Here is a 52,283-nt window from a genome sequence, read left to right on the forward strand (position 1 = left end):
TCCGCGCTTGGATGGCTCCTCAAGATCAACCCCACGAACAATTTGTATTCCCTGAAGAAGTTCTACCTCGTGGTAACGCTCTCTAATATTAAAAGCCGACCATAACTTAAATCAGTTTTATGGTTGCCGAAAATTGACATCAGCCAGATTAAATAATCTCCTTAGCATAAGCTAACAAAGTGTCAATATTCCCCATTCTCCAGTCATCTCCCACCAAAAGGCGGGAGATTTTTTTATATATAGTTAATTATCTCTAAATTTATGTGTTATCTTAGGTGAAGGTTATGAACCCAGAGTAAAAACTCTGCCCTTTGAAAACTAAGACCGCTTAGGCAATAAGGAGGTGATGCCCATGATAGAAAGTAGTAAACGCGTGGGTCATCAGGTTGCAGTTAGCCGGCTGTGTGCCGGGGCTGTTCTCTAAAAGTTAGCCTTAGTTATCTTTGAGATACTAAGTTAGCTCAAGTAGCTAGGCAAGCTCGGAGTTCCTTCCGGCAGTCTGGTTGCAACCTGAAGACCCGCTAGACCGCTCTGATTTAGATCATCCGATCTAAATCAGAGCGGATAGTTTTTTAGGGATGACTTTTTAAAACTTAGATAGCAATACGTGTGGTGCATAAAGCCAATGCGTTTAAGTTTTATTAAAAATAAAAATATCTTGCATCAAACCTTAGAGTATTACCAGATGTGAGCTACAGCATTTATTTACCAAACCTAATTTAAATATACACACGCATTAGGTAGGCATTAGCTTATCTTTCCATACTTTATCTGTGGAAAATTAAATCAGTCTATTTCTGTCAAATGTCAAGATGTAACAAATATATAAGTAGGAATTTTTTGACATGACACAACTACTCACTGAAACGGAAATTCAAGAGCAGGCAAAGGTTCTGTCAGGTTGGACTGTCGAAAACTCCAAGTTGCATATTACCCGCACTTTCAAGGATTTTATCCAAGCAATTGAGTTTGTCAATAAACTGGTGGAACCATCTGAGTCAGCAGGACATCACCCAGACATAGAAATTTCCTACAACAAAGTGAAGATTACACTCACAACACATGATGCAGGCGGGCTAACGCAGACAGACTTTGATGTAGCGCAGACGATTTCCCAAATTAAATAAGTGATTTTTTATGACATCTTGCAGCAGGCGACTGTAGAGTAACAGCCACAAAGACAAAACACAAAACCTGCCTATCTTTACTCATGAGGGGAAGTAACCCGTAGCTTGATTGAGAGTAAGGATATGGGTTCTTCTTTAGAGTGGGCGGGTTTAAAAAACCTTGATTCCTGATTTTGTTTTTATTCCAACAGTACTAGGCAACGACACTCGTGCAAGGCTTTGCTAGGTTTGTAATAGCCGAGCTAGTAGATTTTAACTGGTGTGCAATTTCTACAGGCTAAGTGTAAGAAGTGATTTTTATCCGCAAGATGCTAGGTATAGAGGACTTTCAGCAATTTAGCCAAGTAGGACTAAACTTTACTCCCTGCTTAGATATTTAGATAGCTATGTGTGACAGTTATTAAGCCGATCGCTCCAATCTTGCCATCTAGATGAGATGTTTTATAATGTTATGATATAAAGATATGTTTTTGCATAAGTTAATCACATCAGTTTTTAACCCTAAGTTAATCGTTTATTAGCTTTGCAAAAACTAAAATTGTAGTAGTGGCAATTATGCCTCATCCATAGGTTTCAATGAGATGTGGTATTTTCGAGAATTAGGTGGAACGAAACCAATTATCTAAACAAGGTGTGAGGAGTAAAGAAAGATGTCTAATCTCTTATGGAAATCCTTAGTGGTTAGCCCAGCAGTTTTGGGAGCAACGTTGTTAGTTTCGACAACAGCAATTGCGGCTCCAAACACAACCACTGAAGTATCACCAGCAAAACAAGCAGGTGTAACTGGAGTTGCCCAACAGCCAGAAATGTTGGCTCAAACAACGATAGACCAAGTTAACCGCTACAGCAACGAAGGCAGCCAAAATAACTCTCAGTCTCAAGTAACATCGGTTTCGCAATTTTCCGACGTACAACCCACTGACTGGGCATTCCAAGCATTGCAGTCTTTGGTTGAACGCTATGGTTGTATTGCAGGTTATCCCAATGCCACTTATCGTGGTAATCGTGCTTTGACCCGTTATGAATTTGCTGCTGGTTTGAACGCCTGTTTGGATCGCGTTAACGAGTTGATTGCCACAGCAACAGCTGACTTGGTGACTAAACAAGATTTAGCTACCCTACAGCGTTTACAAGAAGAATTTTCCGCAGAATTGGCAACCCTACGCGGCCGCGTAGATTCCCTAGAAGCGCGGACTGCTGAATTGGAAGCTAATCAGTTCTCCACCACCACAAAACTAGTCGGTGAAGCCGTTTTTGCCGTTAGTGATGTGTTTGGGGGTAACACTGGTGATAACAACAATACTGTCTTTCAAGATAGAGTACGTTTAGACTTGCAAACCAGTTTCACTGGTAGAGACGTTTTACATACCCGTCTCGCAGCAGGGAATGCAACAGCCTTTACACAGTTTGATAACGCTGGTGGTGCGATCGCTACAGCCGAAGGTACACAAACCTTTCAAGTTGGTAATGCTGGTGGTAACAACAGTGTCAATATAGACCGATTGACTTATGAAGTTCCTATAGGCCCAGCCAACGTTTACATTGCAGCTAGTGGCGGACGTCACAGCCATTATGCTGCTGTCAACAATCCTTACTTTTTTGACAACACTGACGGTGGTAACGGTGCTTTATCTACCTTTGCTTCTGAAAGTCCCATTTATCGTATTGGTGGCGGTGCAGGTATAGCACTCAATCTACCCCTTGGTAAAGGTGGTGGCATCTTGGGAAATAGCTCAATCACCGCAGGTTACTTGGCATCAGATGCTAATAATCCTGGTGTCAATACAGGTCTAACCAATGGCGACTACGCTGCTTTAGGACAGTTGAACTTTAGTGTTGGCGATCGCTTGGCTTTAGCTGCTACCTACGTTCACGGATATAGCGCAGGCGGTTTCTTGTTTGACTCCGGTACTTCATCAAACGTAAACAACACTTTTGGATCTTCTGTTGCAGTAGGTACTCAACAAGCTAACACTCTACTAGGTGCAGGTTCCAGCAACTCCTACGGTGTGTCAGCTGCGTTTAGACCTAGCGATAAGCTGTCAGTTAGTGGCTTCGTCTCTTACCACGATGTCACCGGCTTTGGTGCAAATGATGATTATGAAGCTTGGAGCTACGGTTTAGGGGTAGCATTACCTGATTTCGGTAAGAAGGGTAACGTCTTAGGTATTTTTGCTGGTGCAGAACCTTATTCCCGTAATCGAGCCGTTTTTGCTGGTACTGGTAATGATGTACCTTATCACTTTGAAGGCTTCTACAAATATCGGGTATCGGATAACATCTCTGTCACCCCTGGTGTAATCTGGTTGACCTCTCCTGGTCAAAACAGCGCTAACGATGATGCAATTATCGGTACACTCAGAACAACTTTTACCTTCTAGAGTGTTGACTATCCATTGATAATTTTGAACTTTATTTGTCCCCGCCATCAGGCGGGGTTTTTTATTTTCAGTAGCGCGATGGCTCCCCAACCTACGCAGATTTAAGGGTTTTGGCTTATAATCCACAATTGTGGCATTTTATGCTAAAACTGACAGTTCGCGTCTTCTATCTCGTAGCACTGTTAGGCGAACCAACCGCAGCGACCTGATTCGTCTGATTCAGATAATCATAAACTAGTTGGGAAACTTGACGGATAAAGTCTCTCCCCCTAGTGTTATTATAGGGACGTGTGACGAAGATCACCGCTAAATAACGTTTCCCATCAGGTACTTCATAGCCCCCTATCGAAGAGCGGGGAGGGGGTTGGGGGTGGAGTTTTTGTACCTCACTCAACTGGGAACCGCTATATCGTCAACAATTATGGTTGTATGAAAATAAAAGCTTTAGCTTGAGTAGAGTGATGGCGAAACTTCCTCATACAACTCTAACTGTGATTGCTATTACTTTTTTAGTCATGAATCTTTCTACTCACCTATCACGGATTTTTTGTGCCTTTTTATGTCTATTTTAGAAAAATAGACATTTTTTAGCGATTGACATAATCGAGCATTATGATTTCGCTAGCTATAGGCAACAAAAACTTATCTTTGACCTTGCTTAAATAACTAGTCAACCCAAAAGAATTGCTTTTTTATGACTTTTTCAGCAAGCCCTAAGTAGCGATCAATAAGTGGAGTTAAGATAGACCTCTAATACTTAGGACTCAGCACTAACTGTTTAATGAGTTTGTAGCCAGTTGAGCAAATCAGCGATCGCACTAAAATCTAACAAAGCCTCACCCAGTGCTTCCAATTGTTCTAGAGAAAGACCCTGAATCTGTTCTCGAACCTGTGGTGGTAACTCTCCTACCCGTTTTTGTAGCTGTCGTAGTATAAGTGTTTGTGCTTGTTCCTGTTGTCCTTCCTCCTTCCCTCGCTCGTAGCCAATGCGCTCGCCTGTAGTAATGTAACTCATGGTACGCTCCTGCTCGAATTGTTTAAACTCCTGCCAAAATTCTGTTTCTAATCCTTTTGGTAAAATCATAACCCAATCGATAAAACGATAGAGATTACGAATATCCCTTTCTTGCAGCCCTTGTTCATACAATCGCCGAATTAAACTAAATTTCCACGTTTTTCTTTCTCCCAACTGTTTAGTAGTTTGCTGGGTTTTTAAATGTGCCATTACCACCGTCGCAAAGGGATTATCGCTCTTTTCTAACTCTGTCCATCGATTTTGATAATCGAGCAGTTTGACGGTTCCAAATCTAAAATGCAGACCACAATCGGGATAATTATAACTGTATTGATTTGGTCTCCAAGTCGAGTCAGCATCGCACAAAATTGCTAGGCTAATGGCTGGTTTAGCAAATTTGTCAAAAATTCGCAGGTTGTAGGAAAACATCCTTTGAGCAAAATTATCTTCCGATTTTGCCTGAATTTCGACATGAATCAACAGCCAAATTTCCTCTCCTTGAATTTGCCAGACTTTGACCAATTTATCTGCATATCTTCTACCAAGTTCTGCTTCTCGGACTATTTGTTGAAATTCCTTATCAAGAAACTCGTGGGGACGTTCCCAATTAATTAGTGCTGCTGTTTGCGGAAAGAAAAATTGCATTGCTTGTGGGAAGTAAGCTTCTAGGATTTCTTTCCACGGAGAATCATTATCGGCTCTTTCTCGTTCTTCGCTCATGAGTTGATTGGTAGATTCATGTTCATCTCTTGTACTCAGCACTATTTAATGTGAGTTCGATGAACCTCTCCCTCCCAGCCTCCCTCTCCGAAACGGAAAGGGAGGAGTATGAAAAATTAGGCTTTTTGCTCTCCTCTCCGCATGGGAGAGGGGCTGGGGGAGAGGTCAAAAAAGATTTGTCGAACTCACGTTATTTAATGTGGCGAATTACTTCGGCAACAGACCAAGCTTGAGCGATCGCTCCTCTGGGTGTATGAGGTGAATCGCCATCAAAAATTTCAGAAATAGAACCAAGACAAGCGCCAGATAAAAAGTGATCTAGCAGGGGTTGCCAATCAAAAGGCAGCGATTGTTGTGGATAAAAACGTTGCCAAGCACGAATATATGGCCCAATTAGCCAACCCCAAACAGTGCCTTGGTGATAAGCGCGATCGCGTTGCTCTTGGTTCCCCTCATATCTCCCTTTGTATTCGGGATCTCCTGGATCGAGGCTGCGAAGACCATAAGGGGTTAGCAAACTGATAGTTGCTAAATCTAGTATCTGACTCCCTTGCTGTGCAGAAAATCCACAGTGGTGCAGTGACAGTGCTAAAACCGCATTAGGACGAATTTGAAAATTCCGGCGATCGTCTGGTTCGATGGTATCGTACAAATAACCCAGCTGAGGATTCCAGAACTTTTGCAGCGAGGTTTTGACCTTTTGTGCTTGTAAAGCATAACGATATGCTTGCTTAGTGAGACGCACTGGATCGCCAAGTTCAAGCTCGCTTAAGCGTTCTGCCCACCGACTTAGCCAACATAAAGCTGAATACCACAGCGCATTGATTTCTACTGGCTTACCGTAACGGGGAGTAACGGGGTGTGCCCCAATTACCACATCCATCCAGGTGAGAGCTACACCATGAGCATCCCAACTAATTAGCCCATCAATAGCATCAACTTGGATATTGTAGCGTGTACCACCAACAAAGGCTTTGTGGATTTGTAAGACTATGGGGAATTGCTCTGCCAAAAACTCCCAGTCTTCGGTAGCTTCTAAATAAAGTCCTAAAGTTTCAATCCACCACAACGCCGCATCAATACTGTTATAAAGTGGTTCACCATCGACATCAGGAAAGGCATTAGGCATCAAACCGTGGCGACAGTAATACCCAAAAGTCTCTAATACTTTTTTTGCCAGATTAAAACGCTGTGGAACTAGTGCCAACCCAGGTAAGGCGATTAATATATCGCGTCCTCGCTCATTAAACCAGTGATAACCAGCAATGATTGTGGGGACTGCAATTGAGGCTCTATAAACGATAAACTGATCGCTTGCTTTAAGTAGTTGTTGCCAAGTTGGGGATTGGGCATTTAAAAGAGGCAGAGGGGCGGGGGGACTCGGGGCCCCCTCTGAGGATAGGGGGAAGGGGGGGCAGAGGGGAAAACTCTTCTCCCTTGCTCCCTGCTCCCTACTCCCCTCATTCCATCCAAAAATCTGAGAGAGCCGGTCTTGCCCTATCTCCACGGCTTCTGCAAAGGTATCGGAGGTGAGAACACCTGCCATTGAGTCAGGAAACCCAACTCGTGCTTCTAGAGTGACCACATCTCCTGGTTGTAGTGTAACTATCAAGTAACCAGGACTGTAGAGGTCTTCTTTATCACCTAATCCCCGTTTTGTTTCCTCAGACAATCCATAATTCCAATACCAAACTGCATCTGGTTGATATTTTCCTTGTGTCCAGCGTAAGTGCCAAGGTATACCGAAATTACCTAATTTTTTTGCTTGCAGACAGACTTGCTGTTGTCCAAGCAATTCTGAGAACTGTAATCCTGAACTAGCAGTTTGCTGGTGGTGAAAATCACGTTCTGCTATCAGTAGTCGCAGCCGTAAAATTGCTGTCTCACTTCCGTCATAGCGATATTGGATCAAGATTCGATGGCAAAATGGGGCATGGGGCATTGGGCATTGAGAAGAGGCAGAGGGGCACTTAGCTGGGAGCAGAGGCGAAAGAGGTAATTTTTTATTCTCACCCTTGAAAGCTGCCCCCTGCCCCCTTGCTTCTTCCCAGTCCCCAGTCCCCACTAATCCATAAGGCATTACCAATTGTCTGGTTAATTGCCAGTTATCTCGACCCCAAATCCATTTCGGAACTGGGTTAATATCAAAACAGCGCAATAGTTCATAGCCTGTCAGTTCAATCTGACCGTTACCCCAAACATTTGTCCCCAGTGCTACAACGCTCCCGGATACTTCTAAGCTAGCGTCTAGGTGTGAAAGTAGCAGAGTCCGCCCAGAGGGTGGATTTGTAGCGGTAAATAGCCAACCGTGATAAGTGCGTGTGCGGACATCAGAAATTGTTCCACTGGCAAAACTTCCTAAGCCATTGGTAAGCAACCATTCTCTTGTATCTAAATCAGGCATTGGTTACTCAAAATCGTTATGAGTATGATATAGTCGTAACAGATCGTAATTAAACTGTGAGAGCGTGGATGGGAGAGTTTTACTTGACCCGAATTCCAACGCTATTAAACCGATAAAGGAGAATTAGGTTAATGTCCCTTACTTACGGAACCGAAGGAAGCCTCCGCGTTGGCCAACAAGCTCCCGATTTTGCAGCAACGGCTGTGGTAGATCAGGAATTTAAGACAATCAAACTTTCCGATTATCGCGGTAAGTATGTCGTTCTGTTTTTCTACCCACTAGACTTTACCTTTGTTTGTCCTACTGAAATCACAGCATTTAGCGATCGCTACGAAGAATTCAAGAAAATCAATACTGAAGTCCTTGGGGCTTCAGTTGACAGTGAATTCTCCCACCTCGCTTGGATTCAAACAGATCGTAAGTCTGGTGGTGTTGGCGACTTGAATTATCCTCTAGTCTCAGACATTAAGAAAGAGATTAGCGCCGCTTACAACGTTCTTGACCCAGCAGCCGGTATTGCCTTGCGTGGTCTGTTCCTCATCGATAAAGATGGTATCATACAGCACGCTACCATCAACAACCTAGCTTTTGGTCGCAGCGTTGATGAAACCTTGCGGACATTACAAGCAATTCAGTATGTTCAGTCTCACCCAGATGAAGTTTGCCCAGCTGGTTGGCAACCTGGTGACAAGACAATGAATCCTGATCCAGTGAAGTCTAAAGTTTACTTCTCTGCTGTCTAAATTTCGTTAGCAAACTCTAATCCAAGTTGTTGGAGTTGAGAGAAAAATCAATGAAAACCACAGAGAAACAGAGATACACATGAAACCGTGTCAACCTTTGTATCTATCTGTGGTTTTTTCATAAAATAGTATTTAAATAATTCTGACTTTTCACGTTATCTGGAAAAGTCCACCAAAAACCTAACCCCCTAGCCCCCTTCCCGACGCAGGAAGGGGAAAATTCAAAGTCTCTTTCCTTTTAGGAGAGAGATTTAGAGAGAGGTTTTCCAGATGCTGTGAAAAGTAAGTTAAATAATTAAGGTTAAAAATATGTTGACTTCAAGTGATTTTAGTGGCTTATTAAATGAGCGATTCTTCCGCAATTTTTTACCAGTTCCAGCTACAAACAAGCTCAGGTTGGGAGTAGGAACGCCTGATTTTCAACTGCCAGATATTACCAACGGAACTTTAGTAAAATTGTCTGATTATAAAGGCAAGCAACCAGTGTTACTCGCCTTTACTCGCATCTTTACTGAAAAACAATATTGTCCATTTTGTTTTCCTCATATCAAAGCCTTGAATGAAAACTATGAGCAATTTAAAAATCGCGGTATAGAAGTTTTAATGATTACTAGTACTGATGAACGGCAGAGTCAACTTGTTGTCAGGGATTTAGGCTTGAAAATGCCGTTATTGAGCGATCCTAATAGTCGAGTATTTCGTACCTATCAAGTAGGACAAGCACTGGGAGCGCCTTTACCAGCACAGTTTGTATTAGATAAAGAAGGAAAACTCAGCTACTGGCATTTATTTTCTTTTCTAGATCACAATGCTAGCGTTAAGATTTTGTTACAACAATTCAATTGAATATAAGGTGTAAAATTAGCAATATCACTTTACTAATAAAACTGTGAGGTTTTATGGTGCTGACCCTTTATCATTCACCTATTTCTCCTAACTCCCGCCGTGTCTGGATTACTCTGCTGGAAAAAGGACTTGAGTTTGAATTAGTAGAGATAAAGCTGGATGGGGAGCAGCTTAAACCAGAGTTTTTGGCGATTAGCCCCTTCCACCACATTCCAGCTTTGGTGGATGACGGCTTTAATGTAGTGGAATCTTTAGCAATTCTGGACTATTTAGAGGCAAAATATCCCACACCTGCGATGTTGCCTAAAGATGCTAAGGATTTAACGATCGCACGCATGGTACAACTGGTAACTGTGAATGAGCTTTTGCCAGCAGCCACCACATTTTTACCTCAGTATCTAGGCTTGCCTGGCGGAGATCCAGAGAAAATTGAGAAGGCACGGCATAAAATTGCCACAGTGCTGAAGTTTTTTGAAAATTTATTAGACGATCGCCCCTACTTTGCTAGTGACAACCTCACTCTTGCCGAAGTTGTGGCTGGAACTGTAGTAAATGTGCTGCCAAGTGTAGGGATTTCTTTAAATGATTATCCAAAACTGAATGCTTGGTGCGATCGCTTAATTGTACGTCCATCTTGGCAAGCTACCGAGGCTACACCAGAGGATGTGGAGGCGTTTAAGTCCGTCATCGTAGCGAGAAATACGCGGTAAATTCATACTTAAATAAATGTAGAGACGGTCAATTTACCGTCTCTACAATCCGAAATTTTTACAGCTTAACTTGCTGTAAATGACTGCGGGGATTATAAGTACGTATAGCCCGGATTTTTTCATAATATTCCCGCTCTTGTTGGCTGAGGTCTTTTGGTGGTGCGATCGCCACCTTCACCAACTGATCGCCACGTCCACCCTTGGCGAGGGGCCAACCTTTGCCACGTAAACGCAGCGATTGTCCAGAACGGACTCCGGCTGGTAGCTTGACATTAACTGAACCATCGGGAGTGGGTACATCAATAGATGCTCCCAGAGTGGCTTCATCTGGTGTAATTGCCACTTCACACACCAAGTTATCGCCTTCCATTTGGAAGAACGAGTGCGGCTGAAGTTCGACTTTTAAGTATAAATCCCCTCGTTGTTGAGTCATTGGGTTAATTTGACCTTTGCCCCGCACGCGCAGACGAGTACCAGGTTTAGCCCCAGATGGGATACGAACATCAATTGTTTCGTTACCTAAACTGAAGCGCTTTTGCACGCCGTTAAATGCTTCCGCAAAAGTTAGGGTGATTATAGCTTCACTATCCTGGGAAGTAACCGCACCTGCATCTTGAAACCCAAAATCGTTAAAGCCACCACCAAACCCACTTGGCGCACCTGTAGAAGTGCGGTAAGAGTAACTTTGTGAGGTACTTTGTCGTCCACCACGAGGGGTAGCGCCACCAAAACGTCCTAGTAACTCATTAATGAACTCATCAAAATTGCCGTATTGACTGAAGTCAAAGCCACCCATATCGACACCAACGCCGCCGGATGGGAAACCTTCACCAGCTTGTTTCCAATATTGACCGAATTGGTCATATTTTTTGCGTTTATCTACATCTGATACAACTTCGTAGGCTTCGCTAACTTCTTTAAAGCGTGCCTCTGCCTGTTTGTTATTTGGGTTGACATCAGGGTGATATTTGCGGGCTAGTTTACGAAAGGCTTGTTTAATCTCGTCTTGAGTGGCAGTCTTACTAACTCCCAAAATTGCATAATAGTCTTTGAAGTCGGTTGCAGCCATCTACTAGCCTCCTATAGAAATTACTGTTATGTTTTTTTTAAGAACACAGATATTTAATTGCTAGGTAGAGTGCCAAGCAAAAGAATCTGATTTTAAATTAACAAAGAATATAGAAAATCAAGTGTGGTTCTTGCTCAACGTGCGATCGCAATTTCCGTACTCCAATTTTTCTGATAAGCGGATTAGCCCGTCTAGTCCCTCTTCCAGGCTTGGGGGGGCATCCCGGAGTTGACGGTGCATTCGCAAAATAATTTCTTCAGGAACCTGGCGCGATCGCCTTTTATTACGTGCCAAACACAGCCAAACTGGTGTATCCACCCAAATTCCCATAATTTGGGTAAAGCCCAATCCACGCGCTAAAGCAATGACTTCACGGCGATGGCGGCGCTGGGCATTGGTGGCATCGAAAATGGCTGTATTTGCTGTAGAAATAGCTTGTTGAAATTGCCTCTCTACCTCCTGCCAAATCAACAGCCACGGTCCCTGAAGGGCTTGGGAACCGAACAATTGCCCCCGGATGCCATCTGTAGAAATCAGCGACATCTGGGGGCATTCTGCCAGTAATTGTTTTGCAAAAGTTGACTTACCGCTACCTGGAAGTCCAATCAGTAAAAATAGTTTAGTCATTTGTCATTTGTCCTTTGTCCTTTGTGGTTTGCCATTAGTCATTTGTCCCTTCTAAATAACTAATGACCAATGACCAATGACCAATGACTAATGACTAAATGATTGTTCCATCAGTAATTACAGCATTTTTCAGCACGACGACGATCCCACTGCGAATGTAGAAACCTTGATTTTCGCGTTCAGCTTCTTGCACATTATCCTTATTGATAATTTTGACATCGTGACCGATGCGGGCATTTTTATCGATGATGGCACCGCGAATAATCGTGTCTGTACCGATGCCTACGGGAATGTCATTTTCTATCAAGCTACATTGCCGTTCCACAGAAGCTTGGTAAAAATCTGCACCCATGAGCAAAGATTCTTCGATGACGCAGCCAGATTCAATCCGCGATCGCACTCCTAAAACTGAATGTTGAATGCGGCAATTTTTCAAAATACAACCTTCGCCGATAATTGATTCTGTGATCTGGCACTCTAATAGTTTACTTGGAGGCAAGTAACGAGCGCGGGTATAAATTGGTGCTTTTTCATCGTAAAAACTAAAGGGTGGCTGGGGCTGCTGAGTTAGGGCTAAATTGGCATGATAAAATGCCTCAATTGTTCCAATATCTTCCCAATAGTCATCAAAAAGGTAAGCTTGAACGTTGTAATCTTTAGAGGCATCAGGAATAATTTCTTTGCCGAAATCAGTTCTTTCTGTACCCTCTCTTAACAACTTGAACAAAACCTCTTTTTTAAAGACATAAATGCCCATTGAGGCGATATAAGGCTGTTGCTGGGCTTGTTCTTTTGTTAATCCCAGTACGCTTGTATCAACTTGCATTTGAGTTAACGCTTCACCTTTGGGTTTTTCGCTAAAATCTATTACCCTACCAGAATCGTCAATTTTCATCAAGCCAAAATCTGAAGCACGGCGCTCATCGATGGGGATAACTGAGAGAGTAATATCAGCCCCTGTGTCCCTATGGCGCTGGATAAACTGGCGATAATCCATGCGGTAGAGGTGATCGCCTGAGAGAATTAGATATTCGTCTACATCCCATTCTTCCATTAACCACAGATACTGACGCACAGCATCGGCTGTACCTTGGAACCAGTTGGGGTTTTCTGGGGTTTGTTGTGCCGCTAGCACTTCCACAAACCCTTCGTTGAAGCCAGTAAAGTTATAGGTACGGGCGATATGACGATTCAGGGAAGCTGAGTTGAATTGTGTCAGGACGTAGATTTTGAATAATTCGGAATTTATGCAGTTACTAACAGGGATATCGATTAAGCGGTACTTCCCCGCCACTGGTACTGCTGGTTTAGCGCGGAGTTTGGTTAACGGGTAAAGCCGAGTACCCGCGCCACCGCCAAGGATGATTGATAATACTTTTTTCACAAAAATTCTCCCGACTGCCTTTCAACTCTCATCTTCAGTTTAGGACTGTCTGCCACCACAGGTAAGGGGGGTCATCTGATTCTTAGGGATGAATTTTATAGAATGCTGTTGGTGATGAATAGTACGGCTGATTAAGTAAAAAACTAGAACATTTGTATTAATTTAGGGAGGTGAAAAATATAGGAAGTTTTGGCTACACTTCCCTTGCATGGAATTTGAGTATCGCTTTTGCATTTAATAAGTTCCTCGGGTTTAAGTCCCCCGGTTCTGTAACCAGTAAGTTTTGTGTTGGGGTTAAATCCCCATTACAAAACTTAATTACGAATTACGAACTTGTGCCGAGCGAAGTCGAGGTATTACGAATTACGAATTATTTTAATATTGATTCTGACCGGAGTAACGGAAACGTCTCCGGCTCTACTTCTGGCTTCTGAATTCTTCTTCAACTATTTATTTTCTTTGATAAAGTTATGTTGCGAGATAAAATTCTCAGGTGAATCAGTCTTTTGGGCAATATTGAGACGTAGAAACTGCGCCCAGACTTCATTACTAAGTAATTTTAAAGCAGTTTTGGGATTTTTACTTGCGATCGCGCCGATAACTTTACGCCATCCTGACTGCAATAACTCAATAAAAGCCTCTTCAATAGAAACTTGACTCAACAACGAAAGGGCGATTTTAAAACTTTCTGAATCAGCTTGTATATTCTTCGCTCTTAACCCTTGAAGTGCCACATTCAACCACACAGGCAGAAGTTCTAGCCAATTGTTTTGCTGTATGTTTTTGAGTGCAATATCTTCCATACCTAGCGCACCCCATACATATAAAGACTCCATAGCCATTTTAAAATCGCGGTTTTCTAGAGCATTTACCCATAATTTTTGAGCGTGATTTTGGAAGCGATTAGCGAGAAATTCATAAGCTTCCTGAACTTGATGCAGAACTGTGACTTTATAAACTGATTCACCTCGTGGTAGGTAATCACCACGATAAGATAGCCAGTTATGAGATCCACAAAGATGAATTTTTTTATCAACTATTACTTCTTTTATATGAGAATCTCCCAGCCAAAAAACCTGTACAGATGGTAAACCATCAGGTGTTTTTATTGCTTGAAGTTTTTTCTCTACTTCTGGCGAAATTGGTTTATCTTCATCTTCTTGTCGCCGTGCAATTCCATGTCCAATTAAAATCCAAACTCCACGATTAGCTAATTTTTGTAACAGAGTTAGAAATTTTTCATCGACAACTGCATGATTCACCCAAGGAGAATAAATAATAACCTGATTTTTAGCAGAATTTAAAACTTCTGAGAAAGCTTGGCTAATTTGTCCATCGCGTAACTGTACAACTTCACCTAACACTGGAAAATTATCTACTTTTTCACCAGCTTTTAGCGCTTTTTGGCGAATATTTTCAAGTCTAGCTTCTATTTCAGTATTTTTCTGCTTGAGAATAGCTTCACGTTCAAAATTGATGGTTTCGGTTGACAATTTACATAATGCTTGCAAGGATATCTTACCTTGAGCGTGTAGAACTTCTAACCAATTTGATGCCGACTCTAAAATTTGCTTTCCATTTCTTATTTGGATGCTTAATTTATCTTCAAGGGCATCGAAAATAACGAAAAGCGATATCTTTCTCCAAAATTTTTGAGTTGGATTTAATACCTTATAAGAAGTAACAATTTTTCCCTCTTCTGGAACATGAAGTGCTAAATCTGAAGCCTGAATAATTTTTTGAATTTCCTCAAGTTGTAAGGAAGAAATATCAGTAATTATATTATCAATAGTTATAAAATCTGCCAAATCTGGCAAATTGATCGCTGTCTCGCTTAGTGATTCCGATTGAAAGGTTATTTTGTCACTTAAAGCGTCTGTAATAGCATTAAGCTGTACAGGATATGGGGGCTGTGGTACAGATCCTTTTTCATAAAATGAGCGACCTTCAGAAGTAACTGTAATTGGTGATGTTGCTGATAGAGTTTGTAATGAGCGAAGAGTTGCAGTAGTAGTTTTGATAAATACAGAATCCAGTCCAAGTACAGAGGCTAATTCATCCTCTGTTGGCGGAGGTTGAAATTCAATAGCAGCGCGGATAATAAATTCTTCGAGTACGTTAAACTGGCGGGGTTCTTTGATATTTACTTCTATAGTAGTTTGACGCAAGCTGTAGCGAAATTGACGCGCTGCTAAAACTGATAAACTAGGACTTTGCGCTTCTATTTCGTCTACAAAATTTTTGAGATTGTCATCAATCGGTTTAGCAGAAGAGGCGAGAAACATCAAGGGAATAAGATTGGATAATTGAATTTGTACAAATACTTGTAACCCGTGAAGCAAAGTACTTTTATGCTTTCAATAAGCTTTGGCGACGACTAGCCCACCAAGCCTAGCACCACTGACAAACATTAGCACACCATAAATTGCCCCAGGAATAGCTATTGTAGGACTATTCCGCAGTGTAGGGGTAGAAGCTGTAAACCGATAAGGATCATTCCCGACACCACCAGTGAGTGTGTCATTTCCCCCAACCCCACTAAGGTTATCATTGCAGCTACCGCCAGCGATCGCATCCAATAGTAAGAGGTTCTTTATAAAGTAAAAATAAAATTGTTGTACGGTGTGTTAGGCACATATTTATAGATGATTTGTCACAAAAAATTACATTAAAGTGCTAACGCACCGCCATGTAACACGGTGCGTAATAGCAAAGCCGTGACACGCCTTACTTAAGATTTACTTTATAAATAGTCTCTAAGCAGGCTTTATGAAATCGGAGTGGTTAATCTTCCTCCAAGGATGCTGGCAATTCAGAAGAACTAGCGCCACTTTCTGGTGTTGAAAGCTCATCACTTACCATTCCATCCCATGAATAGTTGCAGATTTTGGTGTGAAGCAATGTACCAAACGTCAGGTTAATTGCTAGGGCGAAAGAATCGATAAAAATTAGATTTACAAAACGATCAATCATTAGACCCCCTTGAGCTAAATTAAGCATCAAGTGATATTTGCTTTTTTACTACACATCCCATAATCTCTTTTCCAGAAATGTCTGGTATTTTAATAATTCTTAGTTGAACCTTTTTCCCTGCCCCCTGCCTCTTATCAATAGGTTTAACTGAAGAGGCGAGAAACATCAACGAAACCTTCATGTATACTGACGATATTTGACACTTCAGAATACATACTTCCGACTTTACCTGCTTGATGGGTAAATAAATTATGACAACCTACAATTATCAGCAATTCTTGGGCGCGAGAGAATGCAACATTTACCCGTTCTGGCTTCTTAGCAAATCCTACATCTCCTTTGCTATTGTTACGAACCATACTTACAATTACAACAGGTCTTTCCATACCTTGAAATCTATCTACAGTACCAGTACGAATTTCTAGCGATGGGAAAAGTTCAGATTGTAGGCGTTCATCAATTTTTCTTAACTGAGCGCCATAAAACGTAATTACGGCAATTTCTTTTTTTGGTTCACCATTAGCAACTTTAGCAGCCCAAGTAGTCTCAAACTGTTGACACAGACATTCAATCGCATCAATTTCTGGTGTATTAAAGTAAGAAGTGCCATTTCTTTGCTCTAAAAACTGATTCTCGATAGGCGTTTTTACCCAAATAAGATGCTGGGATTCTTGGATGATTTCGCTTGCTAAATGATGGGCGCGTTTTGTGTCCGGCTCTAAAATCCCAGATTCTAGTTTACCGTCATAAAACTGATTGATTGCTCCCATAATAAATGGGTGCATTCGATATTGTGTAGTTAGCATTTGTTTGATGCTTTCATCAGCAGATTCAAACTGACTTTTAAATAGTGATTCTTCTAAGAATTTTAGTTCGTCTCGTGTATTGCCAATTGTTTGAGCAACCTCTTCTAAAGTGCTAGTATCAAGCATGGGTGGTAATTGCCGATGATCGCCTACCATGACTAACTTTTTACCTTTCAAAGCCGGGATTAGTAATTCTGGTGGAGTACACTTGCTAACCTCATCAATGATGACAACATCAAAAGATTTGAATTCTTCCGAAAAACCTCTACTTGCAGCTTGAACACAGGTGATACCAACGACGTTAGCATTATCTAAATAGATGCGTCTTAAGTCGTCGCGGTCGCGCTCATTTGGCTGTCTTAATTTTCCAATCCAATCTTGTACGAAAGTCTGATATTTGTTGAGATAATTTTCTTCTTTTTCGAGTTCCTTTCGCCAATATTCAAACTGAATATTGATACCGCGCAATAACTCTATATTAAATAAGTCAGTAGCAAAATTTTCTGGCTTAAACTTATCCGGTATTCTTTGCCATTCTGTCAACCACCAGTTTCTTTCTTCTATTAAATTATCTGATGGCTGTGGTTGTAATTTATCTTCTATTTCGCGGAAGCTAATTTGTAATTTCTGAAGCTGCTGGAGAGAAGTTTCAGTTTCTTCTTGTAACTTTGATAAATGCTCATGTAGAGAATTTTTAATCATCTCTAACACTGCAAAAGGTTCTAAGGATGAAATTAAGGTTTCAAGTTGACTAATGGAAGTTACCCAATAATTAACTTGATTAGAGAATTCTTGTGGATGCTCCCAAATATTTGATTGTGTTGCCAGATATTTTTCAGTTAGAATACGTAATTGAGCAGGAATATTTTGTTGATTAAGTTCTTGCAAGATATTAATAACTTGTCCAAGTTGTAAATTGGCATCCTGCTGCGCTTTTTCTACCTCAGCTTGAGTAATTGATATTTGCTGTTGGGTAACTTCATTTTTCTGAAGTTCATTTAATTGTCGTTGTAAATACTGAAGCTGTTGTTCAGTTTCGGTTTTGACTTTTAAAACGCATTGACGTGCATTTACAAGGATAGTATCTAGCAATTCTTGTGAAATTTTTGTGATAGTAGAATCGATATTATTCCATTCCCATGATGCACCATAAGTCCGTTGCATTCTAATTAAAAAAACCTGGGTATTTTCAACTAGTAATTTTCGCTGTTTGGGGTTGAGTAGCTGATAATTACTAAACTGTTGATAGGTTTCTTGCCATTGGGTGCGATCGCTCTTTGATAGCACCATTGGAATTTGACTAAAATTTTCTTGTAAAAAATAGCTAAAATTATGCTGTTTACCCCGTCTGTCAGTAAAATCCCCGTCTATTTCATAAGCGATCGCTTTTGTCAATAGCTCCCATTCTGGTAGGTTAATTTTGTAAATTTTTGGTACTATTGGTAATTTTAAAGTATTAGCAAACATCAGCAAACCTAGAGGCAAATCCACTAAATTCTCTGTCAATGGCAAACCTGATTGCTGACAATCTTTTAAAGTTTGATATAGATGAGAAGGTGCTGTAGATTTCCACTCTTTAACTGCTGAGATAATATAATCAATTTCCCGTTGGCGGTTTTCCCAAATCTGGATTGTTTGCTGTAGGTTTTGCAGTTTAGCAAGATGTTTTTGATAATCTGGTTGTAACTGATTTAACGAGGTAAAATTCTGTTTGACAACCTCCACTGATGCTGCAACTTCTAAGATGGCTTTACTTACCTCTTGAGCATAAATCAAAGCAGTTTTAAATCCAGAAATTTCTGCTGCTACAGTGTCACGCAACCAAACCGCTAAACCAAAAGCACCAAGCGCCGGACGCACAAAGCCAAGTTCATCAGTATATTTTATCGTTTGACGAACATTTGCTAAAAATTCTTCTACTAAACTATTACCTTCTATGTATGGCTTTAGAAGGGGCAAAAAATCTGTAACTTCTGGAGCTTCCCAATTTATATTTGGTGCAGTATTTCGTATGTTTTCTAGACCAGTAATTAGGGATTTAACCTCGTTCTCTTTTTCTAAGGTTTCGTTATAAGATTTTTCTTGATTTTTAAAGTTTGTCTCTGCTTTTAACTTATTTTTATTAAATTTACTTTGTTGCTGATTAAATTCTTCTTCTGCTTGGAAGTAGGGTATGAATCTTTGTGCTGATGACAGTAACTGACTAAATATTTGAATATTTTCGAGCCGTTGTGTCAGATTATTGTCGCAGTCAGAAGCTGTATTTTCTAGCCATCTGCCAATTACTTGGTCTTCTAAAAATGGCTGTCCTTCTTCTCCAACTTTTTCGGCTCTACCCTTGCGTACAGCCCGAATTACTGGGTTGTGAACTAATCGACTCAGAGCGTTATCTACTGCTAAATTGGCTTGAGAAGCAATTAGAGTTCGTCCACCCCGAAGGGCAATTTGATAGCAAATCTCAGCAATTACGGTAGTTTTACCAGTACCTGGCGGCCCTTGGATGAGAACAAGATCGTTGGCTGCAAGTACTTTTTCTACTGCTGCTTTTTGACCAGGATTAGCAGAAGATAATAACAAATCTTGTGGCTGAAGTTCAACAGTTGTTTTGATTTTTCTAGCTTGAGAAGCATCGAATAAAAAGTTACCCAGGTAGGAATTTTGAGTGTAACCATTATTCAAATCATCTAACGCCTTTTTCTTGCGTTGAATCTGCTGAATATCACCAACTGCCTCGAAACATAAGAATCCGGTAGCTGGTAATTTATAGCGCTCTGTTGCCATGAATTCAGCTAAGTCGCGTTCTAGTCTGAGGCTGATAATACAACGGTTTGTATCAACTTCTTCAACAGTTCCTAATTGACGACCGCTAATCCAATTTTTTCCCACGGGAGCAGTTTCAAAAAGTTTCAAATCTTCGTTTTTTGTACGTCTTGCTCGTTCCCAAAAATTGTCTACGTCGAGGGAATTTTGATAAAAGCCGTCAAGGGTGGCTGAAGCTACATCAATTTCAAAACTAATCCGCCTTTTGAAGTTATAGTTATGACTTACGTAACGCACACAAAATTGACGTGCTTTAGCAATTTTTTCCTCAATTTGCAAAAATGCTTTCCAAGCTTTAAGCTGATCTTCTGTAGGTACATGATCGCCACAAACTGGCGCGGTGGCGATACGTTTCAATGTCGCCGGCGGAATGTCGAGATGATGCTGATGATTAGCCAGTAAACGCAAGCGACAAGGTATAGCGTAGCTGTCGGCGTGTCCCCGTGAGGGTTGTAACAACTGAGCCGACAGTATTTTTAACCCGTCGCGTCCATCTTTTTGTACAGCCGCTCTAAATCCTAATGTTTTTCTGAGCTTGTCAAGTCTTGCGGGTAACAGGAAATCATCGCTGTCTGTCGCTATTGTCAAATCCCAAATTTCCTCTCTTGCCTCTTTGCCTGCACCCTTGCGACGCACGTAAAATAGACAAGGCTTTTTACCGACACATTCATACATTAACTCATTGGCGCGATCGCGCCGCTCCCTAAAATCGGAATATGATTTCAAGGCAGCCTCACCTTCAAGATGGCGGATGAAACTATCAATTGCTGAAGCTATAAATGTATAGCCCCAATCTTCAGAGTTTGTTTTAGTTTTCGAGGATTTTGCTGTTAGTTTATTTATCGCTAAACGAATGCGTTCTACTTCTGATTCTGAAATTGTACTGGTATGGCTTTTAACTACAATTTTGAGTTTTTCACAAATTGCTAATAGCTTCTTGCTATCTAAATTTAATTCTTTTGCTAGTTCGTAGATTCTGAGTTTGCCGTTGTTCATCCAGTACTGCCTTTGCCAACAAAATTTTCAAGGACAATTGAGGGTTTAACTTTAAACGCAGAGGGGCGCAGAGGTAAGCGCAGAGGAGCGCAAAGTTTATTTTAGTCCCATTTGCTACAAATTAAATTTGGTAATACTTTGCGTTTACTTTGCGTTCCTCTGCGTTTAAAAACTCTACGATTTCGGTTACTATTACCCGTTAAATGACTATAGTTTGTACTGATGGTAAACTTCGCTAGCGGCCCGATGCAACAGGGAATGCCGCCATACTAAGGATTTCATGTCATCAGCATAACCACCGCCAATGACGCAGGCGACTGGATAACCGCTACTCATGCAAGTAGTTAAAACTTGCATTTCCCGGCGAAAAATGCCAGCATCGGTTAAGGCTAATTTTCCCAAGCGATCGCCTATATGAGGGTCAACACCAGCATCATAAAATACTAAGTCTGGCTTGACTTTAGACAACAAATCTGCTAAGTAATTCGCCAAGGTTTGTAAATAAGCGTCATCCTCCATTCCCATCGGTAAAGGAACATCCAAATCGCTGTTTTGTTTTGTACCGGGGAAATTGACTTCGCAGTGCATGGAGAAAGTAAAAACGCTGTCGTCATCCTGAAAAATAAAAGCGGTGCCGTCTCCTTGATGGACATCTAAATCGACAATTAGGATTTTTTGGACGAGTCCGAATTTTTGTAAAACGCGACAGGCGATCGCTAAATCGTTGAAAATACAAAAACCAGACCCATAACTAGGAAAGGCATGATGAGTTCCACCAGCCGTATTACAAGCTAAACCTTGACTTAATGCCAGTTTTGCAGTCAGTATTGTACCACCTACCGCTACACAGGTACGATTCGCTAATGCTGGACTCCAAGGCAAACCAATGCGACGCTGTGCTTTGGGGTCTAGAGTTCCTTCGCAATAAGCTTGAACGTAGCTTGGGGTGTGGACTAACTCTATCAACTCTGGCGGTGGACGTTCAGGGGTGTGAAATTGTTCTTGATTCGCTACACCATCAGTTAACAGCAATTCGTAGAGTTGTCGGAACTTAGACATCGGGAAACGATGTCCTTCAGGTAGGGGAGCAACGTAATCTGGGTGGTAAATAATTGGCAAGTCCATAAGGAAAGACAATCTCAAGCAGCTAATCCGACAACAAGGTAAAATTTAGCCATAATCACAGCAAAAATGCTGTTCTTGTTAGAGAAGTATATATGCAAGATAATTCATAAAGCCCTGGAGATTAAAAGTCGCGGCTACACCAGACTTTACCCGCTTGTGTGGGTTGAAAACCTAGATTTATAATCGCCAGGGCTGGGTGCTTAGATTGCTAATGCTCGTTTTTCTAATGGTAGTTCAAAGCGATCGCCTGGTTTCGGCTCAAGTACCCGCGTCGAAAGATTGTTCTTCTCAAGTAATAAACGAAATTCTTCAGCACTTCCTTTAGTCTGAATAAGTTTCATCAGCACTCCCTCAAAGGTCACATCTCCACCAGCCGCCGTAGGTAATATTACTTGAGGTTGTAATGATTTTACTACTTCTACCGCACTATTTTTTCCTTTAATAATCGACCCAAGCAAAGGTAGCGTCATGTCAATAAACGGTGTAATCACAACATCGATAGGTGCAGCCTGCTGAAGTTGTGGAGAATGATACCCGTGAGGCTCGTAGTATACAGTTAGACCACTCTCCAATTCTTTGACGAGATAACTATTTTCTACCAAAGTTGGGCCAATGGGGGAGCCGGGAAAAGCCTTGATTTCTACTTGATTATTTAAAGTGAAAGTTTCACCATGAGCCAATACTGTTACTTGGGTGTAACCTAACTGCTGCACTACCTTGGCAGCATTGGGAGAAGCTACAACCTTGATGCTGTGGTCGAGTAGTTTTAGCGTTGGTGGGTGAGCATGGTCTTCTAAACCCTGAGACAGCAGGATCAAATCAATATTATCTGGTATGGGGCGATTTTGCGATCGCGAACCTTTGAATAACCAATCCAAATTACTGAAAATTAACGAACCAACCAGCCAAGGGTCAATTAGTATTCGTTTTCCGCCGATTTCCAGTAACCAAGAGTTGCTGTCAAACCAAGTTAAAAACATAAATTTTGTGAAGATAACGCCTACCTTCATTATCAATCGTGTCAGCTTTCTTAGTAAGCACTGAGGCCAATGAGGAGGAAATGGGGCAGGGAGCAGGGGAGGCAGGGGAGGAAAGAAAGGTTCAGTAATTCTTCTCTCAAGAACGGCTTCTCTTCTCCCCCTGCTCCCCGCTCCCTGCTCCCCTGCCTATAAAGGTCAAGTCTACACACGGAGTTCTTTATAATGTCTGATTTTGGTTTTACTCATATTGCACTTGCTGTTACTAATGTCGATGCAAGTATCTTATTTTATGCAAAGTATGCTCAGATGACAGTCGTACATCGTCGGATTGATCAAACGACTCAATCAGATGTTGCTTGGATTAGTGACCTAACTAGACCTTTTGTGATTGTCTTAATTAAACAACCTCAAGTAGAAGGCGCACTTTTAGCACAATCTCATCTTGGAGTAGCTTATCAGAATCGTGAGGAAGTTACTCGCCTGTGCAATGAGGCACGCTCAGAGGGAATACTGCTAGCTGGGCCAAATGACTGGGGCCCTCCAGTTGGTTACTGGGCTTATCTTCAAGACCCAGATGGTCATACGCTAGAGATTTCTTATGGTCAGGAAATTAATTTTACTGTTGAGCAAGCTAGAGACGCAATTAATCCCATCTCTACAACTTAAGAATCAGGGCTTGTCGTTAGACATCCCTTAGCGAATATTCTCCTTTGCAAACACTTTCAGTTACCCTGAAGAAACACTTTATTAATCTTCATAATGACTGTAAGTACACAGCAGCTTGCAACTCAAGACGCTTTTGAAAAATTCATTTGGACTTGGCAGGGCTACAAAATCCAGTACACTATCATGGGTACTGGACGACCTCTGGTACTGGTTCATGGCTTCGGTGCTTCCATTGGACACTGGCGTAAAAATATCCCAGTTTTAGCTGATGCTGGCTACCGGGTATTTGCCATAGACCTTTTAGGCTTTGGTGGTTCCGATAAAGCGGTTATTGATTACAGTGTAGAAGTTTGGGTGGAACTGCTGAAAGATTTCTGCACAGCACATATACACGAGCCTGCTGTATTTATTGGCAACTCCATCGGCGCACTTTTGAGCTTGATTGTACTGGTAGAACATCCAGAAATTGCTGCTGGCGGTATTTTGATTAACTCTGCGGGTGGGTTGAGTCATCGTCCCCACGAATTGAACCCGCCGCTACGAATGGTGATGGCAGCTTTTAATCGGTTTGTGCGATCGCCAATTACAGGTAAATTTGTCTATAACCGCATCCGCCAAAAAGCCCAAATTCGCCGTACCCTCTACCAAGTTTACCGCGATCGCCAAGCCGTCACCGATGAATTAGTCGATTTACTTTATACTCCCTCTTGTGATCCAGGAGCGCAACAAGTCTTCGCATCCATTCTCACAGCCCCTCCTGGCCCCAGTCCAGAGGAACTTTTGCCCAAAGTCGAACGTCCCTTATTAGTAATTTGGGGTGCTGACGATCCCTGGACACCAATTACCGGGGCCAAGATTTACGAAGAGGCGCGTGAGAATGGCAAAGACATCAAAATTATTCCCATTCCCAATGCCGGTCATTGTCCCCACGATGAGGTTCCAGATGTTGTCAATGCCCAGATTATCGATTGGCTAACGCAAAGTTAACAATTTCGCCTTTCTGCCGATGTGCCTTGGCGCAGGTAGGGTAAAACTGGGGCTAACAATCTGGGTGACTCGATTTTAGATTTTAGATTGATGGTTAGCATAGCACTTGCTCCACTTGAGGAGCCACATCGGTGGACGTTATTTGCTCATTCCAGTGCTGAATCAAGAATTTTAAATTTTGAATCTTTCAATTCCATTATCCAAAATTTAAAATCTAAAATTCGGTAAGTGGATCTTAATTTTTAAATTGCATCTTGACAGAATTAAACTCGTATGGTGTGTAATGGAGCTTCATGTGCGTAATGGACATAAAGAGGTAATTCCCTCAAATCACCATCCAGATTTTTCTCAACAAGGCTATCAAGTTATCAGCGAACTAGGACGTAACCGAGAAGGGGGACGAATTACTTACTTAGCTAATGTCCTCAACTCTAAGCAACAGGTGGTGATTAAAGAGTTTTGTTTTGCTCGTGCGGATGCTGATTTGTCAGGTGTGAAAGCTTATGAGCGCGAAATCGAAATTTTGCAGCAACTCAATCATTCTCGCATCCCTCGCTATATAGATTCTTTTGAAATACCAGGGGCTTTTTATCTGGTGCAGGAACATAAAAATGCCCCATCTTTAGGCTTAACAAATAGCTTTCATCCAAAAGAAATTAAGCAAATTGCTCTGTCAATTTTAGAGCTTTTGGTTTATCTACAAAAGCAAGTTCCGCCAATTATTCATCGGGATATAAAACCAGAAAATATTTTGGTTGATGAGCAACTAAATGCTTATTTAGTTGATTTTGGATTAGCTAAAATACAGGGTGAGAAAATAGCTCTGAGCAGCTTTGTAGCCGGAACCCCAGGTTTTATGCCACCAGAAGAACAGTTTGGTCATTCCCTGACGGAAGCATCAGATTTATATAGTTTGGGAGTAACACTAATTTGCTTACTTACTAATACCCGTTCTGTTGAGATTGGCAAATTAATTGATGATAACTACCGCTTCAATTTCCATAAATTAGTTCCTCAAATCAGTCCGCATTTTCGGTCGTGGTTAATGAAAATGGTGGAACGTAACCGAAAACGTCGCTATGCTAATGCGGCTATTGCTTTAAAAGCACTTGGGTCAATTGAGGTTGTTGGTACTGCCACTGGGATAGATAATTTAATCAGTAAAATCAAACCTAGAAAACGAGCTACAGTGCTGGGACTATCCACTGTTATTACACTGGGCGCGATGGGGACAACTTTGATGAGTTGTCAGCCTGGTAGTGCGGTTAGGCAATTGCTGGAAGCTAGAGAATGTCAACGTTTTGATTTAAGTTGCCAAGAAAAAACCGGTGATTAAGATTAATTAGGTGGGAGCATCCCGTTTTGGCGGATGGGCGGGCTATACAAAAGTCTTGGCTGCAAAAAAAGTTTGGGGTAACGACTGTTAGCTCTTGGGCAAAGCTAATTATGCTCTCCTGCCATGATGAAAAATCAGGATTTGAATATTTCTTTAAACTTTTTGATGAGTTTTTCCAGAGAGATATAACTTTAGACACGAATAAAACTGAGGAGATGGCGCAGCACGGTTCTAAGTAATTGTACTTCAACTACCTCGCTGAGTTTAAATATAGAGGCGGGGCGACGCCGAATAGCCCGTCGTAGACATCGCTCGGTCAAAAAAAAATGCGATCGCAGTTATAAACTTGGCGTTCCGAGTTCTGAACACGAACGGTCGAGTAAAAAGGTCGAAGTTCCGAGTTCTAAACACGAACAGTCGAGTAAAAAGGTCGAAGTTCCGAGTTCTGAACACGAACGGTCGAGTAAAAAGGTCGAAGTTCCGAGTTCTGAACACGAACGGTCGAGTAAAAAGGTCGAAGTTCCGAGTTCTGAACACGAACGGTCGAGTAAAAAGGTCGAAGTTCCGAGTTCTTGACATCATGGGTGGCTGCATCGGCTAGCATAATCAGAATATCTCAAGTACAAATTCAATTTCTAATGACCCGATTAAAAAAATGCACACGGTGTTACTCCTGAGCAAGGTTTCGCACTTCTTCCACTGACAATGCCAAAGCTTGGGCAATCTGTTCTATGCTCAAATTCATTTGCAATAATCGGGGTACAGCATCTCTTCTGGCTTGTTCCGCAAGTTCAGCCCGTTGTCGTTCTTGCTCGGCGTTGCGAGATATTTCTGTATAAGTTAAAAACCGTTCTCCATCAGGGCGATAAAGCTGTAAACCTTCTGATGATGAAACAAAGCGAATTTTTAACCGAGGACTCACCCAATCTTCCATTTGGGGGATGACATCTAAACCGTCTTCATCACGCAACCAACCGAACAAAGTATTCTGATCGAGATCGTAAATGTAGTACTCTTCCACGCCATAGCGGTCATAGAAAAGTAATTTCTTGTCCATTTCAGTTTGTCTGTTGCTGGGAGAAAGAATTTCAAACACAACTTGTGGTGCAATTCCCTCCTCCTTCCATTGTTGGTAGCAGAAGCGATCGCCTTTTGGTCTACCTAATACCACCATCACATCTGGGGCGTTAACAATTTTGTTGCGTCCCTCTACCGGATACCAAAATAAATCCCCGGCGACAAAAACATTTGGATTGTCGGCAAAGAGCCACTCGATATTCTGCTTAATTTCTACAATCCAGCCAAACTGTATAGTATTATTTGCCACTGGTTGCCCGTCACTATCTGGGTAGATGACCTCTGGCTGGGTCGGCGGTTGGATTTGCAATACCATAGCTTCGCCCTCAGAAGGATATTTAACTAATTCGTAATTCGTAATTCGTAATTCGTAATTACGTTCGCGGACTCCCTAAGGTGATTATTGGGGAAACACTCGCGCGTATTTGTCTTTCTTGGTGGTTTTTGACTGTTGGGGTCTAAACCGCCAGCTAGTACAGCACGGCGGAAATAAGCTACCCATTTGAAATGCCTGAAACCCTTGCGAACAAGTAATTACGAATTACGAATTACGCCTTGCGGTACTAGTTCAATTACGAATTATCAATTATTTTAATCGGGATGCTTCTAACATTAGCAGACTCTTAAGGATGTCTGCGGCATGAATCTGGAAGAAGAACTAATTAAAACAGTACGATTGTTCTACTATAAACCAATTAAAGATAGTATTATTAAGGACTGTTTCATCAGAAACTCCTTCTTCGCCGCCCAATATGTCAGACCAACAGCTAGCAGCATCCTTGAATGGACACCTCCCCAACCCCAGCCACAACAGCCAGAATACCATTCGGATTCGGGGTGCTAGGCAGCATAATCTGAAGAATATTGACTTGGAATTGCCACGCGATCGCCTAATCGTCTTCACTGGCGTTTCTGGCTCTGGTAAGTCTTCCCTAGCCTTTGATACCATTTTCGCTGAAGGGCAACGTCGCTATGTGGAATCCCTCAGCGCCTACGCACGGCAATTTCTCGGACAACTGGATAAGCCGGATGTGGAAGCCATTGAAGGTTTAAGTCCAGCGATTTCCATTGACCAAAAGTCAACGTCTCATAACCCCCGTTCCACTGTGGGGACGGTGACAGAGATTTACGACTATTTGCGGCTGTTATTTGGTCGCGCTGGTGAACCTCATTGTCCGATATGCGATCGCTGTATTGCCCCCCAGACAATCGATGAGATGTGCGATCGCATCATGGAATTACCAGATCGCACCCGCTTTCAAATCCTTGCACCCGTTGTCCGGGGTAAAAAGGGCACACATCGTAAGCTTTTGTCAAGTCTGGCATCCCAAGGTTTTGTCCGCGTGCGGATTAATGGCGAGATCCGCGAACTGTCAGATTCCATTGAATTGGATAAAAATTTTACCCACACCATCGAAGTGGTAATTGACCGCTTGGTGAAAAAGCCTGATATTCAGGAGCGTTTGGTTGATTCTCTGTCTACGTGTCTTAAACAATCGGGTGGGATTGCAGCTATTCTTGTGAGTCTGCTTGATGACGACGGACAAGAAAAAGAAGAAGAATTAGTATTTTCAGAAAATTTTGCCTGTCCAGAACATGGCGCGGTAATGGAGGAGTTATCGCCGCGATTGTTCTCGTTTAACTCGCCTTATGGTGCTTGTCCGCACTGTCATGGAATCGGGACTTTAAGAAGATTTGCGCCTGATTTGATCGTACCCGACTGGGAAGCGCCAGTTTATGCTGCGATCGCGCCTTGGTCAGAAAAAGATAATTCTTATTATTTGGAATTACTCTATAGCGTCGGACAGATTTATGGGTTTGAGTTACAGACAAATTGGGGCAAGCTGACAGAAGAACAGCAGCAAATTATTTTGTATGGCGAGAAAGATGAACGAGCCGCAGAAGCACAGAGAAAGCAGAGTTTTAAAGGTGCTATTCCAATTTTGCAACGGCAATATGAGGGTGGTTCAGAATTAGTTAAGCAAAAATTAGAGCAGTATTTAATTGATCAACCGTGTGAAGTTTGTCTGGGAAAACGGTTAAAACCGGAAGCTTTAGCGGTGAAGTTGGGACAATATGGAATTTTAGATTTAACTACCGTATCAATTGGGGATTGTCGGCAGAGAATTGAGCAATTTAAGTTGAGCGATCGCCAGTTACAAATTGCTGATTTAGTCCTGAGAGAAATCAAAGCTAGATTGCAATTTTTATTGGATGTAGGTTTAGATTACCTCACCCTTGATCGTCCCGCCATGACCCTTTCTGGTGGCGAAGCCCAACGAATTCGTCTAGCAACGCAAATTGGTTCAGGTTTAACAGGAGTTCTCTATGTTTTAGATGAACCGAGTATTGGTTTGCATCAACGAGATAATGGCAGATTGCTAAAAACCTTAACTAAATTGCGAGATTTGGGTAATACATTAATTGTCGTTGAACACGATGAAGAAACAATTCGCGCAGCCAATTATATAGTTGACATTGGCCCTGGTGCAGGAATCCACGGCGGAAATATTATCGCCCAAGGTGATTTTCAGGCGTTGTTAGCGGCGGAAGATTCCTTGACGGGTGCATATTTATCAGGAAGACGAGTAATTACCACACCAGCAGAACGCCGCGAAGGAAACGGGCGCAGTTTGGGAATTAAAAATGCCCATCGCAACAATTTACAAAATATAGATGTAGATATTCCATTAGGTAAACTCGTCGCCATCACAGGTGTGTCTGGTTCTGGGAAATCTACGCTGATTAATGAATTACTATATCCATCTCTGCAACACCATTTAACGAAAAAAGTTCCCTTACCCAGGCATTTGGATAAAATTCAGGGATTAAACGCCATTGATAAAGCGATCGTGATCGATCAATCGCCCATTGGACGCACACCACGTTCTAACCCTGCAACTTACACAGGAATTTTCGATGCCATTCGAGATGTATTTTCCCAAACAGTCGAAGCCAAAGCTAGGGGTTACAAACCCGGACAATTTTCCTTCAACGTTAAAGGTGGACGTTGCGAAGCTTGTAGCGGACAGGGTGTGAATGTGATTGAAATGAACTTTCTCCCAGATGTTTACGTGCAATGCGAAATTTGTAAAGGTGCAAGATACAACCGCGAGACTTTGCAGGTGAAGTACAAAGATAAGTCAATCTCTGATGTCCTGAGAATGACAGTTGAGGAGAGTTTGGACTTCTTTCAGAATATCCCCAAAGCGATCGCGCGTTTGCAAACTTTATTTGATGTCGGGTTGGGTTATGTCCAACTAGGACAACCTGCGACTACCTTATCAGGTGGTGAAGCGCAACGGGTAAAATTAGCAACAGAACTATCTCGACGCGCCACAGGGAAGACACTGTATTTAATAGATGAACCGACAACAGGGTTATCTTTTTACGATGTCCACAAATTGTTAGATGTGTTGCAAAGATTGGTAGATAAAGGTAATTCAATATTAGTAATTGAACATAATTTAGATGTAATTCGTTGTTCTGACTGGGTGATAGATTTGGGGCCAGAAGGTGGTGATAAAGGGGGAGAATTGATTGCTGTAGGGACACCAGAGGAAGTTGCAAAAAATCCCAGGTCTTATACTGGGCAATATTTAAAGCAGGTTTTGAAGCAGTATCCGGCGGTTAAATCTTAGTCTTTTCCAAGTAACGTGTATTACATAAAACTAAAGCATCCTATCTCTAAACTTTATGCCTAGTTTGAGAATCTTTAATTTTTGAATGTTGTATTGCAGTATAGGTGAGTTAACTGTGCATTATCTAAATTACCTAAGCCACCATCTTCTTTTCTTGTTTTGTGATCTATAGATATAGAGTGACTGTGAAGATAGCCACCACAGATTTTACATCTTTGAACTTTAGGTAAAGCATCTCTGATAAAAGCTGCTGCTTTGGTTTCTCGTGAAAAAGTTTTACTTTGAGTTTCACTTGTGTTAACTCTAGGTTTCATTTTTAATGAACCAAAATTTTTCTCAGATACTATCTCCTTCATAACATTCTTTTTATCTACACCTTGTGTTAATTTTTCAACTATTGTCAAATAAAAATCTTTAACTTTTTCTCGTGCCTTGACTGCACTACTTTTACTTACAATTTGTGGAACTATATCATCATGTTGCCAAATCACAAATTCAAAATCTTTCCTGCATTTTATAAATTTATCATAAGATTTATTTTTTCCTAAATATAATACCAAGCTAACAACACCATAAAATGAACCTACTCTATATCGACTATCGTGAGTATAGAAATATATCAATGGGTGAAGCCCAAGAGATGAAGGATCATTAGTATTTACTCTCTGGGCTAATTTTTGACAATTCGTTAAGAATTTTACAGTATTTTCCCCTGTTGGATCATCATTCAAATCCAGTTCATTTTCTGCTTCTATATTGTTAACTATATTAACAAATTCTAAGATAAATTCATTCTTCTGTGAAGTTGATAGATTTCCTACCATTGGAACATCTGTAGTTTTTATAGGATTTTTAAGCTTAGGCTCAAAAAGAAGTTGATGTATTTCTTGAGCGAGTTTTTCAATTTTATCTTGTTTATCCTGTGAGAACTCTGACCAATATTTATGGCCATTACCACTTCTCATAATTGCACGAGCAGCAACACCATTAGGTTTATTCCTAGCCTTTAATAAACGCATTTCAGTTGGACTTATAGGCGCTGCTTTTTGATTAATGTTGAAAAATGAATCTGCTGCTTTAGATGCATTACCGCCAACCCACTGAAGTTGGATACCCAAACTGCCCAAATTTCTTGCTCTCTCAAGTGTTTTTTGATCTATTTTATCTAGGTGCTGTGTTGATAATTCATAATCTTGGTAGGAGCCTATCTTATCCTTAATTAATTTTCTAACTTCCTGAGCAGCATTTTTTTGCTCTTCTGTGATGTATCCATCATAAAATTTATTGGAAATATTTTTATCGCCATAATCATCATTTATCCAGGCTATTAAAGCACTTAGCCTATGTGAACCATCAATTACGAAAAAATAACCACTATCACTTCTCCAAAGAATAACGGCTGGTATTAAATCACCATTTAAAAAACTTTCAATAAAATCACATATTTTCTGAGCATCCCACTCATTAGTTTCTCGTTGAAAATCAGGTTTTCGTAAAAATGGATAGAAAAAATCTTTTTGCTCTAAATTACGAATTTGTATCATAGGAATATTATTGAGTATCATTTGAGATTGCTGTCCTTGAACCTCAAATGCTTCTCTAGGTATAAGTGCATCTAGGCTAACTTTTGGGCTATCTTTTGGCATCTTAAATGGCTCTTTAGTTTTTTATACTTGTTATAAGTATATACAATATTTTAGTTAAAAATAATACAAAGGAAATTATAATTTATCAATATAATAGCCAAAAGCTTTCATAGCCATTAAATTGAGCTAAATGAATAATCGCCTATTGTCTCTGAACTAGGTTTCACTTAAAAAAAGCGATCGCTTATTCTAAAATAAACAAGCTTGGCTCAACGTGAAAAAACTTACCCAAAGCCTCAGCTTGTTCTTTCGTGATTTCTAGTTCCCTATTCATGATTTTAGTAACAATCTCGCTCGAACCAAGAATTTCTACCAAATCAGCTTGTTCCAAACCTCTAGCTTCCATCAAATGCAAGAGTCTTGAGCGAGGTGTTGAGGAATTAAGCTGATAGTGCTTATCTTCAAAATCCTCAATCAGTTTTACTAATAATTCCAACAAAGCATCTTCTTCAGGAGTCAGAGTGGAACGAGAAAGCAGTTCTTCAACAGTTTCTAAAAACTTCTCGTTTTCCTCTTCTGTCTTTATAATCCGAGGTTGATGTTGAGACAGTAAGTGGCTGTAAATTTCTGAATTAAAAGTAAGGGTCATTTTTCCAGGAGTCTTTGTCATATTCGGCATGAGTTAAGACATATTTTATATAGATGACCTGCTTTTCATAGTTAATACTAGCAATTAAGCGGTATTTATTACCTTTAATGTTGAAAACTATAAACTTGCTTACTGCTTCGGCTTGAGGATAAATAGTTTGAACTTCTAGCAAATTACCCCAGTCTGCTTTACTAGCGGTTATGTACCAGTCATCAAGTGCTTCACAGCAATCAGCGTGTTTTTGGCAGAATTGTCGTAGCTTTTTCCGACTGATGACATGCATTAATTTCTTATTTCTGCGTTTCTCTGCTTGTTCTGGATAAATTTATAACTCGCCATGTATCTAATTAGCTCTCTCCTCCACTTTGCCAGAACTGCCGTAAAATCTCACCTGGTTTTCTATCCCAAGTGTCAATATGTTCGTATATCAAATTATCTTGGTTGAGCTTATACGTTGAATACCCATTAAAAAGCAAACCTGCTTTCCAAGGAACGCGCAACACTCCCCGCACTGTCCACTTGGCTAATATTGTATCTTCATCTGACTGATAAACCTCATGTACATCAAAGTAAATTTGGGTAAAAAATAGCCGAGCGTGAAATCGCAAAGTCCAAAATACAATCCGATAGTTAAATTTATATTTGAATGTATTTATCGGGTCTTTAAAGTAGATATCCTGTGTATAAATATCATAAGAAATATCTTTTTCAAAAAGTGTCGGTAAATCTTGCTTGAGAGTTTTTATTACCTGTTCCACCGATAATTGAGATTCCACGCGCATTTTTCCTTAAAAAATCTTTTTTAACAACCTTTGCCAAATTGAAGATGTACTCTTGTTAATCACACCACCCGCACTCAAATCTGACAGAGTGGGAAATGATGCAGACTTAGCATAGGGGCCATTTCGTAAAACTTTAGCTAGGGTATTGTTATTTTCGCGCAAACCTTCGTAAAAAAAGAATACCTCTCCTTGAATACCAAGTTGGCGATTGTATTCAATTGCCTGCACCAGATATTCTGGACTAATACAGTAAGAGCCAAGCTTCATCAATATTCCCGGTGCTAACTTGGGCAGTGTGGCATCTGTGAACTGCTGGTTTACTAGCTTATCAGCGATCGCAGAATAACTCCCAAAGTCACGCCGATAAATCTGTGGCTGAATCATATCAACTATTCCCCGCTTCAACCATGCGGGTGAGTCTTGCAGATATTCCTGGAATGCCCAATCATGGATATTAGGTGCGATCGCTACTAATAAATTAGAATTCACCGCTTTCACCTCCCCGTAGAGACGCGCCAAAAAGTCAGTGAGAATATCTGCACGCCACTGTAACCATTGTCTATCCTTGGGGTTCTGTGGTGGATTGCGATCGAATTCCTGGCGATAACGGCTGACAGTTCCCTCATCATAGCCGCCTTCAGAAGGGAATGCAGGGAAGCGATCGTCACCTTGAATACCATCCACATCATAATTCTTCGCAACTTCCAGCACCAAATTCAACAAGAATTCCTGCACTTGAGGGTCGAGGGCATTCAACCACTCAAAACTATTTTTCTTCAGCAAGTTGCCATTAAAATCACGCGCAGCCCATTCCGGTTTTTTCTGTAAAAGCACACCGCCATTCAAATTGTAAGAACTGGCAAAACCGTATTCAAACCAAGGAATGACTTTCAACCCAACTCGCCGCGCCTCAATCACCACTTCTTCTAAAGGGTCACGACCTACACACAGAGGGTCAATTTCAACACCAAAAGTCTGCTGCATTATTTGACTAGGATACAAAGTTACTGCCTTGTTCCAAACAACGGGAAACACCACATTAAATCCCGTCTCAGCAAGAAAATTCATCGCCTCGGCAATGCGTTCCTTTGATCTGAGAACTTTACTATCAGTAGTAGTCAGCCAGATACCGCGCGTTTCTATTGTACTCATTTTATTTGTGTCTCAAATAATCATATTATTGCTCTTGACTTGACTGAAGAAACTGCTAAATAAATTTCCCGAAGGGCATTTTTTATCTAAGTTACTATATTCTAGTAATTTGATGAAACTTTGCTAACTTACTATCAATATCTATCCAAAGGTGAATTGCTATTTTAAAACTATCTTTTAATAGATGTTTTAATCAAAAATATTACACATGATGAATATAGTGGTTCTCAGTTGAGTGCAATACAGACCTAACAAGAACAGCCCCAACCCTTGTAGCGTTGGGCAGTAAGATTCAAAGCCTCTCTCCTCTTAGGAGAGAGGTCAAACTGTATTGTATCCATTCGAGAACCGCTATAGCACTAACAAAAAACACAATATATGTCTGTAATCGAACCGAGTTGGAAACACGAATATATAACTACCAATGGGGTAAAACTACATTACGTTACCCAAGGTGAAGGCCCTTTAATGTTGATGTTGCATGGGTTTCCTGAGTTTTGGTATTCTTGGCGGCATCAAATACCAGAATTTGCCCAAAATTTTAAAGTTGTCGCCATTGACTTGCGTGGCTACAACGATAGTGATAAGCCAACAGAGCAATCAGCTTATGTCATGGATGAATTTATCAAAGATGTTGAAGGAGTAATTAAAGGATTAGGATACCAAAAATGTGTATTAGTTGGGCATGATTGGGGAGGTGCGATCGCTTGGAATTTTGCTTATGCTCACCCTGAAATGGTAGAGCAATTAATTATTCTTAACCTGCCCCATCCTGCCAAATTTGCCGAAGGTTTACGCACTCCCCAACAGTTACAGCGTAGTTACTATATATTCCTCTTTCAAATACCGTGGCTACCAGAATTACTTTTACAATCTTCAGACTACCAAGCAATTGAAACGGTTTTTAAAGGTACAGCATTTAACAAAACTGCTTTCACCAAAGTGGATATTGACGCTTATAAAGATGCTGCTGCAAAACGCGGTGCCCTCACAGCAATGTTGAACTATTACCGCAATATGTTTCAGCAGAGAATGCTAAATCCAAGTTGGGGCATTCTGGAAGTACCTACACTGATGATTTGGGGAGAAAATGACACCGCACTCGGTAAGGAACTAACCTACGACACCGCAGCTTATGTCCAGAACTTTCAAATCAAGTACATTCCTAATTGTGGCCATTGGGTGCAGCAAGAACAGCCTGAGTTGGTCAATCGGTATATGCAAGAATTTCTAATAGACTTAACCTAATTTGCGATCAAATCAATTGATCAAGTATAAATACTTATCAAAATTTCAAATTATGCCAAGTAGTGCAAGCCTTTAAAAAGATTTAACAGAGATTTAACAACGGCAGCTTTTTAGGGTTTATTGGGTAAAAATCGACCAGAAACAGGATATATGGAATTTTTTATCTCGTTATCATAGCAGGTTAATATCATAACCAACTTGTTAACGGATAGCATACATTGACCTCACGAAGTTTAGTGAGATAATAGAGTTGTGAGGGACAGAACGGACGCAACTTGATTATTAAGGGGGAAAATATATGAAACTCCAGCTATTAGCGGCCATGGCCTTAGCAACTCCCCTATTTTTCGCTAGCTCGGTTAGAGCCGAAAATCCGCAGGATTTACAAAAGCTGCTTTCAACTGGGGAATGTATCCAGTGTAATTTGTCGGGAGCTAACCTCAGTGGCGCTCATTTAATTGGTGCTGACTTGAGAGGCTCGAAGCTCCAAGGAGCAAACCTCGTAGGAGCAAACCTCGAAGGTGCTGACTTAACAGGTGCTAACTTGGCAGGTGCTAACCTAACATCAGCTTATGTAAGCAATGTTAATTTGAAGCAAACCAATCTTAACGGAGTAAATTTTACTCGCGCTACGATTCACGATTCTAATGTGTATAAAGCATCAATGAACGATCTAAATCTCACTGATGCCGAAATATTTAACACTGGAATCGGGATTGGTGGAGAAGATGCCGAAATTCCCGATTGGAAATAGGCTGAACTGAGTAGGCAGGTGAAAATAAACACAACATCAGAGAAACTGGTTTTTTGCCAGCATTATCTTTAAAATCTGCCTATACAAAAATAAAAAATGAACCCCCTCTGCCTTGTAATCAATTTACTATGATGCAAGCAGAGGGGGTTTCTTATTGGGATTGAGTCGATTTGTCTTGAGCGTATTGGACTATAACCCTGCAAACCACTCATAGCCCTGATCTTCCCAATAGCCTTTAAGAGGTAACAAACTGCTGACGAATGTAATTTGAGTCACCCACTTACTTTGCTTATAGCCCAGTTTAATTGGGGATGCTAGGCGCATGGGCGCACCATTATCAACTGATAATGGTTGTCCATTCTTTTGATAAGCCATGAGAGTTTGGGGATGTACAGCAGAAGCAAGATCCCAGCTTTCATAGTAGCCATCAGCAGATTTGAAGTAGACATAACGGACGTTTGACTTAGGCTGTACCAGCGCCACCAAATCTCGCAATCGCACACCCCCCCATTGAACGATGGCAGCCCACCCTTCAACACAGACATGGCGAATTACCATTGAAGTCAAGGGAAGTTTTTCAATATCCCCCATACTCAATTGCATCGGGTTACTAACCTCGCCATCAATCTTTAGGCGAAACTGCGCCGGATCAATTTGCGGCGTGAAGTTAAAGGTATTAACCAGCAATTTGTCTGCTTCTATAGCACTAACAGGAAATTCTGGAACTGGTTTCTGACTTAACAGGAGTGCTTCCAGACTTTGGTTTAGTGGCTCAGATATTTGCCGCAGATTATCTGAGAACAAATTTGTCCCACAGCCACTTAAAAGAAAGCCTACCCCTGAAAGTCCAGATAGTTGCAGTAATTGGCGACGGGATAAGGTGCGTTTGGGAAAAATCAGACTCATATTACCTCTACAGGGACATAGACTTAACTAGACGGATGATTCCTACCTTTAGGGCAAGTAAGGAATGAGCAATTGTAAACAGTATGACTGTGGGAACAATGATAAAGTAAACAGTGCGTAGAGTTTGCCATTGTGATGTATAGCAAGCTAGCTATACATACTTCAAAGTTTTTTGTGGTTGCTGAAAGCACTTTTACCTTGTCATAACGATGTTTTCAAGAGCCGAAATAATGTAAATTGTTTGAGATAAGCGTGCATTAGAAAAAATTACAAAATAGTTCTATCTAATATCTTGCTTTGTACTCGTTGTCTCACTGATTCATCTTCAGATGATAACCCATAATATAAAATTTCATATATTAATGGTATTCCCAACTCTAACTCTGATAACAGATCGTGTTGCAAAAACACATCCTGGGGTTGACCTTCTAGTACTAGTCGTCCTTCGTGCATCACAAAAACCCAATCTGCCCAACGATAAACTAGATCCAAATCGTGGGTTGCCATTACTAAAGTAGTTCCATCTCGATGAATTTTTTTCAAAGTTGCTATCAAGTTACGAGTATGTTTAATATCTAAATAGGCAGTTGGCTCATCCAACACCAACAGTTCCGGTTGCAACACCATCACATCAGCTATAGAAACTCGCTTTTTTTGTCCTAAACTCAGATGATGCACGGGTCTTTCTGCTAAAGCAGTCAGTTCAAATTCAACTAATGCTTGCTCTACTCGGTCTTTAATTTCAGGTTCTGGCAAACCCAAATTACACAAACCGTAAGATATATCTTCTTCAACAGTAGAAGCTACTAATTGTTGTTCTGGGTCTTGAAATACTAGTCCAACTTTCTGCCGTAAGTTACCGAGATAATTACGATTATAACTTAACGCTTCACCCCGCCAACTGACAATACCAGAATCAGGTTTATATAGACCGTTGGCTAATAAAAATAAAGTTGTTTTACCACAACCATTCTGACCAATTAATGCACACCTTTTACCAGATGGAATCTTCAGTGTTAGACCATTCAAAGCTGATTGCTGTGTGCCTGGGTAGGTGTAATATACCTGTTCAAATTCGAGTAAATATTCCTGCATTTCGCCAAAACTCTAATCCTATTAATCCTACACAACCGCAAATTGCTTCGATGATATATCGTGCTTGGGGATGATAGCGACGAGGATGCCAAACTCGAAATTCACTCACAAAACCCCGCGATTGCAGTCCGAGAGAAAACTGACTATATTTTTGTAAGGTTCGCTGTAATAGTTGTCCAATTAGTAGTGCTAAACTTTTCATCCCACTACGCCAAGTACGGTAGCCACCACGGGAATTTTGTGCTGTCCACAATTCATTGGCTGTGTTCAGCAGAATGAAAATAAACCGATACATTAGTAATAATAAATCGGTTAAAAGCACTGGAAATCGCAAGTAACGCAGAGTTTGTAATATTTCAGTGAAAGGCACAGTTAGCATGAGAAAATATAGGCAAGAAACAGAGGCTAATGCTCTGGTTAAAATTCCCAATGCTTGGATACTGCCACTATAACTGATATAAATATAGAAGTGTCCGACAGTTAGTCCATACCACGAATCTAATTGCACCCTTGGCAAATTATTAATCGCAACTCCATTCACCATTAGTGCTGGTAAACTTGTTAAACAAAAAGTTATGGTAAATGTTAACAATTTAAAATAAACACCAGCCGGAATTCTTGCATAAATAACTATCCAAATACTCATCCAAAGCACTATCAAAATTTGCACTAACGGATGGGTAACAAGGGAAATAGCAAGAGTAGTAAATGCAAAAATTAGTTTATGTTCTGGTGGCAATCTTCGCAGTCGATTGGTATAAGCTAAAGTATCTAGTTGCAGGCTCATTCTTCACGTTTTTGTCGTTGAGAACGTCCTTTATACAACCCAATTACATAACCGACTACCCCAGCACCCAAAGCTGCTTGCGAAGCAAATAATAAGCTTTCTATTTCACCACTAGCTGGTTCAAAAAATGATTTAAACCAGGGTTTATATCCAGGTTGTATTTCAGTAATTGCTTTTTCAGCTTTGTCATCGGAACCGGCAAATTCGCCACCACGTACAAATATTAACGGTGCAACTGCTAAGGCTAATACAGCTACTACCAATAGCCAGTTACTCAACCCTTTTTTAGATTGACTCATTGCCACTTCCTCGTTTGATTAATTTCAGCAATTCCAATTCTTGAGGATTATAAGATTGCAGCCAGTTCCACACTAATACAGTTAGCAATCCTTCACTAATTGCTAAGGGAACTTGAGTAATGGCAAAAATTCCGGCGAACTTGGTAAAGGAAGCAATAAACCCACCAACAGGTGCAGGAAAAGCTAGGGCAAGTTGGATAGAAGTGATAATGTAAGTGAGTAAATCTGCGATCGCAGCTGCTAGAAATATGGCGATTTTTTGTTTACCACCCAACTGTATTGTCAGATTATATATCCAGTAAGCTGCAAATGGCCCAGCGATCGCCATCGAAAAAGCATTTGCACCCAGCGTTGTCAAGCCACCATGCGCTAGTAACAAAGCTTGAAACAACAATACTAAGCTACCCAAAACCGTCATGGTAAGGGGGCCAAACAGCACCGCACCTAACCCTGTCCCTGTTGGGTGAGAACAGCTACCTGTGACGGAAGGGATTTTCAACGCTGACAACACAAAAGTAAAAGCACCAGCCAAACCCAGCAGTAGTTTCAGTTCTGGGTTAGCTTGAGTAATGCGAGTCAGACTACGCAACCCTAATAGAAAAAATGGTAATGCCACAATCCACCAAAAAATCGCCCACTGCACTGGTAAAAAACCTTCCATAATGTGCATCGCGTAGGCGGGTTTGGGTAAACCAACTACTAGATAAAAACTGATAACTCCCATTAGGGTTAGACTGACTAACGCCTGTTTTTTTCTTTTCATAATCTGTACCTCGCAGATTTATGTAAACGAATTGATTCTAACCGGCGGGCATCCTGACTCACCTTATTTTGGTTCACAGTTGCGGGACAGCGCCGGATTTACACCAGACTTTCCCCCTTGCGTCCGATAGCGTAGCGTGGCGTTAGCCATTGGCTGCTTCCCATCAGAACCGATTGGGGTAACTATATCACTATTACCAGCTGTTGCGTATGTACCACAGCGATCGCAGATTGACTGGGATTACCCGATAACAGTCTGGAATATAGTGCTGATGGCGCGGACTGTAGCCTTTTTCTTAGGTGCTTTTATCTGTGGAACTCTCAGCACTTTTGTTATTGCCTGGATTCAATCTCAATCTCGCATCAAAGTTGACGTAGCAATGGCATTAGTTTTTTCAGCCTTGGGTATCATGCTAGTTACTTTACTAAAAAGCAAATTAGACCTGCATGAATTTTTATCAAACAGAATTCAGAATTCAGGAGTCAGAATTCATTCTGATACCGCCTACCTATACTTGCAACTCAAATCCAGGTAATATATCTTCTCCAGAAAGAATCGCTGGCATTTGAATAACTTCTACAGCTTTTAAAAATCGGTAAATTTCCACTTGCTTATCTTGAGGATTAATTAGCCAACCCAAACGCAAACCATTTTCTATGTATTCCTGCATTTTCGCTTGGATAGGTGCAAGTCGGTCTGTCTCGGAACGCAGTTCAATTGCAAAATCGGGTATAAGTGGAGGAAATTTTTTTCGCTGTTCTGCCGTTAAAGCTTTCCACCGTTCCAACTTTACCCAAGCCGCATCAGGGGAACGTTTTGCACCGTTTGGAAGTATAAAGATAGTTGAAGAACTAAAAACTTTCCCTGATTTAGCTTGACGATTCCAATTATTTAAGTCTGTAATTAAATCTGCTTCTTGATTTCCGCTTTCTCCTCCTACTGGTGGCACAATTATTAATTCTCCTGCTGCATTCATTTCTAGGCTTAAATCGCTATTAGCAATACACAATTGATAAAATTGCTCATCAGTTAAATGAGCAATCGGTTCTAAATTAAGCACAACAGTATTCATTGAACCTTTCCTCGTGCCTTTGTTGCTAATATTCAGTTACCTTTAGTTAAAAGTTTAGCAGGAGTAAATTAACGTGAGTTCTCGTTGTCAACATCAAAGTTTTTTCCTCTGATTTTTGCTGATAATACTGCGTCAGATAAAGATTTATGATGAACTACCGAACTCATATCTGGCATTTCTTGCCAACAATTGATACAAAATAAGTAAATTTTACCACTACGAATGTGTCTCAGTAGTGTTCCATTACATACGGTGTTGGGATATGTGCAAAGCGACTTTTAGAATATTTATGCAAATCTGACCTGCGATCGCTAACTAGCGATTAGGGTGGGAACTATTACTATTACCCACCCTAAGACTCTAACTTGCCACTGCTTCAGCAGGGGCTGCCTCAACAGCAGTTATAGGTAAATAAACACTAACTTGTTTACGGGTTTTGCCCTTTCTCTCAAACATTACAACACCGTCGATTAAGGCAAACAGAGTGTCATCGCTACCAATACCGACGTTGTTACCAGGGTGGAATTTGGTACCGCGCTGACGCACAAGAATGTTTCCTGCACGCACAACTTGACCGCCATAACGTTTGACACCCAGGCGTTGGGCGTTAGAATCACGACCGTTGCGTGTACTACCTGTTCCTTTCTTATGAGCCATGATTTCCTCTTATGTATCTACTTCTTTTATTATTCAGCAGCAGTTTCAACTTCTTCAGCAGGAGTCTCATCTAAAATGGGGGTTTCCTTCTCCGGTTCACCTTGGGCAGCAAACACTGCACCGTTAAGAGTAATGGAGTCAATCATAAGTCTGGTAATTTCCTGACGATGCCCCCGTTTTTTGCGGGTTTTCTTTTTCGGCTTCATCTTGTATACCAAGACTTTACGACCTCTGTAATGTCGCATTACAGTCCCTTCTACAGTCGCACCTGTCACTAGTGGCTGTCCAATGCTGACTTCGCCATCGTGCTGCACGAGTAATACGGAGTCTATTGTAACTTTTTCATCTGGTTCGGTGGGAAGCAGTTCAATATCATAAAACCGCCCTGGCTCTACTCGTATTTGTTTGCCGCCAGTTTCAATAATTGCGTAGGTCATGGAATTGTCCTTGAGGTTGCCGTACAGGTAGCTGGTTTTTATCTCCTGTAGAGAGGTTTTTGCCAGCTTTTGTAATATGTCTACCTGATCCGAGCAGGAATTAGACAGACAATCTAACATACTATTTTATTGACAGGTGCTAAGTCAAGCTCTCATTTGCCAAAATTTGTAATGGCGATCGCTTACCCAAAAATCAGAATAGATACTTTTTATTTAAATACTGCTTCCATCTTAGGAGTGATTTTTACAAACTCGTAGAAATATTTTAGACTCAAACTTATAGTTTCTTGTCAAAATCCACAGATTTATCTTATTTGTTTTAGAATTAAACTTACACGCTTAATCTAATAGTTGTTTACAGAATTTAGGGAATCTAAAAAATCAAACTCCTACATTCAAACCTGATATTTAAAACAGGAGATGGACTTGTCATGACACAGCAAAATGCTACCCGACTTTTTCAAGCCGTAAAACAAGATCAAGCATTACAGCAAAAGCTGAAAGCAACAGCCGATCCACAAGCTTTCATCAAGATTGCTAAAGAGCGTGGTTATGACTTCACAGCTGATGAACTGGAAAATGAAATCAACAAGTTATCAGAAGAAGATTTAGCCGCCATTGTCAATCCAGGATGGGGAACTAGACGGCACATTATTCCTAGATAATTTATATTCTAGGAAAGTGTAAAGTATAAGAACAACTGAATTGACAAGTTTTGCTCCTCAAGGGGATACCGTTGCATCATCTCCTTTAGGGGCATTTCTGTTAAACGCAAGGCTCAGATCCCCGAATTCTTCAAGAATTCGGGGATCTCGTTGTTCACGAATGATTAAGTATGGCTATTATGCACCCATCCTTGGCTGTCTTTGTGCTGTGGGAGTATCTATGCAATGTCTGAAGGGAGTTAAAAATCCTTTCCCTACTCTCCATCTCCCCACCTGCCTAACTCATGAGTTAGGATGGCTATATTTTAATCAGGTGATATGGAAAGAATAGAAGTTGAGCAAAGAACTATTTTAATTGGTTTGGCAGGTAGCTACGGCTATGGTTTAAATCGTCCTGATTCAGACTTTGATTATCGGGGAGTATTTATCGCACCCAAAAGGTACTACTTGGGATTTGATCGGATAGAACAAAAAGATGCTGGTTGGGATGAACCAGGAATATTTTCATTCCTGGATGGCAACAAAGACACAGTTATATATGAATTAAGAAAAATCCTTCTGTTATTAGCGGGTGCAAATCCCAATGTTTTAGAATTGCTCTGGTTAAATAACTATCCTTTTGTAAGCGCAGTCGGACAGCATTTAATTAATCATAAACAGCTATTTTTGAGCAAGAAGGTAAAACATACTTACACTGGTTATACCTTTGCTCAAATCAAAAAGATGGAAACTCATCGTAAATGGTTGTTAAAACCACCGCAAAAAAAGCCAATGCCATCTGACTTCGCCATAGAAGACGAAGCACCCCTCAGCAAAGATGAGCTAAATGCTTTTCTGGAGTATCTTTATAACTTAATCAGAGGACGGATTGAGTTTTTGGAAGAAGCGGAACAGTTATACAAATTGCTGACGGCAGATATTGATTTTAAAGGAGTGTTAAAACAATACACTTTACCCGATGAAACTTTAGAATATACCCAACAGTTAACCAATAGCCGTAAAGATTTTATCCGTCTGCTTCAGAAAAGCCAAAGCTATCAAATAGCTTTAAGAGAATGGAAGGCTTACTTATCTTGGCAGGAAAATAGAAATCCGGCTAGGGCAGAAATGGAAAGAAAGTCGGGTTTTGACCTCAAACATGGGATGCACTGCATTAGATTATTACGCAGTGGAGTAGAAATATTGCGTCAAGGTGAAGTGATTGTAGATAGAAGAATAGCTGGTGATGTTGAAGATTTAAAAGCTATTTTGAAGGGTGAGTATTCTTATGAGCAAGTGATGAAAATGGCAGAAGATTTGGTTGCCGAAATGGAAATTGTTTACGAAGAATCTCCCCTCCCTGACAAACCTGATTTAGAGGAAATTAATAAGTTGTGTATGGAATTGGTAGAAATGCAGGGATGGCATTAACAGCCTGTGTTTTGAGTGCTTTTAAATATTTTTGAGTAGCGGATGAGTCGCGGCTAATCATCAAAAATCTGGGCATTCGCCCTTGGTAGCTTCTGGGTGAACATAGTAGCGAAGTACCGTATTTACATCGTCTCCGATCCAGTAGGCAACTCTGTCGGGGGAGTTACCAGACGCGATCGCCCAAGTTGCAAAAGTGTGCCTGGTAGCGTAAGGGTTTAAGTAGGGAGTTATTTCCTGATTTGATAACTTCCTCACTACTCCGGTCTGGTTTTTCCCGTCTCGGTTCCAGGCATGGCTCAACGCCGAACTAGTCATTGGACAGCCTCTTTTTGTTGAGAAGATACGGGAATCGCCTGATGCTGTTGGCTTCATCGATAGCAATAGTTCATGCAATTTGGCTCCAGCGCTGCACTGAAATATTCTGCTTTTACCGTTCTTTGTGCCTTTCTCTATCCCCAAAAGGTTTTTTGATCTGGAGATGCTGATCTGTAAGCAATCTCTCGAAACATCTTTCCAGGTAAGAGCAAATGCTTCACCATGTCGGCAACCAGTCCAAAAGAGGAACTTTATGAGATTGCTGTAATGACTGCATCGGTCGTCAGACTCAAAAGCTCCGACGATCGCATCTCGCTGTTCAATGGTGAAAGCCCTACAATCATCAGTGTTATTCTTGATTTTCTTAATTTTTTTAAGGCTATCAAATGGATTCGCTTTGATGATTCCTTCCTCTAAAGCCCAACGACAACATTGGTCAAATCGGAGTAAATATTTTGAAGCCATAAACTGGCTTGTGTTCTCCATCAGCCAATTTCTGATTTTTGGCGCGTCTAAAAGTGAGCCAGATGGCAACCGATCAATAGTTCTGCTTACTACTCTGTAGGTAGAGTAGATTGTGGTTGCTTCTATCTGCCTGGACTGAAATTTTGTAAACATTTCCCACAACTCCGCCAAGTCGGCTTCACCTTTTGGGGAAAAGGGAATTATGGGAGTTGCGATCGCACTAGGACTAAACTGATATCTCTCCAGTGTGGGGTCAAAGTGCCCCAATGAAATATCGGTTGTTATTGCATCCCGGCGTAAACGCACAATATCACGATTGCGTTTTAGGTTTTTTAACCCCGTAGATATTTGAAATTGCTTAGGAAAGCCTTTGACCCGAAACCGTAGCAAGAGTTTATCCGACCGTGGATCAATGCTTATCCATTTGTCATCATTACCCCCCATAGTTAGTAGCTTTCCCTCTTCCACCTTGCCCAAGCTTGGGGAGAAACTACAACCCAGCTTCCGTTGATGAAAGCGCGTCCTGTATCGCCGTCATAATCAAGAATTTCCTCGTCATAATCTGGATCGTCTTCATCGAACCCCCAGGTGTGACCGCAGTCGAAGCACTCCCAATAGCCGTATTTTTCTTGATATTGCAGCCGTGTGCAATCGCATCGAGGACAAGTTGTTTGAGTCATTGCAGAGTTAAAATTTGTTTGGATTTTTGAAGTTTTTTAAACCCTAGAAAAATTGTCTACAGTCGCCAAAATCCGCTCTGGGATCTGTTTTAACCGTCTACAGCCGAAATTTTGGCGCGAAAAAATTGTAGAGGGTGTAGACGAACTATTGATTGGTTAGCGGTGAGGTGTCGAGCGATCGCACTTCCACTCAACCACTGCCTATTTAATCGGTAATTTACCTGTAAAGCGTTGCCTACAGCCTGTAGACGGACTGTAGGCAAACTGTAGACATTACTTTGACCACCTCCAGCCCAGGCGATCGCCACTATCTACCACTTCCCCTAGCCCTTTGTCAGCAAGTGATTGAAAGATAATCCTGATGTTTTCTGGGTCATCCTTTTTAAACGGTTGGCTTACTTGCTGGAGTAATCGGGCCTTCAAAATCTCCCCTGGATGCTCTTGCCCCCAGGCGATGATGATTTGCTCATATTCATTGAGTTCTTGGGAAGATTGCACCTCCTGTTTTCCCCCGCCGGAGATTTCCGACTGCACCATGCTCCCTGTTCCCCAGTTGCTCAGGTCAAGTTCACAAGGGCAGTCATCAACCATGAATCGCCTTTTACCACCAGCTTTTAACCACTGCTCTAGTTGAGGATCTTTGAGTTTAGTCCTGACGTAATCGCGCCCAAACTGCCCTAATCTCACTAAACAGAAGCAGCTGTACAGTGTGTCCTTGTCTCCTTGCAACCCAAAGTTTTCGGCGGTGTCGTTTTGAGCCAGGGCGCAAATGAACTGCTTGTATCGCCTACCCCGTTTGGCATGGCGCTTAATCCAGGTGGTAGCGTGGTCGCATTCGTCCACCAAAATGGGGAACTCCTCCGCGATCATGAATCGTTCCCGACCAGCGATCGCGTTATCTCCCCCCTCTCCCCGCAGTTCTACAAGCTCATCTAAGGTTTTGAGATCATTACCCATTGCGGTGTCGATGGCTTTGAAATTTCCTTTACGCCCAATGACATCGGCTTGATCTAGCCATGCCCAATCATCTGGTTTAGCGTCGCTGTCGTAGACGACAACGCGACCGCCAATCTTAGAGGATAAATACTGGGTAAAGGTTGACTTCCCGTCGCCAGTTCCACCGATTAGGGCGACGTGTTTTTGCTTTTTCTGGATGTACTCAACTGGATCTGTAATCAGGTTCTCTGGTTTCCAGTTGGAATCAACCGCGCCAACAGTCAGGGCTAGCTGTGCTGTGGGTTGGGTTTTGGCGCGGGCCCACGCTTGGAAGTTGACCCGTGATGCTCGGTCGATGTCTCCTAGCGATTCTTGGAGTAGTTTGGCTGTCTGGCGATGTCTTCGACCTACTTCGAGAACGCCAACGGATGCGCCTAGTATCCACGGTTTCGACTCAGGCTTTTGACTTGCTCCCAGGAACAACAAGCCACAGCTGACAGCCAGACTTCCCCAAAATGACCACTTGGCACAGGTGTACATCTGCAAGTGCTGATGTAACTGAGAAGGATGTAAATCGCTGCTCATATTTACCCCCCCAAGCCCAGTCTTTGGATATTTGCTACAAGCAGATCCAAGGGATTTCGGACTTCTCGAAATTCTTCTACCTGTACTGGACTAGTATTAATTCCGTTCTCTTGTAATTGCTCCTGTACTAAACTGGCTGCTTCCTCTACGTCCACTTGGCTAGGCGAATCAATCAAGGTAGTACCCTGCCCTTCGTTATCCCAGTACTTAATTTTGTAGATTGTCATATCCCTAGCAGAACCCCCACAGCAATTAAGCCAACACGGAGCAGAAGAATATCTTTGACCTCTGGCACGGCTTGCCGCAGGTAAAGTGCGACAACCCCAGCGATCGCCAATACTCCAAAAACCCCCAGGCGGACAAATCCAGGAAAGGGAATACTCACCCAGCAGCTACTTAATAAAGCGGGAATCGCCACTGAGGAGGCAAGGGTATAAGCTAAGTCTGGCAGATTGTCTGGCAGTGCGATCGCGTTCACCCATCCCTTCTTGAATTCCTCCAATTTAGATAGTTCGACTGTACTAGCGACAGGGGAATAACCTCGGTCGCTCGGAACCTCTACGACTATTTTTTGCTCATCTGCCATACTGCACCTCGATTTTGAGGTAGAAAGGGCGGCTACCCTCCGGCTTGCACAGGGTGATGATCGCAATTACTACAGCGCCAATGATGCAAATAAGAATGCTTATTTGATTCACTCCTCCCCCTTCTCCTTCTTTTCGATCTCGCAGATCAGATCAACCATGCCCTGATAGCCTTGAGCTACGTTGTCGGTCAACGGATGTTCTGTCTCCTTAAATTCTTGGTACTCAGGATGGTTGTATATTTCGGAGATTTGCAATGAGACTTCGACGACCAACTCGCTAAGTTTTTTGTTAGTCATTTTTGACTCCTAGCAATTTGTTGGCTGCATCCAATACCGTCTGCTGTTGCTCTGGGGTTAGTTTGTCATTCCCGTCGCAGTCGATTACCTCCATTTGCGTCCCGGCACGGTAGAGGCAATTATTTTTCACGGCTTCGTTGTCTGTGGAATTGGCTTGCTCAACGTAACGCTTGACGTAGGATTTGTTGATGTCTTCTGTCATAATCTTGGATGTGTGGTTTTGATTGATCTGACCGCATGACGCGGGCGATCGCGAACCTGTGCGGAAGGCGATCGCCTTTAAAAATCGGCTTTGTTGGCAGATGTACTGTTGAAGTTGGTCACAACCCAAACTTGCTGGGAATTTCTAATCGGGGGTTTGAATTCAATTGCTTGGCGAGTGTCCAGGCAGACGGCGCGCCCATCGTTAAGCTTGACGTGCAAGTTCTTGCCGCTTTTGGAGCGGGAAAACAGTTGACCAACTTCAAGTAATGCCCAGGTCATTGGGGCTTTCCCCACTACATACTCGGCTTGATGGCTGTCATACCCTTCCGAGAGTGGATCAATAGCTAAGTCCTTCCACTCCTTCTTTCGACCTTTACGGCTGTTAATGGGGCTTGGTCGTTGCCCATTAAGTGGTTTATCGCTAATCTGTTGTTCGGTCATAGTGCGTTAATAGTCGCTCAATAAAGTGGGTTGTTTTTGGTCGTCAATCGATTGTGCAGTATAGTTTTGGGCGTTTTCTGTAAACATTGAGATGGTGGTAATTTCGTCTAATAAGCCAGTTGCGATCGCTGTTGCCACCTCCAAAAGGTCTTCGTCCTCAAGTTCATCGCACCAGGCAACGATCTGTTCGGGGATATCCTCAAAGCCCCATTCTTTTCGCTGATGCCCCACAGTGGTCTGTTCGCGCAGTGCCAGGAAGATTAGGGAATTCAACCCAGTGGCTTGAGAGCGGTTAAAGTTCTGCTCGACGTGGGTGATGATGTCAACTGGGTTGATGTCTGTTAAGCTGTTGGTCATTTAATCTCCTTTTTTGAGCTATGGTTTTTACTCAGTCCAGGGCATCTTTTCGCCCTGGATTTTTAATGGGAACCGCTAACCCCGCGACGCTACGACTTACGGGTGAATGCAGTTGTCAGTGATTAGTGGTCAGCCCCTAGCAGGTCTTTGGTGTTTGCTCAGTGCTGGCAGGCTGCTATCTCTGCCGGATTTGGGCCGGGAGTTACTTGTCAAAAATAGTTCTACCCTGGTACAACTATAAATAGTCTAATACTGCCAGGGTTAAATGTAAAGATAGTACAGGGGTAGAATTAAAATGTTGTACACGGGTAGAAAAGATGAGAAAACCACTGCATGGGCAGAGGAAGAAAGATTTGACATTAACGCTCTCGCCGGAAGGGGTAGAGAAATTGGAGGCGAAGGCCAAAGCATTGGGTGTCAGCAAGAGCGAATTAGTGGAACAGATGGCCAGAGATCAAGTATCGTCAGTGACGGAACAAGAAATCCTGGGGGAATGATTGACCACCTGATTGATGAATATTCTGATCAGGTGGCGATCAAGAAAGAAGAAGATCAACGTATTCAAGACGAGATAGCTCGTCTAGAGTCAAAGATTCAAGGACTCAAGGTCTTAAGAGAGGATTTAAAAGCCCAAGTAGAAGCGAAAGTTTAAGCCGTCCTACCCTTCACAGGTAAGACGGCTTTATTCATAGATATGTCGCCTACTGTCTTGTCTGGTAGCAGGCGATGCATCTGTGACTAGACATCGAGGTGCGATCGCAGATCATCCAGTGGAGATGTCGAGTTAATGGGAGTTAGTGGTTTTGTTGGTGTCGGCTTATCAGGAATAAATTCAAAGACAATTCGGATTTTACCTTTCTGCCAGCCGCCCCCGTTAGCTAGTAAAAGCTTACAGATCACACCATCTTCAAGCCACTTTGAAGCCTCCTCTTCATTTAAACTGCTGCTCCTATGCACCAAGTACTTCAGACGTTCCATCAATTCTCCACCTGTCGATGTTGAAGCGCCAGTCAAGTTAGCTTCCTGAGCCATAGAAATAACATCTTCATTGGACGGAATAATTTGATCACTCATTTCGATTTTCTCTTTCGACACAACAAAGCGGATCAAGCGCCAACTCGATCCGCCTTCCCTAATCTTTCCCACTGACCACTAAGGAATAAAACCAATGATCAGAGCTAAATTCATCTGTCAACAGAATCTCCCCGACCGCGAAACCAAAACAGCAACAGTTATCCTCACCCCAGTAACCAGCAATCCACCGAGCGAAGAAAACTTAACCTTCTGGCAAGCGACACCAGCCGGTAACATCACACTCCAAATTACCAACCCTGCGGCATCGTCTCAATTCTCTGTTGGGACTGCCTATTACGTTGACTTCACTGCTGCGTGAAGTGCGATCGCTGTTGCCCAATGCCCAATTCCCAATGCCCTAGTTAACCAACATGTTTGGCTTCGATGGATCTACCAAAGTGATCGTTCATTTCCTTGAACAAATCAAAACTAACAAAGAAGGCGACAAGCTTACCCACAAGGAAGTACGGGCTTATGGAAGGCTGATGTTAAACCTACTTCCTAATTTGCAAGTCGATAATGACGAACAAATCCAAGTCCTGCTTGCTGCCATGTCCACTTCTGGGCTGCCACACTACGATCGCTCCTTTGCGGCGGAACAGATTCTCAAATTGCTAGAGGAGCAAAAGCAACGCAAGCTCAATTGTCCCGATGGATTTTAAAAAGTGAGTGCGATCGTCACTTCAAGTAACAGTTAACAAATGCTTATCATCCTGTTAAGTAGCCAAAAAAAAGACCCCAGGAATCAGCTAGAGTCAAAAAGGATAAATGTATGAAAAATTACTTTCAAAAGAAGATTAAGGAATCTTCCTTTTCCGCTAACCATTCTAACATTAATTGGAGGGTAGAACAATGACTGTCTCTACTCCTCAAACAGTCGATACCATTGCATCTCACCATTGGGAAGAATGGCAATTAAGTAGTGTATCTGCAAAAATAATACAACGAAATGTGAGAACCTTATATGACTCCAGAGAAGTCGATAAAGTTCTAAATCGCAATACAAAGTCCAGACAAAAACACTCAGACCATTTAGTACCTTGCTGGATGGTTGCAGGCGTGAATCCACTGACCGGAGAAAACACATTAGAAGGCGTACAAGCAAAGCCAGATGTCTCACCATTAGGTAAAGATGGAAAAGTAAACAAGTATTTGGGAGCCGTTGGTTATGGTGCATCTCCGTTGTTTTTGGACACAGGGGTAGAGTATTGCTGGCAACAAATTCTAGCTGACAAATCAATCCCTATAATCATTACCGAAGGAGCCAAGAAAGCAGGTGCAGGGTTAACTATCGGACTACCAACCATATCCATTCCTGGTGTATCGACTTGCCGAAAGATGGGCAGACTTCACTCATGGATAGAAGCCTTTGCTGGATTTGGCAGAACTTTCTACCTGTGCTTTGACGCTGACATATTACATAAACGTCCCGTTCAGCAATCCTTAATCAATATAGCGAGAGATTTAAGCGCGACAGGTTCAAAAGTTATGGTAATTAAATTACCATCAATTGAACTTAAAGGCATGGATGACTTTATTGCTGCCAGGGTTAGCGCGTCTCAAAGCCTATTGACAAGAGGACTTGCCTGATCAGCAATCTTTGTTGGAAACAAAGTGACACCATCCGAGGTAGGGTAAGATTTAATTC

55 protein-coding genes, 4 pseudogenes and 1 riboswitch are annotated in these 52,283 nt (G+C 41.7%); of the genes and pseudogenes, 22 read left to right on the forward strand and 37 right to left on the reverse strand.

Translation table 11 applies throughout. The annotated features are described in order from the left end of the window. The 3 genes and pseudogenes from HWQ36_RS34410 to HWQ36_RS21415 form a co-directional block, all read left to right on the forward strand. Window positions 1–86: pseudogene (locus tag HWQ36_RS34410) on the forward strand (photosystem II protein D2); the annotation flags it as partial. A gap of 759 nt (window positions 87–845) precedes the next feature. Continuing rightward, window positions 846–1,127: a 4a-hydroxytetrahydrobiopterin dehydratase gene (locus HWQ36_RS21410; RefSeq protein WP_292706256.1), complete on the forward strand. Its 282-nt coding sequence runs from the start codon at window positions 846–848 to the stop codon at window positions 1,125–1,127. A 650-nt stretch (window positions 1,128–1,777) separates the two neighbouring features. Continuing rightward, entirely contained in the window at window positions 1,778–3,508 is a 1,731-nt protein-coding gene (locus HWQ36_RS21415; RefSeq protein ID WP_292706257.1) for an iron uptake porin, read from the forward strand. A 166-nt stretch (window positions 3,509–3,674) separates the two neighbouring features. On the opposite strand, the pseudogene HWQ36_RS21420 reads toward HWQ36_RS21415, so the two are convergent. After that, a pseudogene (locus HWQ36_RS21420) lies at window positions 3,675–3,839 on the reverse strand (serine hydrolase); the annotation flags it as partial. Between the two features lie 106 nt (window positions 3,840–3,945). Between HWQ36_RS21420 and HWQ36_RS21425 the strand changes: the two are divergent. Further along, window positions 3,946–4,080, forward strand: a pseudogene (locus HWQ36_RS21425) (transposase); the annotation flags it as partial. Window positions 4,081–4,286: 206 nt separating this feature from the next. Here HWQ36_RS21425 and HWQ36_RS21430 read toward each other — a convergent pair. Together HWQ36_RS21430 and HWQ36_RS21435 are read right to left on the reverse strand one after the other, a co-directional pair. Next, window positions 4,287–5,243, reverse strand: coding sequence for a DUF4351 domain-containing protein (locus tag HWQ36_RS21430; RefSeq protein WP_292706342.1), 957 nt, complete (start codon window positions 5,241–5,243; stop codon window positions 4,287–4,289). Window positions 5,244–5,433: 190 nt separating this feature from the next. After that, window positions 5,434–7,647: an amylo-alpha-1,6-glucosidase gene (locus tag HWQ36_RS21435; RefSeq protein WP_292706259.1), complete on the reverse strand. Its 2,214-nt coding sequence runs from the start codon at window positions 7,645–7,647 to the stop codon at window positions 5,434–5,436. 131 nt (window positions 7,648–7,778) lie between these two features. Here HWQ36_RS21435 and HWQ36_RS21440 point away from each other — a divergent pair, with 131 nt between their 5' ends. The 3 genes from HWQ36_RS21440 (at window position 7,779) to HWQ36_RS21450 (ending at window position 9,946) form a co-directional block, all read left to right on the forward strand. Further along, window positions 7,779–8,390 (forward strand): peroxiredoxin, encoded by a 612-nt coding sequence (locus HWQ36_RS21440; RefSeq protein WP_292706261.1) that lies wholly within the window; start codon window positions 7,779–7,781, stop codon window positions 8,388–8,390. A gap of 309 nt (window positions 8,391–8,699) precedes the next feature. After that, window positions 8,700–9,236: a peroxiredoxin gene (locus HWQ36_RS21445; RefSeq protein ID WP_292706263.1), complete on the forward strand. Its 537-nt coding sequence runs from the start codon at window positions 8,700–8,702 to the stop codon at window positions 9,234–9,236. A 56-nt stretch (window positions 9,237–9,292) separates the two neighbouring features. Continuing rightward, the gene (locus HWQ36_RS21450; protein ID WP_292706344.1) at window positions 9,293–9,946 is read left to right on the forward strand and encodes a glutathione S-transferase family protein; all 654 of its coding nucleotides are present in this window, start codon (window positions 9,293–9,295) and stop codon (window positions 9,944–9,946) included. A gap of 58 nt (window positions 9,947–10,004) precedes the next feature. Here the strand turns inward: HWQ36_RS21450 and HWQ36_RS21455 are convergent, their stop codons facing one another. From HWQ36_RS21455 to HWQ36_RS21495, 9 genes are all read right to left on the reverse strand, one after another. Next, on the reverse strand, window positions 10,005–11,015 hold the full coding sequence (locus tag HWQ36_RS21455) for a DnaJ C-terminal domain-containing protein (RefSeq protein WP_292706265.1): 1,011 nt from the start codon (window positions 11,013–11,015) through the stop codon (window positions 10,005–10,007). A gap of 117 nt (window positions 11,016–11,132) precedes the next feature. After that, window positions 11,133–11,642: an AAA family ATPase gene (locus HWQ36_RS21460; RefSeq protein ID WP_292706267.1), complete on the reverse strand. Its 510-nt coding sequence runs from the start codon at window positions 11,640–11,642 to the stop codon at window positions 11,133–11,135. Window positions 11,643–11,736: 94 nt separating this feature from the next. Next, window positions 11,737–13,026, reverse strand: a complete 1,290-nt coding sequence (locus tag HWQ36_RS21465) for a glucose-1-phosphate adenylyltransferase (protein WP_292706269.1) — start codon at window positions 13,024–13,026, stop codon at window positions 11,737–11,739. Between the two features lie 446 nt (window positions 13,027–13,472). After that, window positions 13,473–15,368 (reverse strand): hypothetical protein, encoded by a 1,896-nt coding sequence (locus tag HWQ36_RS21470; protein WP_292706271.1) that lies wholly within the window; start codon window positions 15,366–15,368, stop codon window positions 13,473–13,475. 15 nt (window positions 15,369–15,383) lie between these two features. Next, a complete protein-coding gene (locus HWQ36_RS21475; RefSeq protein ID WP_292706273.1) occupies window positions 15,384–15,605 on the reverse strand; it encodes a hypothetical protein in 222 nt (73 codons plus the stop codon). Between the two features lie 205 nt (window positions 15,606–15,810). Next, complete coding sequence (locus HWQ36_RS21480) at window positions 15,811–15,999, reverse strand: hypothetical protein (RefSeq protein ID WP_292706275.1); 189 nt, start codon at window positions 15,997–15,999, stop codon at window positions 15,811–15,813. 143 nt (window positions 16,000–16,142) lie between these two features. Then, window positions 16,143–20,621 carry a translation initiation factor IF-2 N-terminal domain-containing protein gene (locus HWQ36_RS21485; protein ID WP_292706276.1) on the reverse strand — a complete coding sequence of 1,493 codons (4,479 nt, stop codon included), beginning with the start codon at window positions 20,619–20,621 and terminating at the stop codon, window positions 16,143–16,145. 207 nt (window positions 20,622–20,828) lie between these two features. Continuing rightward, window positions 20,829–21,746 (reverse strand): histone deacetylase, encoded by a 918-nt coding sequence (locus tag HWQ36_RS21490; RefSeq protein WP_292706278.1) that lies wholly within the window; start codon window positions 21,744–21,746, stop codon window positions 20,829–20,831. Between the two features lie 200 nt (window positions 21,747–21,946). Beyond that, complete coding sequence (locus HWQ36_RS21495) at window positions 21,947–22,726, reverse strand: MBL fold metallo-hydrolase (RefSeq protein WP_292706279.1); 780 nt, start codon at window positions 22,724–22,726, stop codon at window positions 21,947–21,949. Window positions 22,727–22,948: 222 nt separating this feature from the next. Here HWQ36_RS21495 and HWQ36_RS21500 point away from each other — a divergent pair, with 222 nt between their 5' ends. The 3 genes from HWQ36_RS21500 to HWQ36_RS21510 all read left to right on the forward strand — a co-directional run bounded on the left by HWQ36_RS21500 (window position 22,949) and on the right by HWQ36_RS21510 (window position 25,715). Further along, on the forward strand, window positions 22,949–23,392 hold the full coding sequence (locus HWQ36_RS21500; protein ID WP_292706280.1) for a VOC family protein: 444 nt from the start codon (window positions 22,949–22,951) through the stop codon (window positions 23,390–23,392). A gap of 93 nt (window positions 23,393–23,485) precedes the next feature. Continuing rightward, on the forward strand, window positions 23,486–24,379 hold the full coding sequence (locus HWQ36_RS21505) for an alpha/beta fold hydrolase (protein WP_292706281.1): 894 nt from the start codon (window positions 23,486–23,488) through the stop codon (window positions 24,377–24,379). Between the two features lie 283 nt (window positions 24,380–24,662). After that, window positions 24,663–25,715, forward strand: coding sequence for a serine/threonine-protein kinase (locus HWQ36_RS21510; RefSeq protein WP_292706282.1), 1,053 nt, complete (start codon window positions 24,663–24,665; stop codon window positions 25,713–25,715). 667 nt (window positions 25,716–26,382) lie between these two features. Here HWQ36_RS21510 and HWQ36_RS21515 read toward each other — a convergent pair. Then, a complete protein-coding gene (locus HWQ36_RS21515; RefSeq protein WP_292706283.1) occupies window positions 26,383–27,108 on the reverse strand; it encodes a Uma2 family endonuclease in 726 nt (241 codons plus the stop codon). A 436-nt stretch (window positions 27,109–27,544) separates the two neighbouring features. On the opposite strand from HWQ36_RS21515, the gene uvrA reads away from it, so the two are divergent. Beyond that, window positions 27,545–30,433: an excinuclease ABC subunit UvrA gene (gene uvrA, locus HWQ36_RS21520; RefSeq protein WP_292706285.1), complete on the forward strand. Its 2,889-nt coding sequence runs from the start codon at window positions 27,545–27,547 to the stop codon at window positions 30,431–30,433. Window positions 30,434–30,507: 74 nt separating this feature from the next. Here the strand turns inward: uvrA and HWQ36_RS21525 are convergent, their stop codons facing one another. The 5 genes from HWQ36_RS21525 to HWQ36_RS21545 all read right to left on the reverse strand — a co-directional run bounded on the left by HWQ36_RS21525 (window position 30,508) and on the right by HWQ36_RS21545 (window position 34,602). Further along, window positions 30,508–32,079, reverse strand: coding sequence for a DUF262 domain-containing protein (locus HWQ36_RS21525; RefSeq protein WP_292706287.1), 1,572 nt, complete (start codon window positions 32,077–32,079; stop codon window positions 30,508–30,510). 184 nt (window positions 32,080–32,263) lie between these two features. Continuing rightward, window positions 32,264–32,668, reverse strand: a complete 405-nt coding sequence (locus HWQ36_RS21530; protein ID WP_292706289.1) for a transcriptional regulator — start codon at window positions 32,666–32,668, stop codon at window positions 32,264–32,266. Further along, window positions 32,652–32,951 (reverse strand): type II toxin-antitoxin system HigB family toxin, encoded by a 300-nt coding sequence (locus tag HWQ36_RS21535; RefSeq protein ID WP_229556972.1) that lies wholly within the window; start codon window positions 32,949–32,951, stop codon window positions 32,652–32,654. Before HWQ36_RS21535 ends, HWQ36_RS21530 begins: the two co-directional genes overlap by 17 nt. A 64-nt stretch (window positions 32,952–33,015) precedes the next feature. Continuing rightward, a complete protein-coding gene (locus tag HWQ36_RS21540; RefSeq protein WP_292706292.1) occupies window positions 33,016–33,444 on the reverse strand; it encodes a DUF2358 domain-containing protein in 429 nt (142 codons plus the stop codon). Between the two features lie 12 nt (window positions 33,445–33,456). Beyond that, window positions 33,457–34,602 carry a family 10 glycosylhydrolase gene (locus HWQ36_RS21545; protein ID WP_292706294.1) on the reverse strand — a complete coding sequence of 382 codons (1,146 nt, stop codon included), beginning with the start codon at window positions 34,600–34,602 and terminating at the stop codon, window positions 33,457–33,459. Between the two features lie 378 nt (window positions 34,603–34,980). Between HWQ36_RS21545 and HWQ36_RS21550 the strand changes: the two genes are divergently transcribed. Together HWQ36_RS21550 and HWQ36_RS21555 are read left to right on the forward strand one after the other, a co-directional pair. Next, entirely contained in the window at window positions 34,981–35,850 is an 870-nt protein-coding gene (locus HWQ36_RS21550; RefSeq protein WP_292706296.1) for an alpha/beta hydrolase, read from the forward strand. Window positions 35,851–36,148: 298 nt separating this feature from the next. Beyond that, window positions 36,149–36,604 (forward strand): pentapeptide repeat-containing protein, encoded by a 456-nt coding sequence (locus HWQ36_RS21555; protein ID WP_292706298.1) that lies wholly within the window; start codon window positions 36,149–36,151, stop codon window positions 36,602–36,604. A 189-nt stretch (window positions 36,605–36,793) separates the two neighbouring features. On the opposite strand, the gene HWQ36_RS21560 is transcribed toward HWQ36_RS21555, so the two are convergent. The 5 genes from HWQ36_RS21560 to HWQ36_RS21580 all read right to left on the reverse strand — a co-directional run bounded on the left by HWQ36_RS21560 (window position 36,794) and on the right by HWQ36_RS21580 (window position 40,454). Continuing rightward, window positions 36,794–37,510: a molybdopterin-dependent oxidoreductase gene (locus HWQ36_RS21560; RefSeq protein WP_292706300.1), complete on the reverse strand. Its 717-nt coding sequence runs from the start codon at window positions 37,508–37,510 to the stop codon at window positions 36,794–36,796. Window positions 37,511–37,777: 267 nt separating this feature from the next. Further along, window positions 37,778–38,605: an ABC transporter ATP-binding protein gene (locus HWQ36_RS21565; RefSeq protein ID WP_292706302.1), complete on the reverse strand. Its 828-nt coding sequence runs from the start codon at window positions 38,603–38,605 to the stop codon at window positions 37,778–37,780. Next, window positions 38,580–39,392 carry a cobalt ECF transporter T component CbiQ gene (gene cbiQ / locus HWQ36_RS21570; RefSeq protein WP_292706304.1) on the reverse strand — a complete coding sequence of 271 codons (813 nt, stop codon included), beginning with the start codon at window positions 39,390–39,392 and terminating at the stop codon, window positions 38,580–38,582. The genes HWQ36_RS21565 and cbiQ overlap by 26 nt, the downstream gene beginning before the upstream one ends. Then, window positions 39,389–39,691, reverse strand: coding sequence for an energy-coupling factor ABC transporter substrate-binding protein (locus HWQ36_RS21575; protein WP_292706306.1), 303 nt, complete (start codon window positions 39,689–39,691; stop codon window positions 39,389–39,391). Before HWQ36_RS21575 ends, cbiQ begins: the two co-directional genes overlap by 4 nt. Next, window positions 39,678–40,454 (reverse strand): energy-coupling factor ABC transporter permease, encoded by a 777-nt coding sequence (locus tag HWQ36_RS21580; protein ID WP_292706308.1) that lies wholly within the window; start codon window positions 40,452–40,454, stop codon window positions 39,678–39,680. Before HWQ36_RS21580 ends, HWQ36_RS21575 begins: the two co-directional genes overlap by 14 nt. Window positions 40,455–40,479: 25 nt before the next feature. Further along, window positions 40,480–40,643: riboswitch (cobalamin riboswitch) on the reverse strand. A 13-nt stretch (window positions 40,644–40,656) separates the two neighbouring features. Between HWQ36_RS21580 and HWQ36_RS21585 the strand changes: the two are divergent. Further along, window positions 40,657–40,734, forward strand: a pseudogene (locus tag HWQ36_RS21585) (manganese ABC transporter ATP-binding protein); the annotation flags it as partial. Continuing rightward, window positions 40,726–40,989 (forward strand): metal ABC transporter permease, encoded by a 264-nt coding sequence (locus HWQ36_RS21590; protein WP_292706346.1) that lies wholly within the window; start codon window positions 40,726–40,728, stop codon window positions 40,987–40,989. The pseudogene HWQ36_RS21585 and the gene HWQ36_RS21590, both read left to right, overlap by 9 nt. Here the strand turns inward: HWQ36_RS21590 and HWQ36_RS21595 are convergent. The 3 genes from HWQ36_RS21595 to rplU all read right to left on the reverse strand — a co-directional run bounded on the left by HWQ36_RS21595 (window position 40,963) and on the right by rplU (window position 42,620). Beyond that, the gene (locus HWQ36_RS21595) at window positions 40,963–41,526 is read right to left on the reverse strand and encodes a Uma2 family endonuclease (protein WP_292706310.1); all 564 of its coding nucleotides are present in this window, start codon (window positions 41,524–41,526) and stop codon (window positions 40,963–40,965) included. The two genes, HWQ36_RS21590 and HWQ36_RS21595, sit on opposite strands and share 27 nt — an antisense overlap. A gap of 360 nt (window positions 41,527–41,886) precedes the next feature. Beyond that, window positions 41,887–42,183, reverse strand: a complete 297-nt coding sequence (rpmA, locus tag HWQ36_RS21600) for a 50S ribosomal protein L27 (protein ID WP_292706312.1) — start codon at window positions 42,181–42,183, stop codon at window positions 41,887–41,889. 29 nt (window positions 42,184–42,212) lie between these two features. Further along, window positions 42,213–42,620, reverse strand: a complete 408-nt coding sequence (gene rplU / locus HWQ36_RS21605) for a 50S ribosomal protein L21 (RefSeq protein WP_292706314.1) — start codon at window positions 42,618–42,620, stop codon at window positions 42,213–42,215. Between the two features lie 431 nt (window positions 42,621–43,051). On the opposite strand from rplU, the gene HWQ36_RS21610 reads away from it, so the two are divergent. Continuing rightward, complete coding sequence (locus HWQ36_RS21610; RefSeq protein WP_292706315.1) at window positions 43,052–43,285, forward strand: Nif11-like leader peptide family natural product precursor; 234 nt, start codon at window positions 43,052–43,054, stop codon at window positions 43,283–43,285. 318 nt (window positions 43,286–43,603) lie between these two features. After that, a complete protein-coding gene (locus tag HWQ36_RS21615; protein ID WP_292706316.1) occupies window positions 43,604–44,695 on the forward strand; it encodes a nucleotidyltransferase domain-containing protein in 1,092 nt (363 codons plus the stop codon). A gap of 60 nt (window positions 44,696–44,755) precedes the next feature. On the opposite strand, the gene HWQ36_RS21620 is transcribed toward HWQ36_RS21615, so the two are convergent. The 10 genes from HWQ36_RS21620 to HWQ36_RS21665 form a co-directional block, all read right to left on the reverse strand. Continuing rightward, window positions 44,756–45,919 (reverse strand): site-specific integrase, encoded by a 1,164-nt coding sequence (locus HWQ36_RS21620; RefSeq protein WP_292706318.1) that lies wholly within the window; start codon window positions 45,917–45,919, stop codon window positions 44,756–44,758. Window positions 45,920–45,921: 2 nt separating this feature from the next. Then, a complete protein-coding gene (locus HWQ36_RS21625; RefSeq protein ID WP_292706320.1) occupies window positions 45,922–46,155 on the reverse strand; it encodes a hypothetical protein in 234 nt (77 codons plus the stop codon). Window positions 46,156–46,244: 89 nt separating this feature from the next. After that, window positions 46,245–46,463 carry a hypothetical protein gene (locus tag HWQ36_RS21630; protein ID WP_292706321.1) on the reverse strand — a complete coding sequence of 73 codons (219 nt, stop codon included), beginning with the start codon at window positions 46,461–46,463 and terminating at the stop codon, window positions 46,245–46,247. Beyond that, window positions 46,429–47,676, reverse strand: a complete 1,248-nt coding sequence (locus HWQ36_RS21635; RefSeq protein ID WP_292706323.1) for a hypothetical protein — start codon at window positions 47,674–47,676, stop codon at window positions 46,429–46,431. The genes HWQ36_RS21630 and HWQ36_RS21635 overlap by 35 nt, the downstream gene beginning before the upstream one ends. Window positions 47,677–47,678: 2 nt before the next feature. Continuing rightward, window positions 47,679–47,903 carry a hypothetical protein gene (locus HWQ36_RS21640; RefSeq protein ID WP_292706325.1) on the reverse strand — a complete coding sequence of 75 codons (225 nt, stop codon included), beginning with the start codon at window positions 47,901–47,903 and terminating at the stop codon, window positions 47,679–47,681. Then, complete coding sequence (locus HWQ36_RS21645; protein ID WP_292706327.1) at window positions 47,900–48,262, reverse strand: hypothetical protein; 363 nt, start codon at window positions 48,260–48,262, stop codon at window positions 47,900–47,902. Before HWQ36_RS21645 ends, HWQ36_RS21640 begins: the two co-directional genes overlap by 4 nt. A 108-nt stretch (window positions 48,263–48,370) precedes the next feature. Further along, window positions 48,371–48,559 carry a hypothetical protein gene (locus tag HWQ36_RS21650; protein WP_292706329.1) on the reverse strand — a complete coding sequence of 63 codons (189 nt, stop codon included), beginning with the start codon at window positions 48,557–48,559 and terminating at the stop codon, window positions 48,371–48,373. Next, window positions 48,552–48,890 (reverse strand): hypothetical protein, encoded by a 339-nt coding sequence (locus HWQ36_RS21655; RefSeq protein WP_292706360.1) that lies wholly within the window; start codon window positions 48,888–48,890, stop codon window positions 48,552–48,554. Before HWQ36_RS21655 ends, HWQ36_RS21650 begins: the two co-directional genes overlap by 8 nt. Further along, on the reverse strand, window positions 48,839–49,204 hold the full coding sequence (locus HWQ36_RS21660) for a hypothetical protein (protein WP_292706331.1): 366 nt from the start codon (window positions 49,202–49,204) through the stop codon (window positions 48,839–48,841). Before HWQ36_RS21660 ends, HWQ36_RS21655 begins: the two co-directional genes overlap by 52 nt. A 6-nt stretch (window positions 49,205–49,210) precedes the next feature. After that, window positions 49,211–49,561: a hypothetical protein gene (locus HWQ36_RS21665; protein WP_292706333.1), complete on the reverse strand. Its 351-nt coding sequence runs from the start codon at window positions 49,559–49,561 to the stop codon at window positions 49,211–49,213. 317 nt (window positions 49,562–49,878) lie between these two features. On the opposite strand from HWQ36_RS21665, the gene HWQ36_RS34415 reads away from it, so the two are divergent. Further along, window positions 49,879–50,058: a CopG family transcriptional regulator gene (locus HWQ36_RS34415; protein ID WP_366829444.1), complete on the forward strand. Its 180-nt coding sequence runs from the start codon at window positions 49,879–49,881 to the stop codon at window positions 50,056–50,058. Continuing rightward, window positions 50,055–50,213: a hypothetical protein gene (locus tag HWQ36_RS34420; protein WP_366829445.1), complete on the forward strand. Its 159-nt coding sequence runs from the start codon at window positions 50,055–50,057 to the stop codon at window positions 50,211–50,213. Before HWQ36_RS34415 ends, HWQ36_RS34420 begins: the two co-directional genes overlap by 4 nt. Before the next feature lie 86 nt (window positions 50,214–50,299). Here the strand turns inward: HWQ36_RS34420 and HWQ36_RS21675 are convergent, their stop codons facing one another. Further along, a complete protein-coding gene (locus HWQ36_RS21675) occupies window positions 50,300–50,635 on the reverse strand; it encodes a KGK domain-containing protein (RefSeq protein WP_292706337.1) in 336 nt (111 codons plus the stop codon). 94 nt (window positions 50,636–50,729) lie between these two features. On the opposite strand from HWQ36_RS21675, the gene HWQ36_RS21680 reads away from it, so the two are divergent. The 3 genes from HWQ36_RS21680 (at window position 50,730) to HWQ36_RS21690 (ending at window position 52,225) form a co-directional block, all read left to right on the forward strand. Further along, window positions 50,730–50,954 (forward strand): hypothetical protein, encoded by a 225-nt coding sequence (locus HWQ36_RS21680; protein WP_292699027.1) that lies wholly within the window; start codon window positions 50,730–50,732, stop codon window positions 50,952–50,954. 79 nt (window positions 50,955–51,033) lie between these two features. Then, complete coding sequence (locus tag HWQ36_RS21685) at window positions 51,034–51,297, forward strand: hypothetical protein (RefSeq protein WP_292706339.1); 264 nt, start codon at window positions 51,034–51,036, stop codon at window positions 51,295–51,297. Between the two features lie 190 nt (window positions 51,298–51,487). Next, window positions 51,488–52,225, forward strand: coding sequence for a DUF3854 domain-containing protein (locus HWQ36_RS21690; RefSeq protein WP_292706341.1), 738 nt, complete (start codon window positions 51,488–51,490; stop codon window positions 52,223–52,225). The last annotated feature ends 58 nt before the right edge of the window (window positions 52,226–52,283 follow it).

Source organism: Nostoc sp. NMS2 (assembly GCF_017115105.1).
GTDB lineage: Bacteria > Cyanobacteriota > Cyanobacteriia > Cyanobacteriales > Nostocaceae > Nostoc.

What these genes read in the sequence shown, in the direction of transcription:
- HWQ36_RS21410 (WP_292706256.1), top strand. Translation starts at nt 846, where the DNA reads ATGACACAACTACTCACTGAAACGGAAATTCAAGAGCAGGCAAAGGTT.
- HWQ36_RS21415 (WP_292706257.1), top strand. Translation starts at nt 1,778, where the DNA reads ATGTCTAATCTCTTATGGAAATCCTTAGTGGTTAGCCCAGCAGTTTTG.
- HWQ36_RS21430 (WP_292706342.1), bottom strand. Translation starts at nt 5,243, where the DNA reads ATGAGCGAAGAACGAGAAAGAGCCGATAATGATTCTCCGTGGAAAGAA.
- HWQ36_RS21435 (WP_292706259.1), bottom strand. Translation starts at nt 7,647, where the DNA reads ATGCCTGATTTAGATACAAGAGAATGGTTGCTTACCAATGGCTTAGGA.
- HWQ36_RS21440 (WP_292706261.1), top strand. Translation starts at nt 7,779, where the DNA reads ATGTCCCTTACTTACGGAACCGAAGGAAGCCTCCGCGTTGGCCAACAA.
- HWQ36_RS21445 (WP_292706263.1), top strand. Translation starts at nt 8,700, where the DNA reads ATGTTGACTTCAAGTGATTTTAGTGGCTTATTAAATGAGCGATTCTTC.
- HWQ36_RS21455 (WP_292706265.1), bottom strand. Translation starts at nt 11,015, where the DNA reads ATGGCTGCAACCGACTTCAAAGACTATTATGCAATTTTGGGAGTTAGT.
- HWQ36_RS21460 (WP_292706267.1), bottom strand. Translation starts at nt 11,642, where the DNA reads ATGACTAAACTATTTTTACTGATTGGACTTCCAGGTAGCGGTAAGTCA.
- HWQ36_RS21480 (WP_292706275.1), bottom strand. Translation starts at nt 15,999, where the DNA reads ATGATTGATCGTTTTGTAAATCTAATTTTTATCGATTCTTTCGCCCTA.
- HWQ36_RS21485 (WP_292706276.1), bottom strand. Translation starts at nt 20,621, where the DNA reads ATGAACAACGGCAAACTCAGAATCTACGAACTAGCAAAAGAATTAAAT.
- HWQ36_RS21490 (WP_292706278.1), bottom strand. Translation starts at nt 21,746, where the DNA reads ATGGACTTGCCAATTATTTACCACCCAGATTACGTTGCTCCCCTACCT.
- HWQ36_RS21495 (WP_292706279.1), bottom strand. Translation starts at nt 22,726, where the DNA reads ATGTTTTTAACTTGGTTTGACAGCAACTCTTGGTTACTGGAAATCGGC.
- HWQ36_RS21500 (WP_292706280.1), top strand. Translation starts at nt 22,949, where the DNA reads ATGTCTGATTTTGGTTTTACTCATATTGCACTTGCTGTTACTAATGTC.
- HWQ36_RS21505 (WP_292706281.1), top strand. Translation starts at nt 23,486, where the DNA reads ATGACTGTAAGTACACAGCAGCTTGCAACTCAAGACGCTTTTGAAAAA.
- HWQ36_RS21510 (WP_292706282.1), top strand. Translation starts at nt 24,663, where the DNA reads ATGGAGCTTCATGTGCGTAATGGACATAAAGAGGTAATTCCCTCAAAT.
- HWQ36_RS21515 (WP_292706283.1), bottom strand. Translation starts at nt 27,108, where the DNA reads ATGGTATTGCAAATCCAACCGCCGACCCAGCCAGAGGTCATCTACCCA.
- uvrA (WP_292706285.1), top strand. Translation starts at nt 27,545, where the DNA reads ATGTCAGACCAACAGCTAGCAGCATCCTTGAATGGACACCTCCCCAAC.
- HWQ36_RS21525 (WP_292706287.1), bottom strand. Translation starts at nt 32,079, where the DNA reads ATGCCAAAAGATAGCCCAAAAGTTAGCCTAGATGCACTTATACCTAGA.
- HWQ36_RS21530 (WP_292706289.1), bottom strand. Translation starts at nt 32,668, where the DNA reads ATGACCCTTACTTTTAATTCAGAAATTTACAGCCACTTACTGTCTCAA.
- HWQ36_RS21535 (WP_229556972.1), bottom strand. Translation starts at nt 32,951, where the DNA reads ATGCATGTCATCAGTCGGAAAAAGCTACGACAATTCTGCCAAAAACAC.
- HWQ36_RS21545 (WP_292706294.1), bottom strand. Translation starts at nt 34,602, where the DNA reads ATGAGTACAATAGAAACGCGCGGTATCTGGCTGACTACTACTGATAGT.
- HWQ36_RS21550 (WP_292706296.1), top strand. Translation starts at nt 34,981, where the DNA reads ATGTCTGTAATCGAACCGAGTTGGAAACACGAATATATAACTACCAAT.
- HWQ36_RS21555 (WP_292706298.1), top strand. Translation starts at nt 36,149, where the DNA reads ATGAAACTCCAGCTATTAGCGGCCATGGCCTTAGCAACTCCCCTATTT.
- HWQ36_RS21560 (WP_292706300.1), bottom strand. Translation starts at nt 37,510, where the DNA reads ATGAGTCTGATTTTTCCCAAACGCACCTTATCCCGTCGCCAATTACTG.
- HWQ36_RS21565 (WP_292706302.1), bottom strand. Translation starts at nt 38,605, where the DNA reads ATGCAGGAATATTTACTCGAATTTGAACAGGTATATTACACCTACCCA.
- cbiQ (WP_292706304.1), bottom strand. Translation starts at nt 39,392, where the DNA reads ATGAGCCTGCAACTAGATACTTTAGCTTATACCAATCGACTGCGAAGA.
- HWQ36_RS21575 (WP_292706306.1), bottom strand. Translation starts at nt 39,691, where the DNA reads ATGAGTCAATCTAAAAAAGGGTTGAGTAACTGGCTATTGGTAGTAGCT.
- HWQ36_RS21580 (WP_292706308.1), bottom strand. Translation starts at nt 40,454, where the DNA reads ATGAAAAGAAAAAAACAGGCGTTAGTCAGTCTAACCCTAATGGGAGTT.
- HWQ36_RS21590 (WP_292706346.1), top strand. Translation starts at nt 40,726, where the DNA reads ATGGCGCGGACTGTAGCCTTTTTCTTAGGTGCTTTTATCTGTGGAACT.
- HWQ36_RS21595 (WP_292706310.1), bottom strand. Translation starts at nt 41,526, where the DNA reads ATGAATACTGTTGTGCTTAATTTAGAACCGATTGCTCATTTAACTGAT.
- rpmA (WP_292706312.1), bottom strand. Translation starts at nt 42,183, where the DNA reads ATGGCTCATAAGAAAGGAACAGGTAGTACACGCAACGGTCGTGATTCT.
- rplU (WP_292706314.1), bottom strand. Translation starts at nt 42,620, where the DNA reads ATGACCTACGCAATTATTGAAACTGGCGGCAAACAAATACGAGTAGAG.
- HWQ36_RS21610 (WP_292706315.1), top strand. Translation starts at nt 43,052, where the DNA reads ATGACACAGCAAAATGCTACCCGACTTTTTCAAGCCGTAAAACAAGAT.
- HWQ36_RS21615 (WP_292706316.1), top strand. Translation starts at nt 43,604, where the DNA reads ATGGAAAGAATAGAAGTTGAGCAAAGAACTATTTTAATTGGTTTGGCA.
- HWQ36_RS21620 (WP_292706318.1), bottom strand. Translation starts at nt 45,919, where the DNA reads ATGGGGGGTAATGATGACAAATGGATAAGCATTGATCCACGGTCGGAT.
- HWQ36_RS21625 (WP_292706320.1), bottom strand. Translation starts at nt 46,155, where the DNA reads ATGACTCAAACAACTTGTCCTCGATGCGATTGCACACGGCTGCAATAT.
- HWQ36_RS21635 (WP_292706323.1), bottom strand. Translation starts at nt 47,676, where the DNA reads ATGAGCAGCGATTTACATCCTTCTCAGTTACATCAGCACTTGCAGATG.
- HWQ36_RS21640 (WP_292706325.1), bottom strand. Translation starts at nt 47,903, where the DNA reads ATGACAATCTACAAAATTAAGTACTGGGATAACGAAGGGCAGGGTACT.
- HWQ36_RS21645 (WP_292706327.1), bottom strand. Translation starts at nt 48,262, where the DNA reads ATGGCAGATGAGCAAAAAATAGTCGTAGAGGTTCCGAGCGACCGAGGT.
- HWQ36_RS21650 (WP_292706329.1), bottom strand. Translation starts at nt 48,559, where the DNA reads ATGACTAACAAAAAACTTAGCGAGTTGGTCGTCGAAGTCTCATTGCAA.
- HWQ36_RS21660 (WP_292706331.1), bottom strand. Translation starts at nt 49,204, where the DNA reads ATGACCGAACAACAGATTAGCGATAAACCACTTAATGGGCAACGACCA.
- HWQ36_RS21665 (WP_292706333.1), bottom strand. Translation starts at nt 49,561, where the DNA reads ATGACCAACAGCTTAACAGACATCAACCCAGTTGACATCATCACCCAC.
- HWQ36_RS34415 (WP_366829444.1), top strand. Translation starts at nt 49,879, where the DNA reads ATGAGAAAACCACTGCATGGGCAGAGGAAGAAAGATTTGACATTAACG.
- HWQ36_RS34420 (WP_366829445.1), top strand. Translation starts at nt 50,055, where the DNA reads ATGATTGACCACCTGATTGATGAATATTCTGATCAGGTGGCGATCAAG.
- HWQ36_RS21675 (WP_292706337.1), bottom strand. Translation starts at nt 50,635, where the DNA reads ATGAGTGATCAAATTATTCCGTCCAATGAAGATGTTATTTCTATGGCT.
- HWQ36_RS21680 (WP_292699027.1), top strand. Translation starts at nt 50,730, where the DNA reads ATGATCAGAGCTAAATTCATCTGTCAACAGAATCTCCCCGACCGCGAA.
- HWQ36_RS21690 (WP_292706341.1), top strand. Translation starts at nt 51,488, where the DNA reads ATGACTGTCTCTACTCCTCAAACAGTCGATACCATTGCATCTCACCAT.